Origin of the sequence: Ochrobactrum vermis, assembly GCF_002975205.1 — a bacterium.
Lineage (GTDB): Bacteria > Pseudomonadota > Alphaproteobacteria > Rhizobiales > Rhizobiaceae > Brucella > Brucella vermis.
Genome location: NZ_PCOC01000002.1, coordinates 1,850,515 through 1,908,185 on the forward strand (window position 1 = coordinate 1,850,515; position 57,671 = coordinate 1,908,185).

A 57,671-nucleotide genomic window follows, 5' to 3' on the forward strand; every position below is an offset into this window, starting at 1 on the left:
AGACGGGCGGGCAAAGATTGGGCGCAGCCAACGAGCGCCGAAACCAAGCGAAAAGAAAAACACGAAGGACGCAGTGACAGCACCCGCAGCGAAGGATGTTTCAAAGCCTGGAAACTGCGTGGAGATTGTTCCAAGCAGCATGACGGTATCCAGGTAAACATGCGGATTGAGCCATGTGAGCGCCAGACAGGTCGCGAGTGTCCTGGTCAGGCTCACGGATACGCCGTTCGCCGTCGCCAGGATGGCAGACGAGGTGAATGCAGAATAGAGGCTCCGCGCGCCATACCAGACGAGAAAAGCCGCACCACCATAACGCATGATGGGATCAAGCGCTGGCATGATGGCAGCGATTTTCTGGAAACTTGTTACACCGACAAGAATTAGGATGGCATCCGATATGGCGCAAACGAGGCTTACGGCGAACACATGTTCGTCGCGCAAACCCTGTCGCAAAACAAAAGCGTTTTGTGCGCCAATGGCGACAATGAGACTGAGACCCATAGTAAGGCCAGTTACGTAGACTGAAGGATTCATAAACGGTCGCTGTCTGTCTGGGAGTAAGTTGGCACTTGGATACAGGAGCGCATTTCGTTAGAATACTTAATTCTGATAATTCCAGTTTAGGGAAACTAATGATCGACTATTCTGCCCTGAGAGCAGTGGCGATGGTGGTCCAGACAGGCAGTTTTGAGAAAGCCGCCCGGGCTCTGAACGTGACCCCGTCAGCGATCTCGCAACGCGTCAAGCACCTGGAGGAGAGGCTGGGCGTCGTCCTGATTGAGCGAGGCTCCCCTTGTACGGCGACCGAAAAGGGTGACTGGTTGTGTCGGCATATCGAGCAGGTCGGTATGCTCGAACGCGAACTTTTGGCAGAACTACCTGCACTATCCAGCAGCGAAAATTCTGCCCAGCGCGTAACACTCCATATAGCGACCAATGCCGATAGTCTGGGCACGTGGTTTCTCAAAGCGATTTCGCATTTCAGTGCGACATCGGATTATCTCTTCAATGTAGCGGTCGACGATCAGGATCATACTGCCGAATGGCTGCGGCGCGGGCGTGTCGTTGCCGCTGTAACCTCCCTGTCCAACCCCGTTCAGGGCTGTCGTCTCACCCCACTGGGTATTCTCCAATATCGGGCGACAGCTTCTCCGGAGTTTATCGCTCGGCATTTCCCGGACGGAATAACGGGCGATGCCCTCGCCAAGGCTCCAGCGTTGACATTCAACCAGAAAGACAGATTACAGGATCAATGGGTGCGCGCCACGCTGAGGACTGACATAGTTTGCCCAACACATTGGCTTCCTTCGACACAGGCTTTCGTCGATGCGAGCTTGTCGGGCATGGGATGGGGCATGAATCCGGTGCAACTGGTCGACCGCCATTTGAAATCAGGGCAGCTTATTGAACTGATACCCGATGCGCCTCTTGATATTCCTTTGTACTGGCAAGTTAACCGTCTCGCAGCCGACACGCTTGCAGGGCTGACGCAGACGGTTGTGACAATAGCGCGGCAGGAACTCGCGCCTCATCTCCAAAAATGAAAACGAGCTGACCGCGTTAACGTTTGTTGAAACAAAAGACTAGGCAGAGTTTTCCCTACCCTAGCGGTCAATCACCATCTGTTTTCTTGAATGTGAACGGCGATTGAGCAATCGATAGATAATGAAGCTCTTGTTCCTGATCGCGGCGCTAATCGCCCTTGTTTTCCTTGGCTGCTATTTGCAGATGTTCTTTGCCGTGCCGTGAAGCACAGCGATTTTGATCAGCACGCGACCGACCTGCTGAATGGACAGGCATGGTGCGATCAGAAAATCGCAGCCTTACAGGAAGAAAGGCAGGATCAATGATCCTGCCCTGTTTGTGCAACACCTGCCGCCTCTTCGCAGACCCTGACATGCTCTGCCAGCGCGTCGAGTTGAAGGAAAGCGCTTATGGTACAGATATCCCGCTTCTGAAACTTCGGAAGCTCCTGAAGCTCCTTCAATCTGGTGAGAAGTGCACCGCGGTTCATGGTTTTCCCTCCATCTTTCTGGCTATCCGCAAGATTGGCGTTAGAGCGTGTTTCGATCTGATTGAATCAGATCTGCGCGTCTCAACTTTTTGTTTTGATGCGCATCTTGTCCGAAAACCGTTTCACACTTTTCGGGATGCGCTCTAATCAGGCTGCCCGCACCTTCGTTTTGCTTTTCAACGGGAGTTCGATATCGACTTCAAGTGTCGACATCTGGTCGCGCCGGTCCATTTTCACGCTGACCTTGTCGCGATCGATCTGGATATGCTTGGCGATGACGGCGAGGATTTCCTCCCGCAGCACTGCAACAAGGTCGGAATGCTCGTGTGAGGCCCTTTCATGGGCAAGCAAAACCTGCAACCGTTCACGCGCTTGCGGCGCGGAAGCAGGTTTGCTGAAGAAACGAAACAGGCTCATGCCGCTCTCCTTCCGAAAAGTTTACCCAGAAGGCCGCGCTTTTCGGATGGAACAGTCATCGGCACTTCTTCGCCGGCGAGGCGGCGGGCTGCGTCGAGATAAGCCAATGCAGGCGCGCTGCGCTGATCGGCAAGGGTCACGGGCGAACCAATATTGGATGCCCGCAAAACGTCCTGGCTTTCCGGAATAATGCCGAGAAGCGGAATGGACAGAATTTCGAGAACGTCGTCGACCTTCAGCATGTCACCGCGTTCGGCACGCACCGGGTCATAACGGGTCAGCAAGAGATGCTTTTCCACGCGCTCGCCGCGCTCAGCCTTGAGCGTCTTTGCATCCAGAAGGCCGATGATACGGTCGGAGTCACGCACGGACGACACTTCGGGGTTCGTCACAACCACAGCCATATCCGCATGGCGCATGGCGAGCGTGGCGCCGCGCTCGATCCCCGCCGGGCTATCGCAAATGATCCAGTCGAACTCTTTCTTGAGGTCTTCCATGACACGGTCGACACCGTCGGTGGTCAGATTGTCCTTATCACGCGTTTGGGAAGCAGGCAGCAGATACAGCGTCTCGAGGCGCTTGTCGCGGATCAGAGCCTGCGGAAGCTTTGCGTCGCCCTGAATGACATTCACCAGATCAAACACAACGCGACGCTCTGCCCCCATGACAAGGTCCAGATTACGCAAACCGACATCGAAGTCGATAACGACGGTCTTCTCGCCGCGTTGCGCCAGCGCTGCGCCAATTGCAGCAGTGGATGTCGTTTTGCCGACGCCACCTTTGCCGGAAGTTACAACAATTACTTTTGCCATATTTGTCTCCTGTATCTCCCGCGCGCCTCCAGAGCATCCGTTACCCGGGAATTGAAATGCTCTGCTTTTCTTTCGCGGCACTCAAAAGTGCCTAACATCTCGATTTGTCTTGGTTTCTCTCAAGGCAGAAACCTTTGAGAATGAGGGACTAGAGCGTTTCCCGCTTCGATTGAATCATTTGGAAATGCTCTATCTTTTTGCTTTTACGCGCATCTTGTTCCGAAAACCGTTTCACACTTTTCGGGATGCGCTCTAATTCAGCGTTTCAGCCATCATGTAGTCGCCGTCGAGCCAAAGCTGCACAGCCTGCCCACGCAATCTGCTCTCCATGTCTTCGGCCGTCTTGTAGAGACCGTCGATAGCGACAAGCTCTGCCTCCATCTTGCGGCAAAAAATGCGCGCGTCGGCATTTCCAGCGGTTCCAGCCATCGCGCGACCGCGCAATGCGCCGTAGACGTGGATCGAGCCGCCAGCCACCACCTCTGCGCCAGATGCAACCGAACCAACAATCGTTACGTCGCCATCGGGAAAATAGACGGACTGGCCGGATCGAACGGGCTCGGTCACGATCATGGAAGGGACAGCCTTGACCAGCTGCACCGATGTGGGCGCGGCCGGTGTACGCTCTTGCGGTTTCGACTCGGCAATTTCCGGATCGAAATCCGCAGCTGGCTGTCCGCCTCGCATCGCCGGCGGCATGCCGGGACCTAGCAGAGAAGGCCGCGCATTTTCGAAGCCGGTAATCCAGACACCGCGGCTAACCAGATCCTCAAGCAACTGAACCAGTTGTGGGCGCTCAATCGAAATACTCTCCAGATCGAGAACGATCGGACGATTCAGGAAAAACCCTACTGAACGTGCTGCCAGATCATCCAGCTTGTCGAGCCAGCCATCGAGCGGCAGTTCGGGTGAGAGCACCAGCGCAAGAAAGGATCTCCCTTTCAAGCGGATTGGACGGGACTGTGTTAGCACTTGATTCATCTTGGTTAAAAAACGGTTTATCCGGTCTATATGTGCAATGGTTAACAGATGGTTAATTTCTGAGCCTGAACGGTCCCGATTGCTGGAACAACCAGTCCTCTCGACGATCAGAACACAACTATCAGGGCTGAGATCAGCCTCCGGGCACAGAACGCAACATTGTGCCCGCATGAACGACCGAAGCCCCTTCCAACCTGGAAGCGACTCAGCCTATCCTTGATTATAAACGAATATTTCCATCGAAAATTGTCGTTTCTTCGTCCTTCCACAGAAGACATTGCGGAAAATATAAACTTAAATTTCAATCAAATATGACGCTACGTAATGTATTATAATTTTATAATATATTTTGTTTAGTTAAAGGCACAACGTGTCTTGAGAAAAATAGAATGCTAGAGATCTTAATCATAATTCATTTTAAAATATACTTTTCGCAATGACCCCGCTTTCGTAGATGAATTGGAAAACTGCCGTGACTTTATCTGCACCAATCCAAGATTTGGATAAACAATGTGCATAACAAATTCAGCCCGCTCATTGAGCAACTTCACCAGCGCAAACGATGAATGCACCCCGACAAAGCAATAGCTATTTTTCTGATCGCTTTCTTGCATCTTCGAACGCAGCCAGTTCGGGGCTGAAATGGTTCCGGCTGGAAACACTTGAACACAAAAGTCTTGGAGGGTTCCGTTCAAAGGAACCGCCTCGCGTTTGGGCGGGGGGCTTAGGGGCGCGAGGCGGGCGAGCTCTCAGGAGTGCACGCACAGGGAAAATGGAACGTTAGCTCCGATTCTGGAACTAACAATACGTTCCAGCCTGAAAAATTACGTGACCATCATATAGAAAAGCCCGCAATGCTCGGGAGGAGGAGAGCATTGCGGGCTTAATCTGTAGCGCGATTGGGAGGAGGAGTATCGCGCCTGGAGTCCGGATCATGGGAGGAGGAGTGAACCGGACGCATATTTGATACCCCGTCCGCCCCGTTCTCTCAATCAACAAGCTTGCATTACTGATATGCAGTTTTAACAGGCTCAAATAGAAACCGCCTCGCGGCGAATGAACGCGCTGAGGCGGCGAATCTCCTCCGAAAGCCCCAATCGAAGAAGATGATGGAACTTACCCACAGCTCCAGCGAAAATAAATAGACAATCTTCACACACATTCGAAAATCCGGTGAACAATATCGTCCAGTGGTTGATAATCCTTTGATCAATCAAACCTTTACGCGTTTACGGCCCTCTTCACGAGAATTGATAAAGATCTGGTACATTTCAGCCTTGCAATATGCTCCTCAACGCCTTGTCAGAACGTGGAGATTAAAAGACCATTGCCTCATTAACGTACATAAATTTCAGTAATTTCTGAAAATTATAGAGTTCTATTAAGGGGTTGCTTTCTACATGAGCGGGGTTATTGTTCCTCTCACTTGGAGGAGGGAGTACCGCCCCAGCGCGCTAGACCGCTGCGGGGCGGTTTCTTTTTCAGCCATCCAAAAATGCATATCTGCATTGCAGGATTGCCCCTTGTAAGTGGCCGCCCGTGCTCCTATTTTCACGTTGTTCGGTTTTACTCCTCCTCCCAAAAACCGAACTCAAAGCGCGATACTCCTCCTCCCAATCGCGCTTTACAGATCCGCCCACTGCACACTCCTCCTCCCAGTGCAGTGGGCGTTCTCTTTTCTAGGACGCTTTACCCTCTATCGCTTTGCACCTTATGCCAAGTTCGGCACTCTTCCGGCTATTTCAGTAGTTTTAAGGGTTTGCGGGATAATTTCTGCGTACAGCGCAGCAGGGAGCGGGGTTCCATGTCCTTCAGCACGATCTTCAAACCGGTCAGACCTTCGCTATTATGTTCTCCCCTGCTCTGGCTGGTTTGTGTTCTCATCCTGCTCGTCGCCCTTTTGTCATTCAGGCTCAGCGCTCCCATCGGGCCGATGTATTGGGACAGCTACATCTATTTCGATGCGGCGCAGCGCATCAAAACAGGCCAGATTCCCAATGTGGATTTTTCAACGCCTGTCGGGCCGCTTGGTTATTATCTGTTTGCATGGGGACAATCATTATTCCCGGAGGCACAACCGTTACTGCTCGTCCAATGGTCAATACTGGCCGTATCAGCACCATTAATGGCATGCGTACTGGCCGAACTTCAGCCCCAAAACCGGACGGTCGGCTTTCTTCTCCTCGTTCCATTTCTGGTTTTCGCGATCTTTCCAGCCAACACACAAAGCTTTTATCCCTATCCCGGACTGGACGGGTTCGGCATCTATAACCGCCATACATCGCTTCTGTTGTACGTGTTGATGTGTGGCCTGATGTTCATGCGAAACAGCGTGAGGCTCGCACTATTTTGCGCAGCAACGATGCTCGCCCTGCTCTTGATGAAGGTGACGGGGTTTCTTACAGGAGGCTTATTCGGTCTAACGGCACTCCTGGCGGGACGCATCTCAACCCGCAATGTCACACTGGCAACCGTCGTCACCCTTGCGGCTCTGCTGCTCCTTGAACTGCACAACGGGATTATCAGCGCATATAGTCGCGATATCACAACATTAATCGCGCTAAACGAAGAGGCTCTGCTCTCGCGTTTTCTTACCGTCATATCGCTGAAACTCGATGTCGTTTTACCGGCAGCGATCCTCATTCTTGCTCTTTTCTGGGGTGAACAGCGCCAACCCGGCGAACAAAGCCGTCTCTTTGATCGAAGCTCGGCCTGGCTTGCCATTGGCCTTTTGGGCGGCATCGTCCTTGAAACGCAGAACACTGGCAGTCAGGAATTCATATTCCTTTGGCCCATTCTGCTCATGATCTTTCAGCGCCTGAAAACTGGCGACGAAAAGCTCAAGATCGCCTTCGTTGTGCTGGCCGCCTTTTGTGTCATTCCGACATTCACCAAGGTTGCACACCGAACCTTACGCGCCATCGCAGTCGCACCTACTTACGTCCAACCGTCTCTACCGGAACTGAAAAATCTGGGACAAGTGTCGACCCGACCAGATTTCCTGCAGCGCGCGGAGCTTTTCGAAGCCCATTACCCGGAAAATAATGCAGCCTATGACGCGTTGGCAGCGCAAGGTCAGTTGCCAAGCTGGCAGCTTTATTCAGAAATCGATTTCCAGGTGTACTGGCTCGTTTCTGCAGAACAGATGGTGGAGGATTTGCGGGCCTTCGAGACACGAAACAACGTCCGCCTGCAAAGCATCATGTCGCTCGACTTCGTCAATCCGTTTGCATGGGTGTTGGACCGCGACGCCACGCGGCATATCCAGATCGGAGCTGACCCTTTCCGCACCGTCCCCGCTTTATCTGAGGAAGCGAAATCCGCCGTGGAAGCAACCGACGGCATATTGCGCCCGAAGTGTCCGGCGACGACCAACCGCCTCGCCTTGCAGAAAATATATGCCGAGGCGCTGCAAGATCGCACCGTTGTCGCTTTGAACCCCTGTTGGGATCTGCTCCTTCGTCCCGGCTTGCTTCCATAGTCAGAGTTTGCTCACCTGATCTGAGCTTTAACGAAATCCCGTACAATCCGGACAATGCCGCGTGAAAGAACCTCATCGAGCCCTTTGATGAACGCATCCACGTGTTCGCGCCCGCAGATCAGCGGTGGCTCCAGGCGAATGACATTTCGATTATACTCGGTGAAGGCGACCAGAACCCCATGATCGCGCAGCAAATGACTGCCGATGAAACCGGGAAGCGAGCCTTTCAGCTTTTCGTCGAGCATTGCGAGAACAGGCCTCAGCACAACCGGCATGGTCTGGGAGAAGTCGTGAAACTCCAGCCCCACCATCATTCCTTTGCCACGCACTTCTTTCAAAAGCGCAGGATAACGACTCTGCAACTCATGCAGCCTGTCCAGAAGATAGTCACCGACATCGGCGGCGTTATCGATCAGGTGTTCATCGTATAGGACGTTCAAGGCTTCAATCGACGTGATGCAAGCCTCGCCGATACCGCCAAAGGTCGCCATGGCATGTATCATTGCCGTCTTGGGCGTGCCGTAGGCTTTCATATAGATATCGCGGCGGGCAATCATTGCAGCCATGGCCGTCTTTCCACCGCCCAGCGACTTCGCCAATGCGGTGACGTCAGGTATGACACCGTAATGCTCGAAAGCATAGAATTTCCCGGTCCGCCCCAATCCGCATTGCACTTCATCAGCAACCCAGATCACACCATACTGGTCGCAGAGGTGGCGCAACTTCTGCCAAAACTCCGTGTCAGCCTGAATGATGCCACCACCGCCCTGCACCGTTTCCAGCACAATCACCCCGATTTCCGGGTCAGAGCGAAATGCGCTCTCAATGGCCGCGATGTCACCGAAGGGCACACGAAGGGTGTTATCGACAAGCTTGAATTCGCCACGATAAAGCCCGCCATCCGTGATGGACAGGACACCCTTGGTCTTGCCGTGGAACGAATTTTCCGCATAGACGATCTTTGGCTTTTTCGGACCGGCGGCACGCTCTGCCACCTTGATCGCGGCTTCCATCGCCTCGGAACCGGAAGACCCCAGAAACACCATATCGAGATCGCCCGGCGAACAGGCTGCGATGTCATAAGCAAGCGCGGTCGCATATTGCGACATAAAGGCGATTGCGATCTCGTGGCGCATCTCTTCCTGGAATTGACGCCGTGCTTCCAGAATACGCGGATGATTGTGACCGAAAGCCAGCGATCCAAAACCGCCGAAGAAGTCGAGAATCTGGCGCCCGTTCTGGTCGTAATAATACATACCTTCGGCACGCTCGACCTTCACCTTGTGAAACCCGAGCAACTTCATGAAGTGAAGCTGACCCGGATTGAGGTGAGCGGTGAACAGCTCCGTCATCCGTGGCAGGTCGAGCGCCTTCGCCTCGCTGACGGTGAGCAGTTTCGGCTTTGGCGTTGTGTTGGTCTTGTTCATTTCTGCCTCTACGCCGCTTCGGAAGTCCGCGCATCCGACGATGCGGCTCCAATCTTTTTGCGATACTCACTATAGGCTGCGATCAGCATGTCCTCATCCCTGTATTGCGGAACCCAGCCAAGCTCGCGCTCCCCTTTCGAAACATCGAGCACACACATTTCATCAGCTATCAGATATTGCTCGGGATCCATGATTGGCATGTTGATCCAGTCCAACAGGTTCAGCGTGCGCTTCACCGCCCAGGCGGGTGTCGGCAGCAGGATGGACTTTGATCCAGCATGTTTGACCAGATCACCTAGCAGTTTTCGAACCGGGGGTGGATTGAGCGAACCGAGATTATAAACGTCATTGGGGACACCGGCGTTGAAAGCGGCACGCGCCGCCTCTGCACAATCGAACACCGAAATGAACTGGTAGGGATTCCTGCCCGAGCCGATCATTGGTACCGGTAGATTGTGATCAATCAGCTTGAACAGCTTTTCCAGAATGCCAAGACGGCCTGGACCGATGATAAGACGAGGACGAAACAGGGAAATATTCATGCCCCGTTTGCGCCATTCAATGGCGAGTTCTTCGGTTTTCAGTTTGGAAAGCCCGTATTCACCGAGCGGGTTGCACGGATGGTCCTCTTTCTGCGGCCAGACATAAGTGTGCCCGTACACCATATCGGTGGTGAAATGGACGAGCTTGTTGGCACCTGCCGCATCCATAGCCTTGATGATGTTCTCCGTTCCGTGGAAATTGACGGGAAAGAAGAAATCGTGCCGCTTCGCGCGAACCTGAATTGGCGAAAGCATCTTGGCGGACAGATTGTAGATCATGTCGTCGGCGCGGATTCCAAGCCTGCGGATTGCGTCCGGATCAGTTACATCGACCATGACGAAAGCGGCGTCCGCATAGTGCGGCAGATCGCTTTTCACGATATCTGCAACAATGACCTCATGACCATCGGCAAGGAGTTTTGGAGCGAGATAGCGTCCGACAAATCCGTCGCCACCGAAGATTATATGTCTCGTTGCGCGCGCCCCGTTCAACTATGCGTCTGCTGGTTCAGGTTCGTATCCGCCTGCGGCTCGGAGGGCTTGCCGCTTTGTGCGATCAACACGGTTCCGATGCAGATGAACGCGATGCCTGCGATCTTGTATGCGCCCAGCTCCTCCTTGAACAAAAGCCATGCGAACAGAACGACCGCTACATAGGCAAGACTCAGGAACGGATAGGCAAAAGAGAGATCGACTTTCGACAATACGTAAAGATGCGATGCCATCGAGATCACGAAGGTCAACAAGCCGGCAAAAATCCAGGGATTGAAGACAATCTGGAACATGCGCTGGATCAATGTTTCGGCTGAAAAGCTGATCGGCCCCAGTGTCAGCATGCCATATTTCAGCATCAACTGCGCGGCGGCGTTGGTCATGACTGTAAACAGGATGAAGGGTATATATTTCATCGCATTTTCCTAACCTGCCGAACCGAGCGTCAAAGCCGTTCGGCGCCAGAAATTGGAATTGAAAGTCTTGTCGCGAAAAGGTTCAAAATCGCGCCAGTGTGGATAGCTGGCGGCAAAAATCTCCGCACTCATCCGCTGATCCTTATACGGATTGACCCGACCACCGGCCTCCATGGTCATCTGGTCCAGACGGCCCAGCAATTTCAGCGTCTTATGGCCACGATTGGGGAAATCCATGGTCAGCGTATATCCCGGCATCGGAAATGACATGAGGCCTGGAGATGCCATTGTTCCGAAACGTTTGAGCACCGTCAGGAACGAAACCTGCCCGGCGTTGCGGCTTGCCTCAAGCATCGCCGGAATGACCGCTCTGGCTGCATCGAACGGAATGACGCTTTGATGCTGGTAAAGCCCTGCCGGGCCATAAAGCCTGTTCCAGCTTCCGATGCCATCGAGTGGATAGAAGAAATTTTGATAAGGCGCTCTATGTGCTGCCGTCAGCCGTCTTTTGCGCTGAAAATAAGCTGCGTTAAACAGTGACAGGCTTGCCTTGTTCAACACGGAGAACGGCAATTCAAAAGGCACGTCAAACCGCGCAGCCGCCGAATTATGAGAGTCACCCGCGGCCGCAACATGATTGCCGACAATCAGCAGACCTCGACCATCGGAGAGCTGATCGACCCAGGCAACGGCATATTCATTCTCACGATCCTTGACCTCAGCCATACCGAAATATTCATCGAGATTGGCGAATGGCAGAACCTTCTCCTCCACATCGAGACCATCCACCCGCATAAGCCGAATGGTTGTGCGAAGGATCACCCCGGTCAGGCCCAATCCGCCGATTGTGGCCCGGAACAGATCAATGTTCTCCTTATCAGAGCATTTGTAGTGAACACCATCCGAACGAAGCAGATCCAGTCCCTCGACGTGACACCCGAAAGTCCCCTGCCGATGGTGGTTTTTACCATGCACATCATTGGCAATGGCGCCGCCGAGAGTCACAAACTGCGTACCCGGCGTGACCGGAAGGAAATAACCATGCGGCGCGACATAGGCGATGACTTCATTCAAAAGCACGCCGCTTTCAGCCGTCAGCAACCCCGTATCGGGATCGAAGTGCACTATCCTCTTTCGCTCCCGCATGGGCACAAGAAAGCCCGCATCATTATGGCAGCTATCCCCATAGGAACGGCCATTTCCGAACGGCAACAAACTCGCGTCTCTGGGTAGGGACTGCGCGAAATCAGCCTCCAGCCCATCCAGCGGAAGGAACTGACGCTTTCGCCGGTCAATACGCCCGAAACTGTCGAAGGCATATTCCATCAGCGCATTCCAGCCACAAGAAGCAGCATCGCACCAAGCGCAATGACAACCTGGCTGCGCCAATCCTTGGCGATGAAGAGGACCGGATCATCGTCCATGTCGCCCCGATGGGCCAATATCCACACGCGCACATTAATATAAAGAACGATCGGCCCAAGCGGCCATATCAGCCACGGATAGGTATAGAGCGTCTTGACGGCATCGCTATTGATATAGAGCGCCAGAACCAACGCCGCAGTGAATGCCGCCGCCACACCGCACTGCCCGACAACATCGCGATCTTCGGGGCGATAACCGCGCCCGGCAATCCGGTCCTTTTCGGTCACCGTCGCCCCCTGCAGCTCGACATATCGCTTTACCAATGCGAGCGAGAGGAAAAAGAACATGGCAAAGGCCATCAGCCAGAACGACAGTGGAATGTAAGATGCCGCCGTACCTCCCAGCAGCCGCAAGCTGTAAAGCCCCGCCAGGCAGATCACATCACCCAGCAACATGCGCTTTATGGCAAAGGTATAAGCGGTCGTGAAAACCAGATAGGTGACAATTGCCAGCGTGAAAGCCGGTGGAAGGAAAAAGCAGACCAGACCCGCCAGAAGCAGCAGCAGAGCTGTAACGCTGAGGCCGAAGGGAATGGATATCTGTCCGCTCGCAAAGGGGCGCTGATTTTTTCGCACATGTCTTCGATCAACCGGAAGGTCGACAATATCATTGACGATATAAATCGCAGACGCCGTCGCACAAAAGGCGACGAATGCCAGGCAAGCCGCGGTAAACACCTCGGGCTTCATTATATCGTGCGCCAGAATGGCGGGAACAAAGACGAGCAGGTTCTTCAGCCACTGATGAACACGCAGCATCCGGGCATAGGTTCGGATGGTGGGTTTGTCTGCACTGAAGAGCTCGCAGCCGGTTCGCTTCTGGAAATGTGCCGCCGAACGGTCCGGTGCGACGACGATTGCCTGTCGTGCTGCACTGAAAACCGGCAGGTCGTCGCGATCATTTCCCGCATAGTCAAACCCTTGTCGCCCGTATCGTTCGACAAGCAGATCAGCCTTGCGTTTTGCCGAAAGGTTGTCTGTGCCAGTTGTTGAATAGACAACACTGAAAATGCCAAGCTCCGACGCAACGGCCTTGGCCATCGATTCAGCAGCTGCCGTTGCCAGCACCAATGTTCGCCCTGATGCATGTTCGCTGCGCAGGTACTCCAGAAACTCTGTTCGATAGGGAAGCCTTGACGCGTCCAGCGTCACACGTTCCGCCACCTGCCGTTTGAGATATGCTTTGCCTGAAAATAGCCATACCGGCAGCATGAAGACGAACAGGATGTTCTTCTTCAGAAGCAGAAAAATACCTTCCCACAGCAGATCGGTCGAAACCAGCGTTCCGTCCAGATCGACTGCGAGCGGCACATCCTTGCTATTCTGCCCCCGCGTGTCCATTTTCAGCCCTTTTCCGCTCAGGTGGGAATGCGGTTCGATCAACCTGTTCCACCCGAGCCCCCTCTCGTAAAGGGATAGAGGCAGAAACCAAATGAAAAATGAATATTCCTGTTACAATCGATGATTGATTTGTTGAATAAGATTTCTGCTTAAAATTTCGTCAACAACTAAAATACAGCATATTGCTGGCAGCTTGCATAGTTTCATGTTCGCCGAAAAGAATATCCGGCGAACATTTCGTAATTTAGATTTATCTAACTTAAATTATCTTGAGCCAGGGAACAGCAAATCGACAAATCTGGCGGCAGTCGGTTGCGGCTCATGATTGGCAAGACCCGGACGCTCATTGGCTTCAACGAAGATGTAGTCCGGCTTTCCGGGCTGCTTGACCATGAAGTCAATGCCCACGACCGGTATACCAATTGCTTGGGCAGCCTTGCAGGCAGCCTTGACCAGGTCTGCATGAACCGTGGCGGTCACGTCATGGATCGTGCCGCCCGTATGAAGATTGGCCGCCTTGCGCACGGTTATTTCGCGACCGTCGTCCAGAACAGTGTCGAGTGACAGAGCTTGTTCTTCAAGACATCTCTTCGTTTCCGCATCGACAGGAATACGGCTCTCTCCACCGGTCGCCGCAGCGCGTCTGCGCGATTGTGTTTCAATAAGCTTGCGGATGGTTGACCTGCCGTCTCCTATCACGCGTGGCGGGCGGCGAACCGCAGCCGCGACAAGCTGGTAATCGATGATAACGAGCCGAAGGTCTTCACCTTCAAAACATGCCTCCAGCAGCACACGGTCGCACACGCTTCGCGCCTGTTTGATCGCAGTGCGCAGATCCTTCATAGTCGAAATACCGACGGAAATCCCTCGTCCCTGTTCGCCTCGAGCCGGTTTCACAACCAGCTTGCCGTGACGTTTCAGAAAAGCGTCCAGCGCGTCATCACTCGCCTCCGCGGCGATTTGGTCCGGCACCGTCAGCCCGGCTTTCTCAACGACACGGCGCGTCACGGCCTTGTCGTCGCAGATCGACATCGCTACGCCCGACGTCATTTCAGACAGGCTTTCGCGACAATGAACCGAGCGCCCGCCATAGGAGAGGCGGAAAAATCCGCCCTCGGCATCGGTCACATCAACCTGAATGCCACGGCGCACCGCTTCATCGATGATGATCCGGGCATATGGATTGAGCGCATCGAAGGATTCCAGGTGCGAGGCGAAAAACTTCTCGTTAATTGCATTCTTGCGTTTGATCGCGAAAAGCGGAACACGGCGAAACTTCAATTTTTCGTAGAGCCGTATGGCGTTCTCATTGTCATGCAGAACCGAAAGATCGATATGGCTTAGACCGCGAGCCTGAAAATGTTCGGCAAGTTTTCGCACCAGTTTTTCGCCGATTCCCGGCTGCCGTGCTTGCGGATGAACGGCGAGGCACCAGAGCGAAGCACCACAATCAGGATCATCGAAAAGACGCTGATGATCGATACCCGTCACCGTGCCGACGACTTCACCTGTGGCATCGTCCTGTGCCACGAAATAGGTAACGGCCCGGTTGTCTCGGTCAGACGAGAAAAAGTCCGGTCGCAACTGAACCATGCCGCAGGCCGCATAGACGGCATTGATGCCTTCGGCATCCACTTCCGATACCGCGCGGCGAATGGTAATGCCGCGCGTCCGTCGACCGCCCGGACGATAGGTTGCAAGCTCGATTCGATAGGTATGCGACGGGTCGAGAAATATCTCATGCGGCGCAAGCGACAGCAGGACATGAGGATCACTGACGTAGAAGACGATATCGCGGCTTGCCGGCGCCTCCGCTCGCAATGCCTCCACAATGGCCTCATTGGTTTCGAAGGTCTGGGCAAAGAGCAATCGTCCCCAGCCGCAGTCGACGACCACATCCTGCTTGCGGCCTTCCGTTCCCGCCCTGTCATGGCCATACGTGTGTTCCTGATAGAAACCTGCACTTTCAGGCGTGCGCAAGCGTGTCAGACGATGCGAAAAGGCTTTGCGGCCTCTCGCTTTCTGCCGGGTCATATCCACCTCACCGGGTTTCCGCATTTCATGCCTCCTGTGCCTGGAGCCACATTTCGAGGAGGCCAGCCTGCCAAAGCTCCGAACCACGCAATGGCGTTATGTGATCCGACGGCTTTGCGAACAGGCGTTCCAGATAATCGCGTTGAAAAAGCCCGCGTTCCCGTGCCTTTTGCGAAGAGAGAGCATCGCGCAACATGTCGAGATAGGGGCCAGCAATATATTTAAGCTGAGGCACCGGGAAATATCCCTTCTTGCGATCGATGACTTCGCTGGGAACGACTTTCCTTGCCACATCCTTGAGGATACCTTTGCCGCCATCACGCAGCTTCTCTTCAGGCGGAATGCGAGCGGCAAGCTCTACCAGTTCATGATCTAGAAACGGCACCCGCGCTTCAAGTCCCCATGCCATCGTCATGTTGTCCACGCGTTTGACCGGATCGTCCACGAGCATCACATTCGTGTCGAGCCGCAATGCACGGTCGACAGGTGTATCCGCACCATCCTGCAGCAGATATTCTTCCAGAAACTCCTGACTGTAATCGCGTTCCGGCATCCATTCCGGCGATAATTGCGTGGCAAGTACGTCATGCGAGCGGTCGCGAAATCCCTTGGCGTAGTCGCTCACAACATCGTTGGAATCGACCAGTGGCGGATACCAATGGTAGCCGCCGAAAACCTCATCAGCCCCCTGCCCCGATTGGACAACCTTGATATGTTTCGAAACTTCCTTTGAAAGAAGATAGAAGCCTACATTGTCATAGGACACCATCGGTTCCGACATTGCGGCGATTGTTCCCGGCAGGGCATCCATGAGGTCTGCCGAGGGCACAAAAATCTTATGATGTTCGGTGCCAAAATGTTTGGCGATCAGGTCGGAATAGACAAACTCGTCGCCTTTTTCTCCATTGGCTTCCTCGAAACCGACTGAAAAGCTCATCAGGCCGGATTGACCGGCCTCGGCAAGCAACCCGACGATCAGGCTCGAATCCACACCGCCGGACAAAAGCACGCCGACTGGCACGTCAGAAATCATCCTGCGCTTGACGGCTACACGAAGCATATCGAGCAATTGCTCCTGCCATTCCTCCCGGCTCAAGGCGCCGTCACCCGGCAGACGGCGATAAAGTGCCTGCCAGTAGATACGGTCGCTGAAACTGCCATTCGGTTCGTAAACCCGGATCGTCGCGGGAGGAAGCTTTCGAACACCTTGGTAAATCGTGCGCGGCGGCGGCACAACAGCATGAAAGCTCATGTAATTGTGCAAGGCCGCACGGTCGATCGAGGTGTCTATGCCTCCCGCCTTGACCAGAGCAGGCAAGGACGAGGCAAAACGCAACGCGCCATCCACCTCGGCAAGATAGAGCGGCTTGATGCCGAACCGGTCGCGCGCGAGGATAATCCTGCCCGTATCGCGCTCGTGAATGGCGAAGGCGAACATGCCGAGGAAGCGCGATACGCAGCTTTCGCCCCAAGCGTGCCATGCCTTGAGGATGACTTCCGTGTCGCCGTCGGAGAAGAATTTATAACCCTTCAGTTCCAACTCAGCGCGCAATTCGCGGAAATTGTAGATGCAGCCATTGAACACCAGCGTCAAACCGAGGTCGGCATCGATCATCGGCTGTTGCGACTTTTCGGAGAGATCGAGAATTCTTAGTCTTCGATGCCCGAAGCCGATATTGCCCCGGATCACAATCCCGGACGCATCCGGTCCACGAGGACTGAGTACATCCGCCATTTTCGAGATTGCCGAAACTGACGGCGAACCGCCGTCGAACCTGACTTCTCCGCAAATACCACACATAAAAAGGGTCGAAACCTCCATTGTCATTCATAAACAAACAAGGCCGTCGCATCTGGTATGGCGGCGGCCTGCATAATTGCAAATGCGGGAGCGCCGGGATGGTTCCCAACTTTTTGGGTTGCGTTACGCGGTTTTCCCGACCGTATTTGCCTTGGAAAGCATGTAGTTTTCAGCAGAAACCATATGCTCATAGGTAATGCGACGGGCATCTTCGCTACGGTTTTCGACAAGCGCCGTCAGCAATCGGTGCTGGAAAATAAGTCCTTCCTCGCGCGAAGCCGGTGTCGGATCGGCATAGATCGCACGCGCTATCGGCAAGCTTCGCAACAGATTGTGGGTCAATCCGCAAATGAAGCCTAGCAAGCGATCGGGACAAAGCTGCGCCAGCAAAGAATGGAAATCCAGTTCCGCTACACGCTGGTGGTATTGATCATCAAGATCGACCGGCGGACGGTCATAGACGCGCATTGTGGTTTCCAGCCGGGCAATGTCGTTGCCGGTCAGTCTTCCGCACAGCAGGGCCGCGACTTCCGGTTCGAGAAGCTTGCGAATGGCATAGACTTCGGCAAGGCTCGGCTGGTCGAAAAAGAAATAGCTTCCGAGCATTTCCATCGCATGCTGGGCGGAAGGCTCGGCCACAAAGGCGCCGCCGCCAGGGCCGCTGCGCGTAAAAATCAGACCCTGTGTTTCCAGCGCCTTCATCGCTTCGCGCACAGTGCCCTTAGCCGCCTTGAACTGATCGATCAATTCCTTTTCCTGCGGCAGGCGGTCTCCCGGTTTCAATGCATCGGAACGGATGACGTCCTTGATACGGTCGGCAATCTCCTCCGGTCGCCGGCGGGCTTTTACCGCCCTCGCGAGCGCTTGCGGTTCGTGATCGGAATTCCGGCCCGGTCTGACCATAGTCTGCTACTCTCTCCTGATGCGCGGCGCGCTTTCCACGAGTTGTCGTGTATAGGCATGTTCCGGCCTGGCAAAAAGATCGCTTGCGGTCGCTTCCTCGACTATTTCCCCGAAATACATCACGGCAACCCTGTCCGAGATGGCTTCCACCACGGCAAGGTCGTGACTGATGAAGAGATAGGAGAGACCGAACTCTTTCTTCAGTTGATCGAGAAGCAATAAAACCTGTGCCTGAACGGAGACATCCAGCGCACTGACCGGTTCATCGAGCACGACGATTTCGGCTTCCGCAGCCAGCGTTCGCGCAATGGCGATGCGTTGCGCCTGTCCGCCGGAAAACTCGTGCGGATATCGTTCCAACGTATCATTGGGCATCTGGACGGCATCGAGCAATTGGATCATGCGCTGCCTGCGTTGTGCAGAATCCAGTCCACCCAGAAGCTTAAGCGGCGTTTCCAGTATCTGGCGGATCGTCTTTCTGGGATTGAGTGAAGCGACAGGGTCCTGAAACACATATTGTATGACCTTGCCGAATGCCCGCGCACCCGAATTCCGCAGCTCATTTGAATCCCGACCAGCAATCGTCATCGTGCCGTCCGTCGGCTCCGTCAGCCCGACAAGCATTCTGGCGAGCGTGCTTTTACCCGACCCGCTTTCACCGACAATGGCCAATGTCTCGCCGCTTCTGAGGTCGAACGAAACATGTTTAACGGCTTCGACTTTGTGACGAGGCTTCCCCAGAAAAGTTCGTCCGCCACCGAAGGTTTTGCTGAGATCGCGCACGCTGATCGCATTGTCGCTCATCCTGTCGCCTTTCCGTTATCGCGTCCGAAGAGACCGGCCACACGGTCCAAAAAGCCGGTTCCCTGCCCAAGTTCGGGAACACATGCGATCAGGCGCTTCGTGTAGCTATGCTGCGGATTGGAAAGAACTTCCGCGGTCGTACCCGTCTCGACAATCTCGCCATCTTTCATTACCGCCACGCGGTCGCAAATCTCCGAAACCACACCGAAATCATGGGTAATGAACAGAAGCGCCATGCCCCGCTCGCGTTGAAGATCGCGCAGCAGTTCAAGAATATGTGCCTGCACAGTAACGTCGAGCGCCGTCGTCGGTTCGTCTGCAATAATGATATCGGGATCGTTGGCCAGAGCCATTGCGATGCCGACGCGCTGTCGCTGACCACCTGAAAGCTGGTGCGGATAGTGATTGGCCCGCGCCGCTGCATCGGGAATACCAACCTTGTCGAGAAGGGCAATTGCCTGCTGCCGCCGTTCGGTGGCCCCAACCCGCCGATGCGCCGCAATTGCTTCCTCCACCTGCCGCCCGACCGGATACATGGGGTGCAGGGTCGTCAATGGGTCCTGAAACACATAGGCTACTCTTGCTCCTCGAGCGGCCGTCAACTCGGTTTCAGACATCGAAAGGACGTCCCGCTCGCCCAGATAGATTGCACCGTTGCGTATAAGGCCGGGCGGGGATGCCACAAGCCCCATCACCGACAAGGCGGTTACGCTCTTGCCTGATCCGCTTTCACCAATCAGGCCGAGGCATTCGCCACGCTCTAGTTCCAGTGAAACATTGCGGACGGCGGGTGTGAAGCGTCCACCATTGACGAAGCCTGTTTCCAGCCCGGCAATGGAAAGCGCTTTTGCGCTGCCCTTGGTCACTGGCGACGACCGGTCCTTGGCAATATCGGTCACTGCCCCCGGTCGGCCCAATGCACCGGATCGCAATCGCGGATCGAGAACATCGCGCACCCCGTCTCCCAATACGTTGAGACTGATGACCAACAGGAAGATCATCAATCCGGGTACGATGGAGACATGCGGGGCATTGAACAACTGAGCCCGACCTTCGCCGAGCATGGAGCCAAGATCGGCCTGTGGCGGTTGTGCGCCGAGGCCAAGGAAGCTCAAGCCCGCCGTTTCGAGGATCATCCAGCCGGCCGTCGTCGACATGGTAATGACGATAACCGGCAGCACATTGGGCAGCACTTCACTCAACAGGATCGAAACCGGGCTTTTTCCTGAAAGCCGGGCAGCGTCGATGAACTCGCGATGCGCGAGACCAAGCGTAACGCCGCGAACATTGCGCGCGAAGAATGGAATATTGACCACCGCAATCGCATAGAGCGCGTTCATCAGGCCCGGCCCGAGTACCGCCACGATAGCCAGCGCCAGCAGAATATAAGGAAATGCCATCAGCATATCGATGCCGCGCATCATCAGATTGTCGGTTCGTCCACCCGCATAGCCAGCCACGAGACCTATGGCCGAGCCCACGATAGCCGCGATGAGTGTCGCCGCGAAGCCAACAGCCACTGAAACCCGCGTACCCCATATGACGCGGCTCAATATATCGCGCCCGAGCTGATCTGTTCCAAGAAGGTGCCCCTCACTGAACACGGTCTTCAATCGCATTGCAGGTGAGGTGGCGTCGGGATCGGGAAGCGGAAGAACGGGAGCCAGCAGAATGACGAGACATATCAGAATGAGCAAAAATAAGCCGAAAGCCGCCAGGCGATTGCTCATCAGAAGACCCCATGAGGACATGCGACCAACCGCAGGCGCGGCAGAAACTTCCTGAAGCGCACTCATGAGCGTATCCTTGGATCAAGCATGGTCTGGATGACATCAGCCAGCAGATTGAAGAGGACGTAACTCGCGGCAACCACAAGCACGCCGCCTTGCACCAGCAGAATATCACGGGTGGAAATGGCCTTCACCAGCATGGCGCCGATACCCGGCCACTGGAATACCGTCTCGATGTAGACGGCACCGCCCAGTACGAAACCCGCCTGAATACCGATAACTGGAATGACGCTCACAAGTGCGGCTCGAAACGCATGGCCGTAAATCACGCGGCGTTCGTTGAGGCCTTTGGCCCGGGCGGTCCGGATATAATCCTGACGAAGCACTTCCAGCATCGCGCTGCGGGTCAGGCGCGCTATCACGCCTGCGGCCACCACTGCGAGCGTCGTGGCGGGAAGGATCAGATGCCACAGCAGATCCTTCAGGTCGCCCCCGCCATAAACGGCGTACATGCCGGACGCTGGCAGGATGCGCCAATGGACCGCGAAGAGATAGATCAGCAGCAGTCCCAGCCAGAATGAGGGAATGGAAATTCCCGCAAGCACGATGAAAGTGATCGTCCTGTCTGCCCAGCCGAACTGACGCACTGCCGAAACGATGCCTGCGAGCAACCCGAAGACAGAACACAGCACCAGTGCGACGCCAGCAAGCACAAGGGTCGCCTGAAAACGTTCCAGAACCTCATCCAGCACCGGACGGTTGAGCACAAAGGAGCGCCCGAAATCGCCGCGCAGGAGGTTGCCCATCCAGACGAAATATTGTTGCACCAGCGGCTTGTCGAGGCCGAGATCGCGATTGATCCGCTCGACATTCTCCGGCGTTGCATATGATCCAAGCAGCGCAGTTGCCGTATCGCCAGGTATCATCGCCATGACGAGAAAAACGATGATCGAAAGCCCGAGCAACACAGGAACAACGGCGACAAGTCGCTTGAGGATATAGGCTGGCATGAAAGCCCTCCTCGCTTATTCCTTGGTTACGTCTTTCAAATGCAGCAGAAAGGACGGCTGCAGCTTGAACCCTTTGACGCCAGCCGTCGTGACTGCGTTCTGTTTCCAGTTCGCCACGAAAAGCCATGGCGCATCGTCATGGACGATACTTTGCACTTCACCATAAAGCTTTCCGCGTTCGGCCTGATCGGTCGACGACCGTGCCCTTTCCAGAAGCTCATCCACTTTGGGGTTGGAATAGTAGCCGGAATTGAATCCGCCCTTGTCCGGGAGCGCGTCGCTGCGCAGCGTCAGATAAGGCACCGTGTCCGGATCATTCGTCATCCACGCCATCTCGGCCATATCGGCCTTGCCTTCCAGCCCCGGATTGACCTTGCCAAGAAACGTGTTCCATTCGTAGGTTTCAATCTTGACCTTGAAGCCCACGGCCTGAAGATCGGCCTGGATCGCGGCGCCCATTGTGATCGGATCGAGCATACCTGAACCGCCTTCGGTCACGTAGAACGTGATTTCCGGATTGCTGGCTCCGGCCTCCGTGAGAAGTGCCTTGGCCTTTTCCGGGTCGTATGGATAGGGCTCGATCTTGTTCTCGACCCAGTTGAAGGCCGGCGGGATAGGCCCGGCAGCAACGGTCGCAGAACCCTGCAATACATTCTCGACGAGCCCTTGCTTGTTGACCGCATAATTTGCAGCCTGGCGCACTTTCTTATCCGCAAAGGGACCGCTCTTCGCATTCAGGATGGTGAACCACACATGCGGACCAGCCTGTTCAGCGACCGCGAAATTCGCGTCCTGCTTGAATGTGGCAAGATTGTCCGGCGGCACTTCCACCATGACATCCAGCCCGCCCGCCATCATCTCCGCAACGCGGGTATTGGCATCTGTGATCGGGCGGAACACGATTGCTTCCAGTGTCGGTGCCTTGTCCCAATAATCGGGATTGCGTTCCACGACCACACGCTGGCCGGATTGCCATTCCGCAAATTTGAAAGGACCGGTTCCCGATGGATGACGGCCAAATTCCTTACCGTATTTTTTGACCGCTTCCGGGGAAACGATCAGGCCGGTTGGATAGGCCAGATTAGACAGGAACGGGGCGAAAGGCTCCTTCAGCTTGAACTCGACCGTGTGTTCATCAAGAGCATTGACCGCATCGATGGACGAGAAATTGAACGAAAGCGGGAACGGGCCAGTGTTGTAGAAGGGATGGTCTTCCTTCAGCATTCTGTCGAAGTTGAATTTAACCGCCTCAGCGTTCAAATCCGATCCGTCATGAAATTTCACGCCCTGGCGCAGCTTGAACGTATAGGCCTTGCCGTCGTCCGAGACCGTCCAGCTTTCAGCCAAAGCCGGCTCCACTTCCAGCGTCCCGTCCTTGTAACGCACAAGGCCATCGTAAATGTTGACGAGAATGCGGAAATCATTGGTGGCTGTGACTGTATGCGGATCAAGCGATTGCGGTTCTGCAATCTGTCCGACGATCAGCACATTGGGCGGTGTTTGCGCTGAAGCGTCCGTGCCCGCCCCTGCAACTGAAAGCACCATAGCAGTCAAGACGGCACAGAATAACCTTCTCATGGGGTTCCCCTTCGTTTGTCAAATCCGTCAGACTCTAATTTATAGGCATAAATTTACGATCATCAATGAATTATCATAATTAATTTTCTTGAGCCAAAAAAGCGGACCTCAGCCCGCTTGTGATTTCGGAACGTTCAAAGCCTATTCGGCAGGCGTATCTTCGGGTTTCAGATCCTGCTCAGCCTTGGTCGATTTCTGATGTGTAAAGCCTTTGAGGCCCTTCGCAGTTTCCTCGGCATCGCGCTTGATCTCGACCTCGCTCATTGCGTAGTGAACAGCAAGTTTTGCAATGGAGGTCAGCGCGCTCAGATGAATGCGCTCATATCCGTGCGAGGCATCAACACCGAAGGTCAGCAGAGCCGTGCGCACATCATGCCCGGCTTCGACCGCGGACGCGGCATCAGAACGGTAATAGCGAAACACGTCCTTCTGCACCTGAATGTCATGCTCTGCGCAAAGCTCGTAGAGCTTCTTCGTCAGATGATAGTCGAACGGCCCGGTCTGATCCGCCATGGCAAGCGTGACACCAAACTCCGATGAATTCTGGCCCGGCGCAGTGGTGCCATTGTCAATGGCGACCAGTGAGGCAATATCGGGCACGACGACCGCGGAAGCCCCCACGCCCACTTCCTCGCCGATGGTAAACAGCCAATAGCTATCGACCGGCGTTTCCACATTCGCTCGCTGCATCGCCTCCAGAGCTGCAAGCATGATGGCAACGCCTGCCTTATCATCCAGATGGCGCGATACGATAAAGCCATTATCGATGAATTCAGGCGCCGGATCGACGGCAACGATGTCGCCGACATCGATACCGAGTTGCAGCAGATCATCTCTATTTCGCGCGAGTGCATCCACGCGAAGTTCAACATAAGGCCAGCCAACCGGCTGCGTATCGACTTCCTCATTGAAAGTATGGCCGGAAGCCTTCAACGGCAGAATCGAACCGCGATAAATGCCTTTCGACGAAAAGATGGAAACGCGGGCACCTTCGGCGAAGCGTGCGGACCAGTTACCGATCGAAACCAGTTCCAGCCGCCCGTTTTCCTTCAGATATTTTACCTGCGCGCCCAGCGTGTCGACATGCGATACGATTCCGCGCGCTGGTCGCTCCGTCACGCCTGCCCTGCGCGCACGAATGGCACCCCGGCGCGTCAGTATCACCTCAAGCCCGAGATGCTCCAGTTCTCGCGCAACATAACGGACGGCTTCGTCGGTAAACCCGGTCGGACTGGGTATGGCAAGAAGCGCTTTGAGCCGTGTTACGAGATAGTCCTGATCGATTGTGATAGCGGTCTGCATCATTCATGTGTCGCAAAACGAAACCGTAACGTCAACGCCATGTCCGCAATGGAAGACTCCGGCGCCGGTGTTACGCGGCGCCGGAGCGCAATCAGAAATTCCAGTCTTCATCCTCGGTCGCGACCGCCTTGCCGATGACATAGGACGAGCCGGAGCCGGAGAAAAAGTCGTGGTTTTCGTCCGCATTCGGCGAAAGCGCAGACAGGATCGCCGGATTGACCTTGCACGCCTCAGCCGGAAAGAGCGCTTCATAGCCAAGATTCATGAGGGCCTTATTGGCGTTGTAATGCAGGAACTTCTTGACGTCCTCAGTCAAGCCCACACCATCATAAAGAGCCTCCGTGTAGCGGACTTCATTGTCGTAAAGCTCAAGGAGAAGTTCGAAGGCGAAATCCTTGATTTCTTGTTTCTGCCCTTCGCTCAGGCCTTCAAGCCCGCGCTGGAACTTGTAGCCGATATAATAGCCGTGCACTGCCTCATCGCGGATGATAAGCCGGATAAGATCAGCTGTATTGGTCAGCTTTGCGCGGCTCGACCAGTACATCGGCAAATAGAAGCCCGAATAGAACAGAAAACTCTCCAGAAAGACGCTGGCGATCTTCTTCTTCAGTGGATCATCCGCACGATACTGGTCGAGGATCAGCGTGGCCTTGCGCTGCAGAAATTCGTTTTCTTCCGACCAGCGATAGGCGTCATCAACGTCCGGCGTGAGGCACAGCGTCGAGAAAATCGAAGAATAGGACCGCGCATGCACCGCTTCCATGAAGGAGATGTTGGACAAAACCGCTTCTTCATGCGGCGTCACCGCGTCGTCCATCAGCTTCACCGCGCCGACTGCGTTCTGGATCGTATCAAGAAGTGTCAGCCCGGTGAAAACGCGGATCGTCAGCTCTTTCTCCTGCGGCTTCAGCGTTTCCCATGACTGGATATCGTTGGAAAGCGGCACCTTTTCCGGCAGCCAGAAATTGCCTGTCAGACGGTTCCAGACCTCAAGGTCCTTTTCGTCTTCGATCCGGTTCCAGTTGATCGCACACACGGCGGCAGGCTTCGGGGTCTTGGTTTTCACTTGAATGTTCATTCGTCATCACCAGTGGTCAGAGGGCGCAGGATACGCAGCCCTGCACTTCCGTGCCGGAAAGCGCCATCTGGCGCAGGCGGATGTAGTAGATGGTCTTGATGCCCTTCTTCCACGCGTAGATCTGCGCGCGGTTGATATCGCGCGTCGTTGCGGTGTCGCGGAAGAACAATGTCAGTGACAGGCCCTGATCGACGTGCTGCGTCGCCGCTGCATAGGTATCGATGATCTTCTCCGGGCCGATCTCGTAGGCGTCCTGATAATATTCCAGATTATCATTGGTCATGAAGGCAGCCGGATAGTAGACGCGACCGATCTTGCCCTCCTTGCGGATTTCAATCTTCGACACGATTGGATGAATCGATGACGTCGAATGGTTGATGTAGGAGATCGATCCGGTCGGCGGTACGGCCTGAAGGTTCTGGTTATAAAGACCACCCTCCATCACCGCATTTTTCAGGTCGCGCCAGTCGTCCTGTGTCGGGACCGCAATGCCTGCCTTTTCGAAGATTTCGCGAACCTTTTCGGTCGCCGGCTCCCAGATCTGATCGGTGTATTTGTCGAAATATTCCCCTGATGCATATTTGGATTTCTCGAAACCTTTGAAGGATTTTCCCATCTCCACCGCGATCCGGTTCGATGCGCGGACCGCATGATAGGTCACTGTGTAGAAGTAGATGTTCGTGAAATCGACACCTTCGTCCGAACCATAGTAAATCCGCTCGCGGGCAAGATACCCATGCAGGTTCATCTGGCCGAGGCCGATGGCATGGCTTTCATCATTGCCTCGGGCGACCGATGGCACGGAACCGATGTGGCTCATGTCGGAAACGGCGGTAAGGGCGCGAATGGAAGCCGCGATGGTCTTGCCGAAATCAGGTGAGTCCATCGCTGCCGCAATATTGAGCGAACCCAGATTGCACGAAATATCCTTGCCTAGATGATCATAGGTCAGGTCCTCACCGAAGATGCTCGCCTCGCTCACCTGGAGGATTTCCGAACAAAGGTTGCTCATTGTGATGCGTCCGTCGATCGGATTGGCGCGGTTCACCGTGTCCTCAAACATGATGTAGGGGTAGCCGGATTCGAACTGGATTTCGGCCAGCACCTGAAAGAACTCGCGCGCGCTGATCTTTTTCTTAGTAATCCGCGCATCGTTGACCATTTCGCGATATTTTTCGGTGACCGAAATCTCTGTGAGAGGCACGCCGTAAACCCGTTCAACATCATAGGGCGAGAAGAGATACATATCCTCGTTGTTCTTCGCCAGCTCGAAGGTAATGTCCGGTATGACCACACCGAGAGACAACGTCTTGATGCGGATTTTCTCGTCTGCATTTTCGCGTTTCGTATCGAGAAATCGCATGATATCCGGGTGATGTGCGTTCAGATAGACGGCGCCAGCGCCCTGCCGTGCTCCAAGTTGATTGGCGTAGGAAAAGGAATCCTCCAGAAGTTTCATCACCGGAATGATACCGGATGACTGGTTCTGAATCTGCTTGATGGGTGCGCCCGCCTCGCGGATATTGGTGAGGCTCAGTGCCACGCCGCCGCCACGCTTCGACAATTGCAAGGCCGAATTGATGGAGCGCCCGATGGACTCCATGTTGTCCTCGACCCGCAGCAGAAAGCAGGAAACGAGTTCACCGCGCTGCTTCTTGCCCGCATTGAGAAAGGTCGGCGTCGCAGGCTGATAGCGGCCCGAAATAATCTCATCGACGAGATCGCGCGCAAGCTGTTCGCTGCCGCGCGCAAGCGCCAGCGCCACCATGCAGACACGGTCTTCATAGCGTTCGAGATAGCGCTTTCCATCGAAGGTTTTCAGCGTGTAGCTGGTGTAATATTTGAACGCGCCCAGAAATGTCGGAAAACGAAATTTCTTCGCATAGGCTTCGTCGAAAAGGTCACGCACAAAGTTGAAGGAATATTGATCCAGCACCTCCTGTTCGTAATACCCCTCCATCACCAGATAATCGAGCTTTTCCCGCAGGTTATGGAAAAAGACAGTGTTCTGGTTCACGTGCTGGAGGAAATACTGGCGCGCGGCCTGCCGGTCCCGCTCAAGCTGGATTTTGCCCTCGTCATCATAGAGGTTCAGCATTGCGTTGAGCGCGTGATAATCCAGCCCATCAGAGGATTTTGACGGTTTGCTTGTGTTGGAAGTTGCCGCTTGTGGCGCATCCTGTGCCACCGGTCGTGCTTCGCGGTCCCGGATCAGGGTCGTGTCTGCCGTGTCCAAAATCGTTCCATCCCGTTTTTGACATTGCCGATGTCTTCATCAGTTCCCAAAAGCTCGAAGCGGTAGAGAAAGGGAACCTGACATTTGGCGGAGATAATGTTGCCGGCGATACAGAAGGCTTCGCCGAAATTGCTGTTCCCCGCGGCAATTACGCCGCGGATAAAGGAGCGATTGCTCTCGTCGTTGAGGAAGCGGATCACCGGCTTGGGAACAGCGCCCTTGGAACCGCCGCCGCCATAAGTCGGGGTGACGAGCACGAATGGCTCGCGCACCTGCAATCCCCCCGAGCCGTCCGTCGGGATGCGGTTCGACCGCATTGCGAGCCGTTCAACAAACCGGTGCGTATTCTCCGACCGGCTGGAGAAATAGACGATCAGGCTCATGACGCCGCTGCCTTCAGGCGAGAGCGCTGATCATATCGGGTCGGAACCCCGCCCAATGGGATTCCCCGGCGACAACCACCGGCACCTGACGATAGCCCATCCCTTGAACGAGATCGAAAGCGCCGGCATTGGCGGAGATATCGATAACTTCATACTCGATACCCTGGCGATCGAGGGCACGCGTGGTCGCGGTGCACTGGACACAGGCAGGCTTGCTGTAAACGGTGACGTTCATTTCTTCCTCACTGGTTGGGAGACGCAAAGATCCGTTCGCGCATCGCAGGATGCGCGTCAAAAAGCACAAGATAGGAAATCGGTCAGCCGCCAAGATGGGTAGCCTGACCGCAACAAACTATGCCTCGTAGGGAGGACCGGAACCGGAACTGAATAGACTGGACATGGACTTCACCCCGAAGCTATGAGCGGGAAGTTCGGGGCAGCAATCGGCAAGGCAATAGCTTGCCACACAAGATTGCGCGCCAACCGGACACCCCGCCCGTGGACGTACTCGTTCAAGGCAGGTCTCCTGGCTCACGGATCAACGTTTCTGTCCGCCTTCCCAGCCGAAGCCAGTGACATGATGAACAGAACTCTCCGCTTACAGTTGCGGGGGCAGCTCCGGCATTGCCGCATCCGTCATGGATGAAACGCACCGGATTCCCGTCTTAGCTTTCGACTCAACGAATCGAAAGAACCTAGAACACTATATATAGTAGTCGAAGTTAAAAACTCGTCAACAGGTAGATTGAATCAACGTGCAACATCATAGCTGGGACTATCGCAGCCTTAATTTGCAGGTCTGATTGGCTTCGGCCTGAATTCCGGCTTGATGGCCTTCAGGGCCATGCGGTCGACCATCGCAGGAGCGATGAGTTTAAGCCAGCGTCCGAATCGCATCTGGCGGGTCATCAGCACTTCACGCTTGCGCGCGTGGGCACCTTCCAGCATCAGCCGCACCGCTTCGTCGACTGGCATCATGCCATCTTCGCGTACGCCGCTTGTTCCCAGCGCGCCGCCGCTCGCACTGTAGCCCACCTTGCGAATATCGGTCTTGACGACACCTGGATAGACGATTGTGACGGATATGCCGCTCGGTTCCAGTTCGGAGCGAAGTGCTTCACAGAAGCCGGATAGAGCGAACTTCGTTCCGCTATAGGCGGTACGCCCCGGAACGCCGATCAGGCCAGCGACGGATGACACCGCCACGATCCGCCCCTTGCTTGCGGCAAGATGGGGAAGTGCTGCATGAATGGGCCAGATGCTGCCCCAATAGTTTAACTCCATCAGCTCATGCATCCAGTTGAGATCATCCGGTTTGATCTCGGCGAAATTAGCATGTGCCGACATACCCGCATTCACGATCAGCGTATCGATGCGACCGAAAGCGGAAGCCGCGTTCTCGATTAGACCGATGCAGGCGGAACGATCTTTCACATCGGTCGGCACCACAAGAACTGAACTGCCCAACTGCCGTAACTCTGTGGCCAGATTTTCCAGCTTTTCGACATTGCGTGCCGCGAGCACAAGAGCAGCGTTGGCACGGTCGCGCCGGGCGATTTGCCGTGCGGCTTCAGCACCTATACCGTCCGATGCTCCTGTTATGATCGTCACGTCCATGCCAGGCCCTCCCTGCCTATCGATAAGGCAAGCAGGGTACAGGCGGGACAATCCGCGCGTCCAGCAGTTTAAAATCTGCGCGATAGAATGGTGGCGATGCCCAGACCGTCGATCCGCGATACGTGTTATTGCTGGTGCGAGGGACGCGCCTCCCCCATGAGGCACTGCCATCAGACGCGACGCGGCAAGTTATTTTGAATGAACTATTCACAAAGTCGTGTGGCGCCCGCCCAATAACTGGTAAACATTTTCAACCACTTATGTTCTGGCGCACCTCGCCAGTCGGCTTTCAAGGGTTGAATTCAGCATCTTAGCCGAAGGGAGAAATTGACAGTTCAGCGCCTTATCCTGTATCGATCGTTCAGTTTTGAACATTGTTCAGTATATTGAACAAATGAAAGCTTCTCCCAAGGCTTTCCATTCGGAACTGCCGATGCATCGGCTGCATCGGAAAATTACGGACACGTTTCCTTCCCAAGACAGAAGCGTTTCCGGAATAAGCCCCAGCGTTGTGTGCCGGTGAGGAATTCAGACACCTCGGCGCTGGTAAAAGTGATAAGGGTGGAATGATGACAACAGAGATCAAGCCATTTTCGTTCGATACCGTCGGCTCGATGCTCGTCGAATGGAGCGCTGCAAAGCGCCTCGGCGAAATCCTCGGCGAACGGTTTTCCGAACGCAAGATTCTGATTGTGACGGACAAGGGGCTGCACAAGGCCGGTGTCCTCGACCATGCACTGGCCTCGCTGGAAAAAGCAGGCTTCGGCATCAGCGTTTTCGATGATGTGGTGGCCGACCCACCGGAATCCGTGCTGTTTTCCTGCGTCGAACAGGCAAAGGCCGCCGGTTGCGATATCGTGCTCGGTCTGGGCGGCGGCTCCTCCATGGATATCGCCAAGCTTGCAGCCGTACTGCTTGTCTCCGAACAGGAACTCTCGGAACTTTACGGTATCGGCAAAGTACAGGGTAGCCGCCTGCCGCTGATCCAGATCCCGACTACGGCTGGAACCGGGTCGGAAGTCACCAACATCACCATTCTGACCACCGGTGAGACCACGAAGATGGGTGTCGTTGCCCGTCAGCTCTACGCCGATTTCGTTATCCTCGATGCGGAACTGACCTGCGGCCTGCCTGCACTTCATACGGCCGCGACCGGTATCGACGCCATGGTCCATGCGATTGAGGCCTATACGAGCCGGATCAAGAAGAACCCGCTGTCCGACGCGTTTGCCCGCGAGGCCCTGAAACTTCTTTCCGCCAATCTGATTGCGGCCTGCGAAAACGGCAATGACCGTCATGCCCGCGAGGCCATGCTGCTCGGCGCCAACTATGCCGGTCAGGCTTTTTCCAACTCGCCTGTCGGTGCTGTTCACGCGCTGGCTTATCCGCTTGGCGGTCACTACCATGTACCGCACGGCCTTTCCAATGCGCTGATGCTGGGACCTGTGCTGCGTTACAACATGGCGGGCGCGGCCAAGCTTTATGCAGAGCTTGCCGATCTGCTGCTGGAGAAATCCGAAGGCACAACGGAAGAACGCTCGGCAGCCTTCGTCACCTATATGGAAGCGTTGATGAACGAGTCCGGCGCACCGCGCCGCCTGCGTGATGTCGGCGTGACGGAAGACAGCCTTGAAATGCTGGCACGCGACGCGATGCTGCAAACGCGGCTTCTGGGCAACAACCCGGTCGATGTGACCGAGGCGGACGCACTGGCGCTTTATCGCGAAGCTTTCTGATCAAATAACAAACTGACGGACCGGGCGCCGGGGAAGTGAGCTGACAGCCACTTCTCCGCGGCTTGGCTCTATGTCTGCGGAGAATAAATTGAGCACTGAACGTATCGACGGTCAGGAGCAGCCATATTGGCCTGCCGGACCGTTTAAAATCCGCCTGCCCTTTGTTCACTACAAATTCGAATGGCCCGATTATTTTCAAGGCCTGTTGATGTGTGCAGTGGACCTGTCCGCCATCCCTCTCATGACTGAACTCCTTGGCATGCCTTTCGAAGTGGCCCTTGCCGTGGTCGTCCTGAACGGATTGTTCTATCTGACGCACCATTTGCTTGGCGATCCCGTCGTTCCGGGCTGGATCACGCCTGCCATTCCGCTTCTGATGGCCTATTGCGCCACTTTCCCGGAAGGACCAGAGCGGGTTCATGCACTTGTCGCCTTCCAGATGATGCTCGGCATATTCTCGATCTTCATCGGTGCAACGGGGATGGCGCATCGCGTCGTGCAATTGATTCCATCGGCGATCAAGGCTGGCATCATTGCTGGTGCGGGCTTTGCCGCCGTCATTTCGGTATTTCAGATTGGCGGTCGTTTCGATACGTTCCCGTTCACAATCACCATTGCCGTTGGCCTTGGTTTCTATGTGATCTTCTCGCGCCAGTTCGCACGCATTAAAAACAGCAATCCGGTACTGGCCCTCATTGGAAAGCTGGGTGTTTTCCCGATTATCCTGCTCGCAGTCATCATAGCCCCGCTCTTCGGCGAAGCCCCCTGGCCAAAGCTTGAATGGTCACTGACCAGTCCCGACTTCTCGACGCTTTGGCGTGAATATACCGTGTTCGGTCTCGGCCTGCCGCCGCTGTCGATGTTCATTACCGCCATGCCGACCATGTTCGCTGCCTATATCGTTCTTTTCGGCGACGTTCTGCAAAGCCGCGCAATCCTGAAGGAAGCCGACGAAGCCCGCCCCGACGAAAAGATCGACTATAGCCCGGACCGCGCTCATCTCATCTTCGGTGGACGCAACGCTGCAATGAGCGTGCTCGGACCGGACGTCTGCATGTGCGGCCCGCTCTGGTCGGCCATGCATGTGGTCATCACCGAGCGCTTCTCGCAGGGCAAGAAGGCCATGCACTCGCTTTTCGGCGGCGCGGGTTCTTTCCGGTGGGGAACCAATACCGGCTTGTTCCTGATGCCGATCGTAACGCTCGTGCAGCCGATCCTTGGCGTCGCACTCGCACTTACCTTGCTCATTCAGGGATATGTTTCGGTTCGCGTCGGTATTCTTGAGGCACGCTCCCAGCGAGATCTCGGCATCGCCGGAGTGGTTGGGGCAGTTCTTGCAACACGTGGAGCCGCGTGGGCTTTTGCTACCGGAGTCGTCCTGTGCTTCCTGATATATGGCCGTGATTTCTTCCGTGGCGAAGTAGACAACACCTTTACCAAGGACAGCTGATCGATAGCCCTCCCGGCTGGACCGGGAGGGCTTCCAACATTTTTATCCGCTCACGACTTCGGGCAACGGCCGATCTACGATCATCGCATGATCCAGAACGCGTTGCAGATTGGCGGCATGGCGGAAACTCGGCTCCAGCTCCGCACCATCGGCGACAGCGCGTGCAAAACGCTGGTAGTTCGTCTCCACCGTACCGGCATCGATATCGCGCCAGACCGGCGTTTCGATATCCTCGCCGATAGAGCCGCGCAGGCTTGAACCGGTAGGCGTATGAAGGATTTCCAGTGCGCCCTTGTCGCCATGGATGCGCAGGCGTAACTCGTTCAGGTGGCCCGTCGCCCACCGGCTCGCATGAATGACACCCAACGCACCATTGGCATACTCCGCCATCATGACGAAGCTGTCATTCGCATCGAGCACATACTCACCGATATGGTCATTGTCTGCCTTCTCGAAGGTTTTCAGGCGCGCAGACGCCCGCTCCACATCGCTGCCGATGGCATAGCTGGCGAAATCGAGAATATGAATGCCGACATCGCCCAGAACACCGTTCGACCCGTGGCGGGTTGAAAGACGCCAGAGCCATTTGCTCTCGGTCTTCCAGTCACCCCATGTCTTCGACACCAACCAGCTTTGCAGATAGGATGCCTCGAAGTGGCGCACCTGACCGATCTCGCCTGCCATCACGATCTCGCGCGCCTTCTGTAGGGGAGCGACATTGCGATAGGTCAGGTTGACCATGTTTATGACATTGGCCTGTTCGGCAGCATCCGCCATTTCGGCGGCTTTTTCATAGCTTTCAGCGAGCGGCTTTTCGCAGAAAACATGCTTGCCCGCCCCGACCAGCGCCAGCGTGGTCGGGTGATGAATGGCGTCGGGCGTCACATTGGCAACCGCATCGAAGCGGCCCCATTCCAGCGCATCTTCAAGCCGCGTGAAGCGGTTATGAATGTCGTGGTTTTCCGAAAACGCATCGACGCGTTCCGCTGAAACATCACAGGCCGCAACGACCTCAACGCCATTGATCGCCCTGAAGGCTGCGGCATGGTTTTTCGCCATGCCGCCAGTACCCAGAATAAGAAGACGCATAGTGCACCTCAACGATAGCCGGCTTCACCGGCCTTGTGCAGCTTGGGTCCGCGCTCGACAATCGGCTCCAGCGCCTTTTCGACCGGAACATTCGGCGCGGTATGGATGCCTGTCCATGCCGGTTGCGGATTGTACGCCCATTTGACCGAATTGCGCAGAACGGTCTGCACATTGGCATCGTGATAGGTCGGATAGGTTTCATGGCCGGGACGGAAATAGAACACATTGCCCGCACCGCGCCGCCAGGTCATGCCGGAACGGAACACTTCGCCCCCCGCGAACCACGAAATGAAAACCGTTTCCAGCGGCTCCGGCACGGAGAACTGTTCGCCATACATTTCTTCGTTTTCGAGCACGAAATTCTCGTCCAGCCCCTGGGCAATCGGGTGCCCGCGATTGACGACCCAGACGCGCTCGCGCTCTCCCGCCTCACGCCATTTGAGCGCGCAGGGCGTGCCCATGACCCGCTTGAAGATTTTGGAGAAATGGCCGGAATGGAGCACGATCAGCCCCATGCCTTCGAACACGCGCTTGGCCACGCGCTCCACCACCTCGTCGCTGACGCCGCCATGATCCTTGTGGCCCCACCAGACCAGCACATCCGTCTCGGCAAGGCGCGCTTCCGTCAAGCCATGTTCCGGTTCCTGCAAGGTGGCGGTGGTTGCCTGAATGGTGCCGTCGGTATTCAGCGCATCGGCAATCGTGTTGTGCATGCCGTTCGGATAGACCGAACGCACCGTTTCGTTGATCTGCTCGTGGATGTTTTCACCCCAGACGATTGTGCGAATAGGCACGGATATTCTCCTTGCTGCGGGCATCACGGCCCGGTTGTTTCATGTCATTGAGCTTGGGAGGTCGGCGTCAAACGGCACGGCCCTTTTCATCGAAGCGATGAACATTGTCCCCTGCCGGGGAAACCGAGAGCGTCTCGCCTGATTTGCGCACCGCGACGCCGCTTTCGCGGACCACCAGCGGTTCCTCCAAGCCGAGATCGATATAGACATAGGTGTCGGAACCGAGAATTTCGGTGTGGATCACCTGACCGGTCCAGTGGCCTCCTTCGGGAACGATAGCGAGATGTTCAGGACGCAGGCCTACTGTATGAGCACCGTATTGGTCGGCATATGTGCCGGTCAGGAAATTCATCTTCGGCGACCCGATGAACCCGGCGACGAAAAGCGAATTCGGCTTTTCGTAAAGCTCAAGCGGCGTCCCGATCTGCTCCACACGTCCATCGCGCAGCACACAGATGCGGTCGGCCAGTGTCATCGCCTCCACCTGATCGTGCGTCACGTAGATCATGGTGGTGTCTTCCATGCTCTGGTGGAGCCTGGCGATCTCAAGCCTTGTGGCCACACGTAGTGCCGCATCGAGGTTGGACAAGGGTTCGTCGAACAGGAAAACCTTGGGATCGCGCACGATGGCGCGCCCGATGGCTACACGCTGGCGCTGGCCACCGGAGAGCTGACGCGGCAGCCGTTCCAGATAGGGCGCCAGTTGCAGCATCTCCGCAGCCTTGTGAATGCGGCTCTTGCATTCATCCTTGCTCTTGCCCGCAAGCTGCATTCCGAACGCCATGTTTTCATAGACAGTCATATGCGGATAAAGCGCATAGGACTGAAACACCATGGCGATGCCGCGCTTCGACGGCGCGAAACTGTTGACGACGGTTCCATCGATGGCGAGGCTCCCCGATGAAATCTCCTCAAGCCCCGCTATCAGGCGCAGCAGCGTGGACTTGCCACAGCCCGACGGGCCGACAAAGACCATGAACTCGCCGGGGCGGATATCCATATCCACGCCCTTGATGACCTCGAAATTGCCGAAAGACTTGCGCACATCGCGCAATTGAAGTTCTGCCATGTGTAAGACTCCTAGCCCTTTACGCCACCCGCCGTCAGACCGGACACGATCCGCCGCTGGAAGATGAGCACGAGGATGACGAGGGGAACCGTTACGACGACGGAAGCCGCCATGATGTTGCCCCAGGGGATTTCGAACTGGCTGCTGCCGGACAAAAGCGCGATAGCCACCGGCACAGTGCGCTGGGTGCCGGACGAGGTGAAGGTTAGCGCGAACAGGAACTCGTTCCATGCCGAGATGAAGGCAAGCAGACCTGTCGTCACCAAAGCCGGCCACATCAGCGGCATAAAGACCCGCGTGATGATGACCCACGGCGACGCACCATCCACGATTGCTGCTTCTTCGATTTCGACCGGCAGGTCACGCATGAAGGTGGTGAGCACCCACACCGTGAACGGCAGCGTGAAGATCATATAGGAGAAGATCAGCGCCAGCGGCGTATTGAAAATGCCGAGGAAGCGGATCAACTCGAACAGACCCGCCAGAACGGCAATCTGCGGAAACATGGATACTGAGAGAATGGTGAGAAGAAGCAGTCCCCGCCCGCGAAAATTCACCCGCGCCAGCGCATAGGCCGCCGTTACCGCCAGCAGAAGCGAAATCGCCACCACCACGGTCGCCACCAGCAGCGAATTGCCGAGACTGCGCAGGAAGCTGCCCTGTGTGAGAACACCGGTATAGTTTTCAAGCGAGAAGCTGCTTGGCCAGTAGTCGACCTGAAACAGCGCCGTCCCGGATTTGAGGCTGGTGATGATCGCATAATAGAACGGGAACACTGCAATCAGAATGATCAGTGCCACCAACAGATAGAAGCAGAGGGTTTTCACATAATACATCATGCTATTCCCCCCTGCTGCCGACATTGACGCGCCCGAAGAACATGTAGAGCACGGTGATGGCCGCAATGATGAGAAACAGCATCGTCGATGCCGCTGCACCATAGGCAAACTTGTCGAAATCAAAGAGATTTTCACGGGCGAAAACCGACATTGTCTTGGTCTGCGCGTTGTTGGGCGTCAGCACATAGATCAGATCGAAAATGCGCAATGCATCAAGCATACGGAAAATGATTGCCACCATCAGCGCCGGGCGGATCAACGGCAGCGTCACCCGCCAGAACACTTTGACCGGATGCACGCCGTCGATCTTGGCCGCTTCGTAAATGTCGGACGGCACCATTTGCAGGCCTGCCAGAATGAGCAGCGCCATGAACGGCGTGGTCTTCCAGACATCGACAATCAGGATCGCAACCATCGCAGTGTCGGGATTAGCCGTCCACGCGATTTTCTGGCTGATAAGACCCAGATTAAGCAGGATATGGTTGAGGATGCCGAACTGGTCGTTAAGCATCCAGCCCCACATCTTGGCCGAAACAATCGTCGGGATCGCCCACGGGATCAGGATCGCCGCGCGCACAAGCCCGCGCCCCCGAAAATTCGCGTTCAGCACCAGAGCGACGATCAATCCGAAGATGGTTTCCAGACTGACCGAGAGAACAGTGAACCTGATCGTGTTCCAGACTGCGCCCCACCAGGCCGGATCAACCAGAAGACCACGATAGACGGTGCGTCCGCTCTTGAGCGTCACCCACGACAGATAATTGTTGAAACCGACGAATTCCGCAGCACCAAGGCTCGTCAGGGACGCATTGGTGAAGCTGAAATAGATGGTCCGAAGCAGTGGCCAGCCAGCCACCAGCGCCAGCACGATCAGTGTCGGTGCGAGAAATATCCATGCCGACCGCATTCGCTGCGCGCGCAGATCGGATTGAACCCGGCGTTTGCCGGCCGAACTCCCCGAAATGTCGAGAGAAGTCTCCGTCATGATCCCACTCTTGGTCCTGCTCAGAGGGATTTGAGCGTTCGGATTGCCCGATAGGGGGGCTTGGGAGGACAACCCGAACGCGGCTTGATCGGTTCTTACCAGCCAGAGCCTTCCAGCTCAGTCAGCTCGACCTCAAGCATTTCGAGATTCTCCGCAGCAGTTCCATTGCCCGAGAGTGTCTTGTGAACGGCCGTCCAGAATTTTGACGACACTTCGTTGTATTTCACCTTCGTCGCCGCCGATGGACGGGGGACTGCATTCTGGAAGATCGGCTTCCAGTTGGCCATGAAAGGCTGCGCGGCAATGATATCCTTGTCATCATAGAGCGCTTCAATGGTTGGCAGGCGCGAAATCTCGACCGCCTGCACCTTCTGCACTTCCGGCGAAGCCAGATATTTCACCAGCGCGATGGCCGCATCCTGCTTGGTCGAATATTTGGACACGGCCAGGTTCCAACCGCCCAGCGTCGAGGATGGCGCGTCGCCCTCGGCACCGGCAGGCAAAGGCGCCACGTCGAACTTGCCCTTCACGCCGCTATCGGCGCTGTTGCCCAGCGCATAGGCATAGGGCCAGTTGCGCATGAAGACGGCATTGCCGGTCTGCCACACACCGCGCGATTCCTCTTCCTGATAGGCAAGCACGCCCTGTGGCGAAATCGAGCCGATCCAGCCCTTGGCACGGTCGATGGCAGCTGCGGCCTTCTCATTATTGATCGAGATCGTGCCGTCCGCCTCGACGATCTGGCCACCACCCGACGACTTGACCCATTCAAGTGCGTTGCAGGTCAGGCCTTCATAGGCGTTGCCCTGAAAGACAAAGCCCCAGAGATCGGACTTACCGTCAGCCCGCTCCTTGTCCATGATTTCCTTGGCGGTTGCCGCCATCTCATCCCAGGTTTTTGGAACCTGCTTGTTGTATTTTTCCAGAAGATCCTTGCGGTAGAAAAGAGCGGGGGCGTCGGTGTAGAATGGTAGCGCAACCAGCTTTCCGTTCACGGTCTGCGACGCGATAATGGATGGGAAATGGGCACCCGTGACATCCTTGGTCGCTTCTGTCAGATCGACAAACTGATCGGACAGCTGCGGCGCCCAGACCACGTCCGTCTGGTAGACGTCGATATCGGCGTTACCGGCTGCGAGCCACAAACGATACTGGCTGAACTGCTCGCTCGAAGACGACGGCATGGACACGATATTGACCTTGTTGCCCGTATCTTTCTCGAACTTGACGATCTGCCCCTGCAGAAACTTGATGTTATTGCCTGTCGAATTGGCCGCGATGGAAATCTCCACCGCATGCGCACTTACCGTCGCCATGCCAAGTGCCACGCAAGCCGCAAGCACACCCTGAAAAGCCTTCATAGTTCCCTCCTCCCATCCATTCTGTATGCGGTTTCTTAAAATCGAAAACGGTTTGGATGACAAAAAGGTTGCAGAGGACCGCATTCCTGTCAAGCTGCAGATTTGGCGACTTGCTTCATTTCCCTCAAGCGCTGCCTCATACAGTGATAATTCAATGACTTGGAGTTTGAGGCAATTGTTGATTAGCATTGCAGAGGCATATACCTTCAATCGTGCCAGCACGAAAATTCAAACAAACTTGAAAACGGTTTGGAAGTGTTGCACACTATGTGTTGCAGCAAGTCAAAGAACGCAACCAACCAATTGTTAACCGCAAGGAAGCAGCTATAATCCGCCACCTTGCCTGCCTGTACAATTCGAAAGCCAAATGAAACTCCGTGAATTCGCCAAACATCTCGGCCTCTCTGCCACGACCGTCAGCCGGGCGTTGAGCGGCTATCCCGAAGTGGCGGAAAGCACGCGCAAACGCGTCATGGATGAGGCTGTGCGCCTCGGGTACCGACCCAACGTCAATGCGGTCAGGCTGGTTACCGGGCGCGCTGGTGCCATCGGCGTGGTGATGGGTCGCAACAGCGAATTTCATTTCGCCGAATTCATGCGCGGCATGGCTGAACGGCTCAGCCAGGACGAAGTCGATATTCTCGTCAGTCCGATTGCCAACAATGGCACGGATGACGAAGTGCAGCTTTGTCGTCGTCTTGCCACCAGTCACCGCGTCGACGCGATCATCGTGACATCTCCAAAACCAAATGACGAGCGCATTCGCATGCTGCACGAATTGGGGATGCCGTTTCTCGTGCACGGGCGGTCTGAAACCGACATTCCGCATGCATGGCTCGATATCGATAATGAGGGAGCGGTTTGCCGCTCGACTGCTCATCTGCTCGACCTAGGCCATCGTCGCATCGCGATGATCAACGGGCGATACGGTTTCACCTTCTCGCTTCACCGCGACGAGGGCTACCGGAAAGCGCTCGAAAGCAGAGGCATCGCTTTCGATCCGGATCTTGTCGAACACGGCGATTTCACCGACGAGATCGGCTATCGCCTCGCGCGCAAGCTTTTGGAGCGCGACCCGCGCCCGACGGCATTTGTCGCCGGCTCAATGATGACAGCGCTTGGCATCTACCGGGCCGCACGTTCAGTCGGGCTGACGATCGGCAAGGATATTTCCGTCATCGCCCATGACGACGTCATCTCGTTCCTCAGCGCCGATAATATGGTTCCATCGCTGACCGCCACCCGCTCTTCGATGCGTGCCGCAGGTCAACGATGTGCCGATCTTTTAATGGATATACTCGACGGGCGCGCTGCGACCGACATTCACGAACTCTGGCCCGTGGAACTGATCCTGCGGGAATCCGCAACTCGCGTACCCGAATGGGCCTGAGCATACTAAAAAATTGATCCGATTTGTCAGATTCACACCAGTGGTGTAGATTTGACGTGCAACGCGGAATTGGTTCGACGCTTGAAGAAGCGTATCCGAAACCAAACCGCGTTGCCTGTGGTTTATGTCGGAGTAAAAATTGCATAGTGAACAATCTATTCTTCAAATTTCAATAGCGGTTACTATTCTTGTTGCTGGATTCGGCGTCGTTTTTGGCCTCTTATCCGGCTCATTTTCTATTGTATTCGATGGCGTTTACATGCTCGCTGACGCCGCCATGAGCGGGCTTGCCCTCCTCGTTTCACGCCTCATCGCACTCTCAGCCTTGCCAGAACAGCCACGCGGAAAACTGCGCGAGCGCTTCACCATGGGTTTCTGGCATCTGGAACCGATGGTGCTGGGCCTCAACGGCATGATGCTCACCGGCGTTGCGATCTACGCGCTCATCAATGCAATCGGCAGTCTGATGGTTGGCGGACGCGATCTCGAATTCAGCTATGCGATTTTTTATGCCGTCGTCGCCCTGATCGCCTGCCTCGGCATGGCACTGTTGGAAATGCGCGCAAACCGGACATTGAAATCAGACTTCGTCGCACTCGATGCCAAAGCCTGGATCATGTCCGGCGGCATCACTGCCGCCCTCTTGATCGCCTTTTCCGTCGGCTATGCCATTGAAGGAACAGAGCTCGGCTGGCTGGCGCCCTATATTGATCCTGCGGTTCTGGCGGTCGTCTGCCTTGTCATCATTCCCATGCCGATTGGCACGATCAAGCAGGCACTGGCCGATATATTCCTTGTCACGCCAGCCGACCTCAAGCAGCATGTCGATGCCGTCGCCGAAGAGTTTGTCAAGCGCAATGGCTTTCTGTCATACCGCGCTTACGTCGCCAAAGTCGGGCGCGGCAAGCAGATCGAGCTTTATTTCATCGTTCCGCATGACCTTCCGCCACGCAAGCTTGAAGAATGGGATGCGTTGCGCGACGAGGTTGGCGATGCACTCGGCGGTGAAGGACCGGACCGCTGGCTGACCATCGCCTTCACTACAGATGTGGAGTGGGCTGTCTAGCGCATGGCTCCCGAAAGTGGGAACCGGTTTCGGGATAAAGACATGCGTAAAAACAAACAGATCGAGCGAGTCCAACGGCTCTGTTTTAACCGGAACAGCTCTAGCCCAGAACCTTACTCACTCGTCAGCGACAACTGTCGGCGCAGCCGTATCGTGCGACTGTCGCCCGGTTGGCGGGGCAACCGGTTGAAGGCATTCAGATAATTTGTCTTGGTGCGCATGATATGCGCCTCCAGAATATCCCGCAGTTCATCTGGCTTGTCGGCATCCGCAAGTTCGATAATGGCGGCATGGTCGGCAAAGGATCGGGCAGGCTCTCCCTCCGCGCCAATCGCAAGATGTGTTCGCAGGGCTGCAACGCGCCCCAGAATACTATCGTAAGCGCGTGCGAGATAACGATTGCCGCAGACACGGAAGAAGGCCAGGTGAAACTCGGTGTCGCAACGCCCATATGCGCGCAGATCGTCTTCGTCTATTGTCGCACGCATGAGGTCGAACTGCTTTTTCAATTGCGAGACGAGTTTCTTGCGATTGTTGCCAAGCGCAAGCCGCATGGCCTGATCTTCCAGACCGATCCGAAAATCGCAAAGCTCTGCGATGTCTTCCTGCGTCGGCGTGAAAACATAAGTGCCGGACTTCGGAACGATGTGAACCAGTTCCTGCATCTGGAGAATGTTGAGCGCCTCGCGCACCGGTGTGCGACTGACATCAAAAGCCGCAGCGAGCATGTCTTCAGAGAGATTCTCCCCGAATTGAAACTCTGCATCGACAATCGCACCGCGAATACGTTCGGCGATGCTGCTTGCCAGCGACTTCTTGCTCTTGCCTCGAATCTCTCTCATGACCGAATCTTACAGACGCCTCACTGCGACGTATAGAGCGGTTGAAACCGCATTCAAATTGCACCGGTGAATGGTGACGGACCCGGATGAAGTCCGGGCCCGTCATTTTGATCAGTCCCGTTTGGCTTTCAGACTCATGCAGAGGAAAAAGCCAAGGATCGGAAACACGGACAAGGCCAGCAACGACAGCGAGAAACTGTCTGTCGTGGATTTGACCCAGCCGACGAGATAAGGTCCGGTGAAACCGCCCAACTGCGCAAAACCGTTGATGGCAGCCAGTCCGCCGGCCGCGGCTGCGCCGGACAGGAACTGCGTCGGCAGCGTCCAGAAGACGCCGAGATAGGACCACAGGAAGAACGCACAGACCGACAGGAGCACAAGACTCAGGATCGGCCACGGAGACAGTGCACTGGCGGCAAGGAAGATACCGCCGAACAGGCCGGCAATCGCCGTGTGAACCTTACGCTCGCCGGTACGATCCGAACTGCGTGAAATCACAACAAGGCCGATTGCAGCAAACACAAACGGAATAGCCGAAATGAGTCCGGTCTGAGCGGCAGTATAGTCGCCGAGGCTCTTGACGATTTGCGGCAGCCACATGATGACGCCGTAAACAGCGATCCCGTTGAACATATAGACCAGCGTCAGAAGCCAGACACGGTAATCGCTGAAGACTTCTTTCAACGAGTGACGGGTATCGGATTGCTTGCCTTCGTTTTCCTTGGCAAGTTCGGCCATCAGCCATGCGCGTTCATCCGGCGTCAGCCAGTGCTTGTCCTTCTCCGGGCGATCAACCAGATAAAAGAAGGTCACAATACCGAGGACGACGGCAGGAAGCCCCTCGATGATGAACATCGCCTGCCAGCCATGCAGACCAAAAAGCCCCTCGCCCGCATCCATCAGCCAGCCGGAGAACGGTGCGCCCACGACGATGGATAGCACGGTTGCCGTCATGAAGAGGGCCGTTGCACGACCGCGCTCCTTGGCCGGGAACCAATAGGTGAGATAAAGCAGAACGCCCGGCGCAAAACCGGCTTCCGCAACACCCAGCAGGAAGCGCAGAACGTAGAATGAAACCGGACCCTGCACGAAAGCCATGGCGCAGGATACGAGCCCCCACGTGACCATGATGCGCGCAATCCAGACGCGCGAGCCCAGCTTGTGCAGCATCATGTTGCTCGGTACTTCGAACAGCATGTAACCGATGAAGAAGATGCCCGCACCGATGCCGAACATATAGGGCGTCAAGCCGATATCATTGTTCATGTGAAGCGCGGCATAGCCGATATTCACACGGTCAAGATAGTTTACGATGAAGCAGATGAAGCAGAACAGAACGATCCGCAGATTGAGTTTGCGTATGGTACTGTCGCGCAGGTCCGGCGTTGCGCCGACCGCACTCAGAGTGGAATTGACCACGATGTCCTCCCAGGTCTCCGCTCACATTCCATTATGAGCGGCATGCAATAATCTTAGCGGAAGCTTCACACGATGATGCATGCTCTTCCGTTCAGAGCTTTATCTGCGAAAATCGTACCGGGACCGTTCCGGCATGTTTCCAACAGATAGGCAATCCCGATCACGGACAGGCCATCAAGCACAGATCCGGCCGTTATCGTCTCTCTCCCATTGCAATGATTAGCGTGCAAACAACAACTTTACAAGTAGCATACAAAATCTTGTACCCTAGATTGACAGATGTGCTCGCACATGGCTTTTAAAGCCACTGTCGCCGGATGGTTGAGTCTGCGGATTCTCTTCGGCGGCCCTTGGGCGCGCAGCAGCGCTCATTTTCGAGGAGGACTATTTTCATGACGACAAACAATGCTCCAACAGCGTTCCCAACCGATTTTTTTGCAGACCGGGTCGTGCTCGTCACCGGCGGCGCATCGGGCATCGGCAAGGCCGTTGCCGAGAAACTGATCGCGCTCCAGGCCAAGGTGGTGCTTTGGGATGTGAATGGCGCACGTCTGCAGGAAATGGCGGACAAGCATGGTGACCGGGTTCTGACAGCCATTGTGGATGTTTCAGACAAGGCCGCAGTTGATCGCGCAGCGCACGATATTGCCGAGAAATGGGGTGGCATCGACCATCTCGTCAACAATGCGGGCATCATCGGCCAGCGCATGACTGTGAAGGAATTCGATGCCGAAGAACTGGACCGGGTTCTGGCGGTCAATCTGAAAAGCGTGTTCTACGTTTCCAGCGCCTATCTGAACAATCTGGGGGCGAAGTCCGACAAATCTGTCATCGGCCTGTCCTCCATCGCCGGTCGTACTGGCGGTATGGTCGGCAATATTGCCTATGCGACGACCAAGGGAGCAATCGCGTCCTATACCTATGCACTTGCCAAGGAACTTGCGCCGGAAATTCGCGTCAATGCACTGGCTCCTGGCGTGATCGACACGGAAATCCAGAAGGCCGTTTTTGCCGATCCTGCCAATATCGCGAAAATGGCCGATCTCATTCCGCTGAAGCGGTTGGGAACTGCCGATGAGGTCGCTGACGCAGCAATCTGGCTGCTGTCGCCGGGAGCCGCCTATATTACCGGTGTGGTGCTTGACGTTTCAGGCGGGCGATAAGGAGAAGATGATGACGCAGGCAAAGGCCCTGAAAGGCCTCATCGAAAGCGGCCGCATCATTCAGGCACCGGGCGCACCCGATCCGCTGACCGCCCGCCTCGTACAACAGGCGGGATTTCCGGCCATCTACATGACCGGGTTCGGGGCCACTGCAAGCCGTCTCGGCACGCCCGATCTCGGTCTTCTCACCCAGACCGAAATGACGACCCATGCGCGGGACATGACCCGCGTGGTCGATATTCCGATCATTGCCGATGCGGATACAGGTTATGGCGGCCCGGCCAATATCGTGCGCACGGTAGAGGAATACATTCAATCCGGCGTCGCTGCGATTCATCTCGAAGACCAGATGGCACCGAAACGTTGCGGCCAGCTTGCCGGTATCCGGCTGATCCCGGCGGAAGAAAATGTGCGTCGTCTCAAATGCGCGCTTGCGGCGCGTAGCGACAATGAGCTTCTCATCATCGCCCGTACCGACGCCATGCCAGCAGCCGGGGCTGACGAAGCCATCCGCCGCGCGAAAATGTATCAGGACACGGGTGTCGACCTTGTGTTTGTCGATGGCATCAAGACTATCGCTGAGGTCGAAGCGGTGGCGCGGCAGGTCGAGGGACCGAAGGTCGTCAGCATCGTCGATGGCAATGAAACTGTAGCTCTGACGGCCACAGACCTCGAACAGATGGGCTTCAATGTCGTGTTCTATGCCCTTTCAACGCTGTTCTCGGCGGTGAAAGCCATGAGCGACACGCTGTCAGTTCTCAAGCGTGACGGCACGCCGAAGGCCCGTGCCAGCGATATGATCACCTATCAGCAATATTGCGACATCGTTGACCTGAAGAAGTTTCAGGATCTCGATGAGGAATATGGCTGGTCATGATCGGACGAAACGAGGCAGGCGGCAACGCCTGCCTCTTCAGGTGTTGAGCTTTTTTGCCTGAATGCGCGAAGATGCTCTTTCGACCGTGATCTCGTAATGATCGCTCTGCGTCACCTCGACTATGCGGCTCGGGCGAAAAGCAACAGCATTGATGCCGCCTTCGTGACGCAGGCTGTCGAACAGAATTCCGAACTCGCCGCTCTCGCGCATCTCCTCGCCAAACTTCTGTGAAGCGGCGTAATCTGTCGGATCGTACACGGCAGGCAACGTTGCCTGTTCCCCGCATATGTCGACCAAATCCTCTTCCAGTTTCGCCGTATAGACCCGAAAGGTGCGGGCCAGACCGTCCCGCTGCGTCGCGACGGTTTCGCGACGCATGTGATGGGCAACCTCGATAACGGATGTGGTCAACCTCGCTGCTGCATACCATGCGCCCAGCTCCGGCCCGTTGAAGCGCATGCCGCCCGGCGCCACATGAAGAAAAGTCGCCATGACGATACTGGAATTGGGCCTGCCAAACACCCATTCCTCATGCGGAAGACGCTGCAATCGCTCTGTCAGAAGACGATCATTCGTCCAGCCTGCCAGTTCCATCACAGCTTCCAGATCGGCAGCCTTGGCAACCGTGTCAAAAAGACCGATCGGCGGAAAGCGCGACGGGATCAGGCGATAGCTTGGCTGTGGAGCGGGATTGCGCTTCACGAAAACACCACGTCCTCATCGCGATAAGGCCGGAACTCGCGATCCAGTTCGTTCGGCTCCATATAGAGACCGCCGCGCGCCGCATCCAGAAACCGGCGGACGGTCAGTAATCCGTCCTGCAGACCGCTTGTCACCAGCCTCAATGGTGGGTGGTCACCGAAGACCCCGGCCTGATTGGGCGTGTGCAGCCAGCGGATACCAGCCCTCTCATCAGGGTAAAGCACACCCAGCGCCTGATGAATGCCAAGAACGGCGGATAAGCGCATCAGCACGTCCACATCCAGCGTGATATCGCGGCGTTCGCGCACCGCCTTCACCCAATTGTAATAGGTTGATCTTGATGGCAGCCCCAGCACCATGAGACGCTGCTGTTCGTCCAGCCCCCACAGATCGGCGATGGTCAGAAAGGTGCGCAGGCCCGGTCCGCTCAACCGCTTGCGCGAATGAGGAGAAAAACGGGCCGCATCGAGAATATCCGGTCCCTTGCCTGCTACTGTCTTCAACACCGCATTGCTTCTGGCCATAGTTGCCTCCGATCGTCCAGATCAGAATATAGTCCAAATTTGGACTTTTGCAACCCTACGATGTTTCGACCGGCAGGATACGCCTTACTCGGCAGCGATGAGGGACCCCTCGGCGGCCACATCCGGCATTGTGTCGAAGTGAACCGGACGCAGTGAAACATAACCATTGCGGATATCCAGCACATGCGAATAGACGTTGTGGCCGTTTTCAAGCAGCGGCAGCTTGTCCTCATGCATGATGCTGATAACGATGGCTTGCGGGCAACGCGCCTTCAACGCTTCGTGGAAACGCATCTTCGAGGCCGGATCGAGGGCACCGGTTGCCTCATCGAGGAAAATGATCGACGGCTTGTGCAGGAGAATGCGCGCCAGCACGATCTTCTGCTTTTGCCCTCCCGAGAGAACCATGTCCCATGGTGCGCCATCGGCATCGGCGTCATTCATGCGCTCGATAAATTCACCCAGTCCCGCCTCGTGCAGGACGGCGGCAACAGCGAGATCACTGAACAGGTTTTCATCGGCAGGCAGGCTGACGAGCTGCTTCAGCGTAACGGAAGGAAACTTGGCCTCCTGGGTCGCGTAAAGCGAGGTGGCATTTTGCGGATAGATGATATCGCCGGTCCCGTAAGGCCACAGGCCGTTCAACGCCTTCACGAAGGAAGTTTTGCCCGAACCGGATTCGCCGCGCATATAAACCCAGTCGCCGGAGCGAATATTGATCACGCCCGAGCGCAGGAACGGAGCTTCGCTGTCCGGCCCCTGCATGAGGGTGAGATTGCGCACCGACAGACCGAAGCGCGGATGCTGTTCGGCGAAAGCAAAGCGGTTGATGCCCGACCGGCTGTAGAATTCGGTGGGGTCCTGTACATTCTCGATAGCCTGCGCAAGGCCGGTCACACGGCCCGCATTGGCGCGCAGATTGGCAATCGCCGGCATGACCTGAATGAACCACGAGCAATCGTTGATCATCGCCGCGACGAGTTCCGCGCCTGTCACATAGTTACGGAAACCGACAGAACCGCTCATATAAGGCAGAAGGCCCGGAATATAGGCAACGATCCGGTTCGAGAGAAAGCCATAGGCCTGCGAGAAGGCAAGATAGGCGGCATCGAAACGATTGAGCTGGTTCCAGGTGCCGTCGACATCCTTATACAGTCGATCATTGACCGACCGCTGGACGGCCTCGCCGCCGGATGCCGAAATCTGGAAACTGCGGCGCAGAAGCGTGGTCCATTCACCACGATAGGAACCTTCGGCCTTCTGGATGCCGAGATTGAGACGCTCCAGACGCTTGCCGATCTTGATCGCGACCAGCGTTCCGAGCGGGACATAGACAACGATTGCCGCAAAGGCCAGAACAGCGCTGCCATAGCTGCCGAGGAAATCCAGACCCTCCACATGTGTGGACATTTCGATCAGCTTCTGGCCGATAAAGAAAGCAGACAGGAACACACCGACAATGCCCATGACGAGGCCGATAGCGCCGCCGGTCATACCCTTGATCGATTCCTGCAAACGTTGATCGATATTGTCGGGCTGATCCTTGCCTCTGCCCTGTTGCAGATGGAAATGCGTGTGCTTGCCATTCAGCATTGCGGTGGAGAACTGGTCGTTCAGCCATCTACGCCATTTGCGATGCAGGGTGGTGGACAGGAAATGACGGGAACCGACCAGCATCACGTCCTTTGCCAGCATCAGCAGAACAAGAATGCCCGCATTGGAGGCAATCGTCATGAGAGGATGCTGAACCGGCGCGGTGTTGACGTTGACGATGGAATTCATGAGCAGGCCCGAGGCCTCGGCCACCCATACGGTGGTCTTGCTCACGAAGGCCGTCATCAGGAAGATCGCGATGGTGAGAACCCAGGCTTCTTTCCAGCGGTCGGATACCCAGTAGGCTCGCATAAGCCCCCAGAACGACGTCATGTCAGACACGGCAGACCTTCCCCTTGCCTGCAAGGATTGCTGTCTGGTCTGCCGGTTTTTGCTCAATCCACACCTCGTTCTGGCATCAAAATGATAACGCTTTGTAACATATTGCAACAAACTGTGGTTAACGGAGTGTTAATAGTCAACACAAAAGCGGAGCACCAAGTCGTGATCAAACGGGCACGCGTCAGCAACAAGCTGAAATCGTTAGCCTATCGGAAACCTAATTATTTTGGATGAAGCGCCCGTTTCGCGCCGGAAATTCGGTATTCGCGGGGGATTTTGCCGTTGATTCGACCGTACCCCTTTATTGGGTCGAGAGATATGCCTGCAGCCGGGGCACCACATAATCGAGGAAAACCCGTACCCGTTGCGGCAGTCGCGCACCGCCAAGAAATACGGCGTGAACCTCCTCTATATCGTTCTCGACCGCCTCGGCCAGAACCTCCACCAGTGCGCCGGATGCAAGATCGTTGCGTGCGTGATAATCGCCGATCCGCGCAAGCCCCAGCCCTGCGACCGCCATGCGCCGGACGGTCTCGCCATTATTGGCCAGCAGCGAACCGGAAACGGCGCGATCCACGATACGTCCGCTTTCCTTGAGCGGCCAGACAGGTGCCGCACGGCGGAAATTGAACCCGATGCAATTGTGATCGGCAAGATCGTCGACCGTCAGCGGCGTGCCGTGGCGTTCAAGATAGGCGGGAGCCGCTATGATCTTGCGCCGGGCGGTGCCAAGCTTGCGTGCCATCATGCTTGAATTGGGCAAGGTACCGATACGAAAGGCCACATCGGTGCGGTCGAGATAAAGATCGACCAGCTCATCCGACAATGACAGGTCGATCACGATATTCGGATAGGCTGACAGGAATTCCGGCAGTAAAGGCTCCAGCGCCAGCGTGCCCAACGCCACGGAAGCGTTGACGCGCACAGTGCCACCAGTGCTTGCGGAACCTTGGGAAAGCTCGCGTTCGACTTCCTCGAAATCGCGCAGCAGTCCCTGACTGCGCTCGTAATAAATCTGTCCCTCGGTTGTCAGCGACAGGCGCCGCGACGAGCGCTCCAGAAGCCGCACGCCGAGCCTCGCTTCGATACGGGATATGAGCTTGCTGATGGTCGAAGGGTTCATGCGCAGAAGCCGGGCCGCTTCAGAAAAGCTGCCCGCTTCCACAACCCGCAGAAAGACCTGCATTTCGCCGGCGCGATTATCCATCACCCGCTCCATCTGTGAAACCGTTTCACAGATAATGTGGATTCCCAGCGGATTTTCAAGCCCGCGCGACTATCCTATTTCTGCACCACGAGATCGAACCTGACCGAAGATTATCCGGAACAGGATCAGTGTCCACAAATTGACGGCCCGAAGCATAAGCCTCCCAAGCTCGCGCAACTGACGCGAAGACGCCGAGGGCCAATCGACAGGAGATATTATGAAAATCGTAAACGCACATGGTGCGGCAATACCTGCGCTCGGCTTCGGTGTTTTCCGCATGACGGATTCGGAAGTGGAAAGCGTCATCCCGGCTGCGCTGGAAGCTGGCTTCCGCCATTTCGATACGGCCCAGATCTATCAAAATGAAGCTGCCCTCGGCCGCGCTCTGGAAAAGGCAGGTGCACGGCGCGAAGACCTGTTTCTCACCACAAAAGTCTGGGTCGATAATTACAGCCCTGAAAAATTCGGTGCATCCGTCGATGAAAGTCTCGACAAGCTGAAAGTCGATCAGGTCGACCTTCTGCTTTTGCATTGGCCTGCCGACAAGGTGGCGATTGCCGATCAGATCGACATGCTCAACGCGGTACAGGCAGCGGGCAAGACGCGTTTCATCGGCGTGAGCAACCAGAACATTGCGCAGATGAAGGAAGCCATCCTTCACAGCAGGGCACCCATCGTCACCAACCAGATCGAGGTACATCCCTATCTCGACCAGAATGCCGTCGCCGACGCTGCGAAAGCGGCAGGTGTTGCCATCACCGCCTATTACGGCATGGCTGATGGCGCGGTGCCACGCGATCCCGCCTTGCAGGCCATTGGCGCGAAATATGGCAAGACTGCCGCCCAGGTTGGCCTGCGCTGGCTTATCGAACGCGGCTTCATCGCTCTTTCCAAGACGGCCAAACCGGAGCGCGTTGCCGAAAACTTCAACATATTCGACTTCGAACTCAGTGCCGAAGACATGGTGGCGATTTCTAAACTCGCCCGGCCCGATGGACGCATCGTCAGCCCCGAAGGTCTGGCTCCCGTCTGGGACAAATAACGGAGACTATGATGAGCACTATGATGTCTCACGACAGCGCTACCAAGGCAGCCGGTTTCAACTGGCCGCTTCTGGCGCTCGCAATCGGTGCCTTCGGTATCGGCACCACCGAATTTGCACCCATGGGCCTGCTGCCGGTCATTGCCGATGGTGTCGATGTATCTATCCCGACCGCCGGTCTTCTGGTTAGTGCCTATGCCATTGGCGTGACGATCGGCGCTCCGATCATGACGCTCGCCTTCGGGCGCTTCGGCAAGCGTACTGCCCTGATGCTGCTGATGGGCATATTCACGCTTGGCAACATCCTTTCAGCCCTTGCGCCGGATTACTGGACGCTGCTCGCAGCCCGTCTGGTGACGAGCCTCAATCATGGTGCATTCTTCGGCCTCGGATCCGTCGTCGCAGCCAGTGTCGTGCCCCCTGAAAAGCGGGCAAGCGCCGTTGCCACCATGTTCATGGGCCTGACGATTGCCAATATCGGCGGTGTTCCGGCTGCAACCTGGATCGGCCAGCAGATCGGCTGGCGCATGTCGTTCGCCGGCACTGCGGTTCTGGGCCTTCTCGCCATCAGTGCGCTCTGGTTTTCGCTGCCGCGCGGCGAAGCCGGCAAGATGCCCGACATCCGCCGGGAGTTCAGCGTTTTGATGCGTCCGACAGTGCTGATGTCTCTGGCGACAACCGTCATGGGCGCAGGCGCCATGTTCACGCTCTACACCTATGTGGCACCCGTGCTGGCCGACCTTACCAGCGCCTCGGAAGGGTTCGTAACGCTGGCGCTTGTTCTCATCGGCGTGGGCTTCACCATCGGCAATATGCTCGGCGGGCGTCTGGCCGACTGGTCGCTCAATGGCGCAACGCGGATATTTCTTGCAGCGCTTGCAATCATCAGCCTGGCACTCCCGTTCCTGCTGGGCAGCCATATCGGCGCAGCAATCGGCCTTGTCGCCTGGGGTGCTGCAGCATTCGCCGTCGTTCCGCCGGTACAGACCCGCGTGATGCAGGCTGCATCGGAAGCACCGGGGCTTGCATCGTCGATCAATATCGGCGCGTTCAACCTTGGCAATGCTGTGGGAGCGGCCCTTGGCGGCGGCGTCATCAGCGCGGGCTATGGCTATGCGGCCATTCCAGTCGCGGGCGGTCTTCTGGCGGCGGCCGGACTGTTTTTCACACTGTCCCGCCGTCCGAAAGCAGTATTGGCCCCATCAGCCTGCTAAAACCCGGCAAGCTAATCCAGGGTGCGTCGGAACCGCAATAGCGCCAGCGATGCGAACAGGACTACGAAAAGTATGAGGGCGTTCACCTCTCCGGCAATGTCGGAAAGGTGAGCGCCTTTCAGCATGACGGCGCGGACGATCCGCAGAAAATGCGTCAGCGGAAAAATCTCGCCCAACGCCTGCGCCCAATCGGGCATGCCGCGAAACGGGAACATGAAACCGGACAGCATCAACGACGGCAGGAAGAAGAAGAAGGTAAGCTGCATGGCCTGCATCTGCGTGCGCGAAGCCGTCGAAATCGTATAGCCGAGCAGAACCAGCGACAGGACAAAGATCAAAACGCAGCTCAGAAGAAGCGCCAGCGAGCCGACAAAGGGCACCCCGAACAAAAGCTTGGCTGCAACCAGCACGACCACGACCTGCACGCCGCCAACGACCAGAAACGGCAGAACCTTCCCCAGCATGATTTCGGCGGGCGTTGCGGGCATAGCGAGCAGGTTTTCCATCGTGCCGCGTTCGGTCTCGCGGGTCAGCGCCATGGCTGTCATCATCACCATGGTCATTTGCAGGATCACGCCCAACAAGCCGGGGACGATATTGTATTGCGACACGCCTTCCGGGTTGTAGCGGCGATGCACGACGACCTGGAGCTGGCTTCGCGCGGCATCCGCCGCTTCAGCCTGCTTGCCCTGCTCACGCAGAAGCGCCTGACTTGCGACGGTTCCAAGCGTGGAAATGGCGCCGCTTGCCACCGACGGGTCCGTCGCATCGGCCTCGATCAGGATCTGCGGCTGTTCGCCTGCATCGACACGCCTTGCAAAATCAGACGGTATCGTCACCACGAAGGAAACGGTGCCGTTGGCAATCAAGGCCTCGGCTTCCGCCGCACTTTGTACGACATGGTCGAAACGATAATAGCCTGTGGTTTCCAGTGCGGAAATCATGGCACGCGTATAATGATCCTGACTGGTGACAACCAATGCACTCGGCAGGCTTTTCGGATCATTGTTGATGGCAAAGCCGAAGAGCAGCAATTGCATCAATGGAACGACCAGCATCATGGCGAAGGTGATGCGATCACGCCGCATCTGGATAAATTCCTTCACCAGCATCGCGCCAAGACGTTCAAACGAGAACCAGCCGCTCATGGTTTGCCACTCCCGGAGTTCTTGCCTTTCGACATATTATCCTGCGCATTGGCCATGAACTGGATGAACACATCCTCAAGGCTAGTTTCGCCTGCCTCGACTGTGGTCCCCTCACGATGCCTGATCTTCTCCAGAGCCGCTTCAAGCTTTGCCCTGTCGGACCCCACGACATGCAGCGTCGCGCCGAAAGGTGCAACCTGCTCGACGCCCGGTTCACCCTCCAATTCGCGCGCCACTTCGGCAAGCCTTGGACCGTTGACGATGAAGGTCGTCAGCCCGGCCTTGTCGATGACATCCCGGACGGTCCCGGTGGCCAGAAGCTTACCGTAGGAAATATAGCTGATGCGGTGGCAGCGTTCAGCTTCGTCCATGTAATGGGTCGAGACGAGTACAGTCAGTCCACCATCAGCCAGACGATGTATCTCGTCCCAGAAGTCGCGCCGCGCCTTCGGATCAACCCCGGCGGTCGGCTCATCCAGCAGCAGAAGCCTGGGCTTGTGCATGATACAGGCTGCCAATGCCAGCCGCTGTTTCCAACCACCGGAAAGCGTGCCCGCCAGTTGATCCCCACGCGAGGTCAGCCCCAGTTCCTCAAGCGTGCGCACCACATGGTCCTTCACCGGTTTCAACCGGTAGAGACGAGCGACGAATTCCAGGTTCTCGGCAATGGTCAGGTCTTCGTAAAAGGAAAAGCGCTGCGTCATGTAACCAACTTCACGCTTGATCTTCAGACTTTCGGTACGAAGATCAAACCCCAACACCTGCCCTTCACCCTCGTCGGGGGTCAGCAGGCCGCACATTATGCGGATGGTGGTCGTTTTGCCCGAACCGTTAGGCCCCAGAAAGCCGACTATCTCGCCCTCGGCCACCGACATGCTCACATGATCGACGACTGTCGCATCGCCGAACCGTTTGACGAGACCTTTGACATCGATGGCGTTCGACATGACCACCTCCGCCTATCGGGAAGCCAGATCGACATCCACGATCTGGCCGGGCTGCAGAGGCGACGCGGGATCGACCGGATGCGCCTCGACGAGATAGACAAGCTTCTGGCGCGTTTCGAGCGAATAGATGACGGGCGGCGTGAACTCCGGATCCGGCGAAACATAGCTGACACGGGCTTGCAGACCGGGTGCGCAGCCATCGCAGCGCACAGACAGCATATCGCCAACGCGCACCGCCGAAAACTTGTCTTCCGGTATGTAGACCTTCAGCTTGACCGCGCCGTCGGGCAGCATGGTCAGCACCGGCGCGGACGGACCGGCAATATCACCGGGATTGCGAATGACATCTGTAATCCGGCCCGGCGCAGGCGCCTCGATTGTTCGCTTGGCCAGATGCCAGCGCGCGGAATCAAGCTGTGCTTCAGCACTCTTGACGGCATTTTCCGCTGCCTTGATCTCTTCAGGGCGCGCGGGCAAACGACCCACCGCCAGATTGGCAGTAGCCTGATTGATCGTGGCTTCCGCCACTTCGACCTTGGTGGCTGCGTCGTCAAGCTGCGCCTGTGTCATCACCCCGCGCTTCGTCAGGTCCTGCGTACGCAGAAGCGTTCTCTTGGCATCGTCTGCCTGTGCCTTGGCAGTTCTTACAGCCGCCTCCAGAACAGCAATTTCATCGGGACGCTTGCCGACCTGCAAGTCTGCTAATTGCGCCTGCGCCTGCGCCAGCGCGGCTTCGGCTTGCGCGACAGCGATCTTCGCGTCTGCATCCTCCGTCATTGCTATGGGCTTGCCCGGCTCGACACGATCACCGCGCCTGACGCCCACGGACTGGACTTGAGCTACTTCCAGCGGCGCAAGCTGCACGAATTCCCCCTCGACATAGCCGACGGCGAGAGGCTGTGCGCTGCATGCGGCGAAAAGATAGGACGCAAAAGGGAGAATACAAAGAACACTCATAACGCCACCTCGCCACTTTTCGCGGCATCTTTCGCCGCAAGAATGGCCATCAGATTCTGGCGCGCGATTGCAGCGACCGCCGCCGCCTCGTCCGCGCCCATCGTGGACCAGCCCATACGCCGCTTCACAGCTTCACGACCAATACGGAAATAGACGACCTGCCCGAGCAAGGTGAAAATGATAAGCCGTGTATTCTCGCTTTCGGCAGGTTCGCCAGTCGCGACTTCCCAGATGGCGCAAAGTCTTTTATGCGTCGGCTCGAAAACTCCGGAATAGATGCGGTCGAGCGCCGCTGTCGGATGCGCCAGTTCGCGCAAAAGGAACTGGACGATCTCGCCGGACTGCGGCTGCGCAACGATGAAATGCGTCATCCGCTCCAGCGCCATACCAAGCTGCTGGCGAGCGGTTTCCTGGGTCTCGGCGGGCGCATTGATCGCCGCATAATGCCCGAGCGCCTGCCCGGCAATGCCCTGTATCGTTTCGACAATATAGTCTGCCGCTGCCAGTCGCAGCCCTTCCTTGTTACCGAAATGATAGGCGATGGAACCGATATTTGCCCTGGCCAGACCCGCAATCTCGCGCGTCGATGTAGCGTCGAAACCCTTCGAGCCAAACAGTTGCAAGGCCGCATGGATAAGCGCTGCCCGCGTCTGGTCGACCGAAGGCGTCGGCGGCTCCTGCCGGGTATATTTCGTTGTGCTCATACGTCGATTTAATCAATCGATTGATTAAATGTCAAGAGAAGACAGAAAAAGCGCCGACCGGAGATCGACGCTTCTTTCTTCAAGAAACGAACTAAAGCATGTCTCCCAAAAGTGGGAACCGGTTTTGGGATAAAATGCGACGCGCTTTAAAGCTCGTTCAGCCTCGGCTCCCGACATGACGCCCAACGGCTATTGGTGTCGGAATCTCGCGATGCGAATGCGAAAGGCGTTCCAGTACGGCAAGAATTGGGGCCTTTGCGGCAACCGCCTTGCCTGCCTTGCTGTCGACATGCAGCAGCATCTGTTCAGCGCTGGCAATCTCCGTCTCGCCGCGTCTGAGACTATGAAAGACATGCGCGCGTTTCTCGTCAGACGAGAGCAATTGCGTTTCGACATGAAGCGCATCGCCTGCCTTCGCTTCCCCGCGATGCATGATATGGGTTTCGACCGTATAATAGCTGTGGCCGGATTTCAGATAGGCCTCATCCACGCCGATATGCGCCAGAAACCTGTCCGTCGCCTGCCCGAATATATCGAGATAACGATGCTCGGTCATATGCCCATTATAGTCGATCCACTCCGGGATCACGCGCGCGTCCAGAAGGCGCAATGGGCCGGAACTCGCCTCGGCGCGATCGACAGTCGCGTCAAGCCGCGCGGCATAGGCATTGAGAAGAGCGCCTGCACCCCAACCCTTGCCGTTTTGCTGTTGCGCAAGAGCGCGGATGATCGCGACCAGATTTTCATCGCGAATTCTCTCCAGGTCGCGAATTGAAAGCCCTTCATTCTGCGCGTCTGACTGGTCCGCAATGCGGTTGATCAGGCTTTCATCAAGCTCAGGCACATCCGTCAGTTTCGTCCAAGGCCATTGCAGAGCGGGCCCGAACTGGGCGAGGAAATGCCGCATACCGGCGGGACCGCCAGCGATGCGATAGGTCTGGAACAATCCCATCTGAGCCCAGCGAAGCCCAAACGAATAGCGGATGATATCGTCAATCTGCTCGACAGTGGCGATACCGTCATGCACCAGCCACAATGCCTCGCGCCACAGTGCTTCCAGAAGGCGATCACCGACAAATGCGTCGATTTCCTTTTCGAGCACGACCGGCTCCATCCCGGTCTGGCGATAGAGCGCGGAAGCACTCTCGATCGTCGAACCGGTCGTCTTCTCGCCCGGCACGAGCTCCACCAGCGGCAACAGGTAAACGGGATTATAGGGATGCGCGATCAAAAGCCGCTCGGGATACCGCAATCCCGCCTGTAATGTGCTTGGGAGAAAGCCGGAGGTGGAAGAGGCGATCAGCGCATCATCCCTGCAAGCCGTTTCAATCTCCGCCAGTACAGCAAGCTTCAGGTCAAGGCGCTCGGGCACGCTTTCCTGAATGAGC

Annotated in this window: 51 protein-coding genes and 1 riboswitch (2 of these 52 only partly in view); of the genes, 10 read left to right on the plus strand and 41 right to left on the minus strand. The window is 56.1% G+C overall.

What is annotated here, in order from left to right; genetic code table 11:
* A protein-coding gene (locus CQZ93_RS22875; protein ID WP_105544815.1) for a LysE/ArgO family amino acid transporter crosses the window boundary here: on the minus strand, positions 1 to 534 show its 5' portion. The gene continues 75 nt to the left of window position 1, outside the view; only the first 534 of its 609 coding nucleotides appear in the window; it begins with the start codon at positions 532 to 534; its stop codon lies beyond the left edge, outside the window.
* A gap of 98 nt (positions 535 to 632) precedes the next feature.
* On the opposite strand from CQZ93_RS22875, the gene CQZ93_RS22880 reads away from it, so the two are divergent.
* On the plus strand, positions 633 to 1,544 hold the full coding sequence (locus CQZ93_RS22880) for a LysR family transcriptional regulator ArgP (protein WP_105544816.1): 912 nt from the start codon (positions 633 to 635) through the stop codon (positions 1,542 to 1,544).
* Positions 1,545 to 1,843: 299 nt separating this feature from the next.
* On the opposite strand, the gene CQZ93_RS26725 is transcribed toward CQZ93_RS22880, so the two are convergent.
* The 5 genes from CQZ93_RS26725 to CQZ93_RS22900 form a co-directional block, all read right to left on the minus strand.
* Entirely contained in the window at positions 1,844 to 2,014 is a 171-nt protein-coding gene (locus CQZ93_RS26725; RefSeq protein ID WP_181153455.1) for a hypothetical protein, read from the minus strand.
* Positions 2,015 to 2,161: 147 nt separating this feature from the next.
* Positions 2,162 to 2,431, minus strand: coding sequence for a cell division topological specificity factor MinE (gene minE / locus CQZ93_RS22885; protein WP_105544817.1), 270 nt, complete (start codon positions 2,429 to 2,431; stop codon positions 2,162 to 2,164).
* Positions 2,428 to 3,243, minus strand: coding sequence for a septum site-determining protein MinD (gene minD / locus CQZ93_RS22890; protein ID WP_010660936.1), 816 nt, complete (start codon positions 3,241 to 3,243; stop codon positions 2,428 to 2,430). Before minD ends, minE begins: the two co-directional genes overlap by 4 nt.
* Positions 3,244 to 3,495: 252 nt before the next feature.
* On the minus strand, positions 3,496 to 4,224 hold the full coding sequence (minC, locus tag CQZ93_RS22895) for a septum site-determining protein MinC (RefSeq protein ID WP_105544818.1): 729 nt from the start codon (positions 4,222 to 4,224) through the stop codon (positions 3,496 to 3,498).
* Between the two features lie 401 nt (positions 4,225 to 4,625).
* Positions 4,626 to 4,919 carry a hypothetical protein gene (locus CQZ93_RS22900; protein ID WP_146114480.1) on the minus strand — a complete coding sequence of 98 codons (294 nt, stop codon included), beginning with the start codon at positions 4,917 to 4,919 and terminating at the stop codon, positions 4,626 to 4,628.
* A gap of 1,109 nt (positions 4,920 to 6,028) precedes the next feature.
* Here CQZ93_RS22900 and CQZ93_RS22910 point away from each other — a divergent pair.
* The gene (locus CQZ93_RS22910) at positions 6,029 to 7,705 is read left to right on the plus strand and encodes a hypothetical protein (protein ID WP_105544820.1); all 1,677 of its coding nucleotides are present in this window, start codon (positions 6,029 to 6,031) and stop codon (positions 7,703 to 7,705) included.
* A gap of 11 nt (positions 7,706 to 7,716) precedes the next feature.
* Here CQZ93_RS22910 and CQZ93_RS22915 read toward each other — a convergent pair whose 3' ends face one another.
* The 18 genes from CQZ93_RS22915 to CQZ93_RS23000 all read right to left on the minus strand — a co-directional run bounded on the left by CQZ93_RS22915 (position 7,717) and on the right by CQZ93_RS23000 (position 29,823).
* The gene (locus CQZ93_RS22915; RefSeq protein ID WP_105544821.1) at positions 7,717 to 9,132 is read right to left on the minus strand and encodes an aspartate aminotransferase family protein; all 1,416 of its coding nucleotides are present in this window, start codon (positions 9,130 to 9,132) and stop codon (positions 7,717 to 7,719) included.
* Positions 9,133 to 9,140: 8 nt separating this feature from the next.
* Positions 9,141 to 10,166, minus strand: coding sequence for an NAD-dependent epimerase/dehydratase family protein (locus CQZ93_RS22920; protein ID WP_105544822.1), 1,026 nt, complete (start codon positions 10,164 to 10,166; stop codon positions 9,141 to 9,143).
* Positions 10,163 to 10,582, minus strand: coding sequence for an EamA family transporter (locus tag CQZ93_RS22925; RefSeq protein ID WP_105544823.1), 420 nt, complete (start codon positions 10,580 to 10,582; stop codon positions 10,163 to 10,165). Before CQZ93_RS22925 ends, CQZ93_RS22920 begins: the two co-directional genes overlap by 4 nt.
* A 9-nt stretch (positions 10,583 to 10,591) precedes the next feature.
* Positions 10,592 to 11,908, minus strand: coding sequence for an FAD-binding oxidoreductase (locus tag CQZ93_RS22930; RefSeq protein WP_105544824.1), 1,317 nt, complete (start codon positions 11,906 to 11,908; stop codon positions 10,592 to 10,594).
* On the minus strand, positions 11,908 to 13,347 hold the full coding sequence (locus CQZ93_RS22935; protein WP_105544825.1) for a UbiA family prenyltransferase: 1,440 nt from the start codon (positions 13,345 to 13,347) through the stop codon (positions 11,908 to 11,910). The genes CQZ93_RS22930 and CQZ93_RS22935 overlap by 1 nt, the downstream gene beginning before the upstream one ends.
* A 264-nt stretch (positions 13,348 to 13,611) precedes the next feature.
* The gene (gene ngg, locus CQZ93_RS22940) at positions 13,612 to 15,405 is read right to left on the minus strand and encodes an N-acetylglutaminylglutamine synthetase (RefSeq protein WP_105544826.1); all 1,794 of its coding nucleotides are present in this window, start codon (positions 15,403 to 15,405) and stop codon (positions 13,612 to 13,614) included.
* Between the two features lies 1 nt (position 15,406).
* Entirely contained in the window at positions 15,407 to 17,182 is a 1,776-nt protein-coding gene (locus tag CQZ93_RS22945) for an N-acetylglutaminylglutamine amidotransferase (protein WP_105545274.1), read from the minus strand.
* A gap of 123 nt (positions 17,183 to 17,305) precedes the next feature.
* Positions 17,306 to 18,085: a FadR/GntR family transcriptional regulator gene (locus tag CQZ93_RS22950; RefSeq protein ID WP_105544827.1), complete on the minus strand. Its 780-nt coding sequence runs from the start codon at positions 18,083 to 18,085 to the stop codon at positions 17,306 to 17,308.
* Between the two features lie 6 nt (positions 18,086 to 18,091).
* The gene (locus tag CQZ93_RS22955; RefSeq protein ID WP_105544828.1) at positions 18,092 to 18,889 is read right to left on the minus strand and encodes an ATP-binding cassette domain-containing protein; all 798 of its coding nucleotides are present in this window, start codon (positions 18,887 to 18,889) and stop codon (positions 18,092 to 18,094) included.
* Complete coding sequence (locus CQZ93_RS22960) at positions 18,886 to 20,685, minus strand: dipeptide/oligopeptide/nickel ABC transporter permease/ATP-binding protein (protein ID WP_105544829.1); 1,800 nt, start codon at positions 20,683 to 20,685, stop codon at positions 18,886 to 18,888. The genes CQZ93_RS22955 and CQZ93_RS22960 overlap by 4 nt, the downstream gene beginning before the upstream one ends.
* Positions 20,682 to 21,629, minus strand: a complete 948-nt coding sequence (locus CQZ93_RS22965; RefSeq protein ID WP_105544830.1) for an ABC transporter permease — start codon at positions 21,627 to 21,629, stop codon at positions 20,682 to 20,684. Before CQZ93_RS22965 ends, CQZ93_RS22960 begins: the two co-directional genes overlap by 4 nt.
* A 15-nt stretch (positions 21,630 to 21,644) precedes the next feature.
* Positions 21,645 to 23,207, minus strand: coding sequence for an ABC transporter substrate-binding protein (locus CQZ93_RS22970; protein ID WP_105544831.1), 1,563 nt, complete (start codon positions 23,205 to 23,207; stop codon positions 21,645 to 21,647).
* 141 nt (positions 23,208 to 23,348) lie between these two features.
* Positions 23,349 to 24,509: an osmoprotectant NAGGN system M42 family peptidase gene (locus tag CQZ93_RS22975; protein ID WP_105545275.1), complete on the minus strand. Its 1,161-nt coding sequence runs from the start codon at positions 24,507 to 24,509 to the stop codon at positions 23,349 to 23,351.
* A gap of 91 nt (positions 24,510 to 24,600) precedes the next feature.
* Positions 24,601 to 25,587 carry a class 1b ribonucleoside-diphosphate reductase subunit beta gene (nrdF, locus tag CQZ93_RS22980; RefSeq protein ID WP_105544832.1) on the minus strand — a complete coding sequence of 329 codons (987 nt, stop codon included), beginning with the start codon at positions 25,585 to 25,587 and terminating at the stop codon, positions 24,601 to 24,603.
* 16 nt (positions 25,588 to 25,603) lie between these two features.
* Complete coding sequence (gene nrdE, locus CQZ93_RS22985) at positions 25,604 to 27,823, minus strand: class 1b ribonucleoside-diphosphate reductase subunit alpha (RefSeq protein WP_105544833.1); 2,220 nt, start codon at positions 27,821 to 27,823, stop codon at positions 25,604 to 25,606.
* Positions 27,799 to 28,206, minus strand: coding sequence for a class Ib ribonucleoside-diphosphate reductase assembly flavoprotein NrdI (gene nrdI / locus CQZ93_RS22990; protein ID WP_105544834.1), 408 nt, complete (start codon positions 28,204 to 28,206; stop codon positions 27,799 to 27,801). Before nrdI ends, nrdE begins: the two co-directional genes overlap by 25 nt.
* Before the next feature lie 13 nt (positions 28,207 to 28,219).
* Positions 28,220 to 28,441 carry a glutaredoxin-like protein NrdH gene (gene nrdH / locus CQZ93_RS22995; RefSeq protein ID WP_105544835.1) on the minus strand — a complete coding sequence of 74 codons (222 nt, stop codon included), beginning with the start codon at positions 28,439 to 28,441 and terminating at the stop codon, positions 28,220 to 28,222.
* Between the two features lie 264 nt (positions 28,442 to 28,705).
* Positions 28,706 to 28,920, minus strand: a riboswitch (cobalamin riboswitch).
* Positions 28,921 to 28,992: 72 nt separating this feature from the next.
* Positions 28,993 to 29,823 carry an SDR family oxidoreductase gene (locus CQZ93_RS23000; RefSeq protein ID WP_105544836.1) on the minus strand — a complete coding sequence of 277 codons (831 nt, stop codon included), beginning with the start codon at positions 29,821 to 29,823 and terminating at the stop codon, positions 28,993 to 28,995.
* 566 nt (positions 29,824 to 30,389) lie between these two features.
* Between CQZ93_RS23000 and CQZ93_RS23005 the strand changes: the two genes are divergently transcribed.
* Together CQZ93_RS23005 and CQZ93_RS23010 are read left to right on the plus strand one after the other, a co-directional pair.
* Complete coding sequence (locus CQZ93_RS23005) at positions 30,390 to 31,559, plus strand: iron-containing alcohol dehydrogenase (protein ID WP_105544837.1); 1,170 nt, start codon at positions 30,390 to 30,392, stop codon at positions 31,557 to 31,559.
* Between the two features lie 88 nt (positions 31,560 to 31,647).
* Positions 31,648 to 33,009, plus strand: a complete 1,362-nt coding sequence (locus tag CQZ93_RS23010; protein WP_210201113.1) for a hypothetical protein — start codon at positions 31,648 to 31,650, stop codon at positions 33,007 to 33,009.
* 42 nt (positions 33,010 to 33,051) lie between these two features.
* Here CQZ93_RS23010 and CQZ93_RS23015 read toward each other — a convergent pair whose 3' ends face one another.
* The 6 genes from CQZ93_RS23015 to CQZ93_RS23040 all read right to left on the minus strand — a co-directional run bounded on the left by CQZ93_RS23015 (position 33,052) and on the right by CQZ93_RS23040 (position 39,146).
* A complete protein-coding gene (locus tag CQZ93_RS23015) occupies positions 33,052 to 34,098 on the minus strand; it encodes a Gfo/Idh/MocA family protein (protein WP_105544839.1) in 1,047 nt (348 codons plus the stop codon).
* Between the two features lie 8 nt (positions 34,099 to 34,106).
* Positions 34,107 to 34,892 (minus strand): ThuA domain-containing protein, encoded by a 786-nt coding sequence (locus tag CQZ93_RS23020; RefSeq protein WP_105544840.1) that lies wholly within the window; start codon positions 34,890 to 34,892, stop codon positions 34,107 to 34,109.
* Positions 34,893 to 34,959: 67 nt separating this feature from the next.
* Positions 34,960 to 35,961: an ABC transporter ATP-binding protein gene (locus tag CQZ93_RS23025; protein ID WP_105544841.1), complete on the minus strand. Its 1,002-nt coding sequence runs from the start codon at positions 35,959 to 35,961 to the stop codon at positions 34,960 to 34,962.
* 11 nt (positions 35,962 to 35,972) lie between these two features.
* On the minus strand, positions 35,973 to 36,800 hold the full coding sequence (locus CQZ93_RS23030; RefSeq protein ID WP_105544842.1) for a carbohydrate ABC transporter permease: 828 nt from the start codon (positions 36,798 to 36,800) through the stop codon (positions 35,973 to 35,975).
* A 1-nt stretch (position 36,801) separates the two neighbouring features.
* Positions 36,802 to 37,785, minus strand: a complete 984-nt coding sequence (locus CQZ93_RS23035; protein ID WP_105544843.1) for a carbohydrate ABC transporter permease — start codon at positions 37,783 to 37,785, stop codon at positions 36,802 to 36,804.
* Between the two features lie 95 nt (positions 37,786 to 37,880).
* Positions 37,881 to 39,146: an ABC transporter substrate-binding protein gene (locus tag CQZ93_RS23040; RefSeq protein ID WP_105544844.1), complete on the minus strand. Its 1,266-nt coding sequence runs from the start codon at positions 39,144 to 39,146 to the stop codon at positions 37,881 to 37,883.
* 367 nt (positions 39,147 to 39,513) lie between these two features.
* On the opposite strand from CQZ93_RS23040, the gene CQZ93_RS23045 reads away from it, so the two are divergent.
* Together CQZ93_RS23045 and CQZ93_RS23050 are read left to right on the plus strand one after the other, a co-directional pair.
* Entirely contained in the window at positions 39,514 to 40,536 is a 1,023-nt protein-coding gene (locus tag CQZ93_RS23045) for a substrate-binding domain-containing protein (protein WP_105544845.1), read from the plus strand.
* Positions 40,537 to 40,675: 139 nt separating this feature from the next.
* Positions 40,676 to 41,602 (plus strand): cation diffusion facilitator family transporter, encoded by a 927-nt coding sequence (locus tag CQZ93_RS23050; RefSeq protein WP_105544846.1) that lies wholly within the window; start codon positions 40,676 to 40,678, stop codon positions 41,600 to 41,602.
* A 113-nt stretch (positions 41,603 to 41,715) separates the two neighbouring features.
* Here CQZ93_RS23050 and CQZ93_RS23055 read toward each other — a convergent pair whose 3' ends face one another.
* Positions 41,716 to 42,444, minus strand: coding sequence for a GntR family transcriptional regulator (locus tag CQZ93_RS23055; protein WP_105544847.1), 729 nt, complete (start codon positions 42,442 to 42,444; stop codon positions 41,716 to 41,718).
* A 111-nt stretch (positions 42,445 to 42,555) separates the two neighbouring features.
* A complete protein-coding gene (locus CQZ93_RS23060) occupies positions 42,556 to 43,863 on the minus strand; it encodes an MFS transporter (RefSeq protein WP_105544848.1) in 1,308 nt (435 codons plus the stop codon).
* A gap of 392 nt (positions 43,864 to 44,255) precedes the next feature.
* On the opposite strand from CQZ93_RS23060, the gene CQZ93_RS23065 reads away from it, so the two are divergent.
* Both CQZ93_RS23065 and CQZ93_RS23070 read left to right on the plus strand, forming a co-directional pair.
* Positions 44,256 to 45,026: an SDR family NAD(P)-dependent oxidoreductase gene (locus CQZ93_RS23065; RefSeq protein ID WP_105544849.1), complete on the plus strand. Its 771-nt coding sequence runs from the start codon at positions 44,256 to 44,258 to the stop codon at positions 45,024 to 45,026.
* A 10-nt stretch (positions 45,027 to 45,036) separates the two neighbouring features.
* Complete coding sequence (locus tag CQZ93_RS23070; protein ID WP_105544850.1) at positions 45,037 to 45,903, plus strand: isocitrate lyase/PEP mutase family protein; 867 nt, start codon at positions 45,037 to 45,039, stop codon at positions 45,901 to 45,903.
* A gap of 36 nt (positions 45,904 to 45,939) precedes the next feature.
* On the opposite strand, the gene CQZ93_RS23075 is transcribed toward CQZ93_RS23070, so the two are convergent.
* From CQZ93_RS23075 to CQZ93_RS23090, 4 genes are all read right to left on the minus strand, one after another.
* A complete protein-coding gene (locus CQZ93_RS23075) occupies positions 45,940 to 46,605 on the minus strand; it encodes an RES family NAD+ phosphorylase (RefSeq protein WP_105544851.1) in 666 nt (221 codons plus the stop codon).
* Positions 46,602 to 47,129, minus strand: coding sequence for an MbcA/ParS/Xre antitoxin family protein (locus CQZ93_RS23080; protein ID WP_105544852.1), 528 nt, complete (start codon positions 47,127 to 47,129; stop codon positions 46,602 to 46,604). The genes CQZ93_RS23075 and CQZ93_RS23080 overlap by 4 nt, the downstream gene beginning before the upstream one ends.
* Before the next feature lie 84 nt (positions 47,130 to 47,213).
* Positions 47,214 to 49,064 (minus strand): ABC transporter ATP-binding protein/permease, encoded by a 1,851-nt coding sequence (locus CQZ93_RS23085; protein ID WP_181153456.1) that lies wholly within the window; start codon positions 49,062 to 49,064, stop codon positions 47,214 to 47,216.
* 301 nt (positions 49,065 to 49,365) lie between these two features.
* Positions 49,366 to 50,271: a LysR family transcriptional regulator gene (locus tag CQZ93_RS23090; RefSeq protein ID WP_105544854.1), complete on the minus strand. Its 906-nt coding sequence runs from the start codon at positions 50,269 to 50,271 to the stop codon at positions 49,366 to 49,368.
* A gap of 217 nt (positions 50,272 to 50,488) precedes the next feature.
* On the opposite strand from CQZ93_RS23090, the gene CQZ93_RS23095 reads away from it, so the two are divergent.
* A complete protein-coding gene (locus tag CQZ93_RS23095) occupies positions 50,489 to 51,313 on the plus strand; it encodes an aldo/keto reductase (RefSeq protein ID WP_105544855.1) in 825 nt (274 codons plus the stop codon).
* Positions 51,314 to 51,324: 11 nt separating this feature from the next.
* Entirely contained in the window at positions 51,325 to 52,527 is a 1,203-nt protein-coding gene (locus CQZ93_RS23100) for an MFS transporter (protein WP_105544856.1), read from the plus strand.
* Positions 52,528 to 52,538: 11 nt separating this feature from the next.
* Here CQZ93_RS23100 and CQZ93_RS23105 read toward each other — a convergent pair whose 3' ends face one another.
* The 5 genes from CQZ93_RS23105 to CQZ93_RS23125 all read right to left on the minus strand — a co-directional run.
* Positions 52,539 to 53,675, minus strand: coding sequence for an ABC transporter permease (locus tag CQZ93_RS23105; protein WP_105544857.1), 1,137 nt, complete (start codon positions 53,673 to 53,675; stop codon positions 52,539 to 52,541).
* Positions 53,672 to 54,622 carry an ABC transporter ATP-binding protein gene (locus CQZ93_RS23110; protein ID WP_105544858.1) on the minus strand — a complete coding sequence of 317 codons (951 nt, stop codon included), beginning with the start codon at positions 54,620 to 54,622 and terminating at the stop codon, positions 53,672 to 53,674. The genes CQZ93_RS23105 and CQZ93_RS23110 overlap by 4 nt, the downstream gene beginning before the upstream one ends.
* Before the next feature lie 12 nt (positions 54,623 to 54,634).
* The gene (locus tag CQZ93_RS23115) at positions 54,635 to 55,579 is read right to left on the minus strand and encodes an HlyD family secretion protein (protein ID WP_105544859.1); all 945 of its coding nucleotides are present in this window, start codon (positions 55,577 to 55,579) and stop codon (positions 54,635 to 54,637) included.
* Entirely contained in the window at positions 55,576 to 56,283 is a 708-nt protein-coding gene (locus tag CQZ93_RS23120) for a DUF1956 domain-containing protein (protein ID WP_105544860.1), read from the minus strand. The genes CQZ93_RS23115 and CQZ93_RS23120 overlap by 4 nt, the downstream gene beginning before the upstream one ends.
* 157 nt (positions 56,284 to 56,440) lie before the next feature.
* A protein-coding gene (locus tag CQZ93_RS23125) for a carnitine 3-dehydrogenase (protein WP_105544861.1) crosses the window boundary here: on the minus strand, positions 56,441 to 57,671 show its 3' portion. 248 nt of this gene lie beyond the right edge of the window; 1,231 of the gene's 1,479 nt are visible here — the last part of the coding sequence; its start codon lies off the right edge, out of view; the stop codon is at positions 56,441 to 56,443.

Excerpts from the sequence above, each read along its gene's own strand:
- CQZ93_RS22880 (WP_105544816.1), top strand. The coding sequence starts at position 633 with ATGATCGACTATTCTGCCCTGAGAGCAGTGGCGATGGTGGTCCAGACA.
- CQZ93_RS26725 (WP_181153455.1), bottom strand. The coding sequence starts at position 2,014 with ATGAACCGCGGTGCACTTCTCACCAGATTGAAGGAGCTTCAGGAGCTT.
- minE (WP_105544817.1), bottom strand. The coding sequence starts at position 2,431 with ATGAGCCTGTTTCGTTTCTTCAGCAAACCTGCTTCCGCGCCGCAAGCG.
- minD (WP_010660936.1), bottom strand. The coding sequence starts at position 3,243 with ATGGCAAAAGTAATTGTTGTAACTTCCGGCAAAGGTGGCGTCGGCAAA.
- minC (WP_105544818.1), bottom strand. The coding sequence starts at position 4,224 with ATGAATCAAGTGCTAACACAGTCCCGTCCAATCCGCTTGAAAGGGAGA.
- CQZ93_RS22910 (WP_105544820.1), top strand. The coding sequence starts at position 6,029 with ATGTCCTTCAGCACGATCTTCAAACCGGTCAGACCTTCGCTATTATGT.
- CQZ93_RS22915 (WP_105544821.1), bottom strand. The coding sequence starts at position 9,132 with ATGAACAAGACCAACACAACGCCAAAGCCGAAACTGCTCACCGTCAGC.
- CQZ93_RS22925 (WP_105544823.1), bottom strand. The coding sequence starts at position 10,582 with ATGAAATATATACCCTTCATCCTGTTTACAGTCATGACCAACGCCGCC.
- CQZ93_RS22930 (WP_105544824.1), bottom strand. The coding sequence starts at position 11,908 with ATGGAATATGCCTTCGACAGTTTCGGGCGTATTGACCGGCGAAAGCGT.
- CQZ93_RS22935 (WP_105544825.1), bottom strand. The coding sequence starts at position 13,347 with ATGGACACGCGGGGGCAGAATAGCAAGGATGTGCCGCTCGCAGTCGAT.
- ngg (WP_105544826.1), bottom strand. The coding sequence starts at position 15,405 with ATGCGGAAACCCGGTGAGGTGGATATGACCCGGCAGAAAGCGAGAGGC.
- CQZ93_RS22945 (WP_105545274.1), bottom strand. The coding sequence starts at position 17,182 with ATGTGTGGTATTTGCGGAGAAGTCAGGTTCGACGGCGGTTCGCCGTCA.
- CQZ93_RS22950 (WP_105544827.1), bottom strand. The coding sequence starts at position 18,085 with ATGGTCAGACCGGGCCGGAATTCCGATCACGAACCGCAAGCGCTCGCG.
- CQZ93_RS22955 (WP_105544828.1), bottom strand. The coding sequence starts at position 18,889 with ATGAGCGACAATGCGATCAGCGTGCGCGATCTCAGCAAAACCTTCGGT.
- CQZ93_RS22960 (WP_105544829.1), bottom strand. The coding sequence starts at position 20,685 with ATGAGTGCGCTTCAGGAAGTTTCTGCCGCGCCTGCGGTTGGTCGCATG.
- CQZ93_RS22965 (WP_105544830.1), bottom strand. The coding sequence starts at position 21,629 with ATGCCAGCCTATATCCTCAAGCGACTTGTCGCCGTTGTTCCTGTGTTG.
- CQZ93_RS22970 (WP_105544831.1), bottom strand. The coding sequence starts at position 23,207 with ATGAGAAGGTTATTCTGTGCCGTCTTGACTGCTATGGTGCTTTCAGTT.
- CQZ93_RS22975 (WP_105545275.1), bottom strand. The coding sequence starts at position 24,509 with ATGCAGACCGCTATCACAATCGATCAGGACTATCTCGTAACACGGCTC.
- nrdF (WP_105544832.1), bottom strand. The coding sequence starts at position 25,587 with ATGAACATTCAAGTGAAAACCAAGACCCCGAAGCCTGCCGCCGTGTGT.
- nrdI (WP_105544834.1), bottom strand. The coding sequence starts at position 28,206 with ATGAGCCTGATCGTCTATTTCTCCAGCCGGTCGGAGAATACGCACCGG.
- nrdH (WP_105544835.1), bottom strand. The coding sequence starts at position 28,441 with ATGAACGTCACCGTTTACAGCAAGCCTGCCTGTGTCCAGTGCACCGCG.
- CQZ93_RS23000 (WP_105544836.1), bottom strand. The coding sequence starts at position 29,823 with ATGGACGTGACGATCATAACAGGAGCATCGGACGGTATAGGTGCTGAA.
- CQZ93_RS23005 (WP_105544837.1), top strand. The coding sequence starts at position 30,390 with ATGATGACAACAGAGATCAAGCCATTTTCGTTCGATACCGTCGGCTCG.
- CQZ93_RS23015 (WP_105544839.1), bottom strand. The coding sequence starts at position 34,098 with ATGCGTCTTCTTATTCTGGGTACTGGCGGCATGGCGAAAAACCATGCC.
- CQZ93_RS23025 (WP_105544841.1), bottom strand. The coding sequence starts at position 35,961 with ATGGCAGAACTTCAATTGCGCGATGTGCGCAAGTCTTTCGGCAATTTC.
- CQZ93_RS23030 (WP_105544842.1), bottom strand. The coding sequence starts at position 36,800 with ATGATGTATTATGTGAAAACCCTCTGCTTCTATCTGTTGGTGGCACTG.
- CQZ93_RS23035 (WP_105544843.1), bottom strand. The coding sequence starts at position 37,785 with ATGACGGAGACTTCTCTCGACATTTCGGGGAGTTCGGCCGGCAAACGC.
- CQZ93_RS23040 (WP_105544844.1), bottom strand. The coding sequence starts at position 39,146 with ATGAAGGCTTTTCAGGGTGTGCTTGCGGCTTGCGTGGCACTTGGCATG.
- CQZ93_RS23045 (WP_105544845.1), top strand. The coding sequence starts at position 39,514 with ATGAAACTCCGTGAATTCGCCAAACATCTCGGCCTCTCTGCCACGACC.
- CQZ93_RS23055 (WP_105544847.1), bottom strand. The coding sequence starts at position 42,444 with ATGAGAGAGATTCGAGGCAAGAGCAAGAAGTCGCTGGCAAGCAGCATC.
- CQZ93_RS23065 (WP_105544849.1), top strand. The coding sequence starts at position 44,256 with ATGACGACAAACAATGCTCCAACAGCGTTCCCAACCGATTTTTTTGCA.
- CQZ93_RS23070 (WP_105544850.1), top strand. The coding sequence starts at position 45,037 with ATGACGCAGGCAAAGGCCCTGAAAGGCCTCATCGAAAGCGGCCGCATC.
- CQZ93_RS23080 (WP_105544852.1), bottom strand. The coding sequence starts at position 47,129 with ATGGCCAGAAGCAATGCGGTGTTGAAGACAGTAGCAGGCAAGGGACCG.
- CQZ93_RS23090 (WP_105544854.1), bottom strand. The coding sequence starts at position 50,271 with ATGGATAATCGCGCCGGCGAAATGCAGGTCTTTCTGCGGGTTGTGGAA.
- CQZ93_RS23095 (WP_105544855.1), top strand. The coding sequence starts at position 50,489 with ATGAAAATCGTAAACGCACATGGTGCGGCAATACCTGCGCTCGGCTTC.
- CQZ93_RS23100 (WP_105544856.1), top strand. The coding sequence starts at position 51,325 with ATGAGCACTATGATGTCTCACGACAGCGCTACCAAGGCAGCCGGTTTC.
- CQZ93_RS23105 (WP_105544857.1), bottom strand. The coding sequence starts at position 53,675 with ATGAGCGGCTGGTTCTCGTTTGAACGTCTTGGCGCGATGCTGGTGAAG.
- CQZ93_RS23110 (WP_105544858.1), bottom strand. The coding sequence starts at position 54,622 with ATGTCGAACGCCATCGATGTCAAAGGTCTCGTCAAACGGTTCGGCGAT.
- CQZ93_RS23115 (WP_105544859.1), bottom strand. The coding sequence starts at position 55,579 with ATGAGTGTTCTTTGTATTCTCCCTTTTGCGTCCTATCTTTTCGCCGCA.
- CQZ93_RS23120 (WP_105544860.1), bottom strand. The coding sequence starts at position 56,283 with ATGAGCACAACGAAATATACCCGGCAGGAGCCGCCGACGCCTTCGGTC.